11 protein-coding genes (2 of these 11 cut by a window edge) are annotated in these 57,671 nt (G+C 25.7%); all 11 read left to right on the top strand.

Annotated features, from left to right (window positions below; all coding sequences use genetic code 4):
• Positions 1 to 4,055, top strand: partial view of a coiled-coil domain-containing protein gene (locus EXC58_RS00965; protein ID WP_129725203.1) — the end only. Its footprint begins 4,411 nt before the window's first position; only the last 4,055 of its 8,466 coding nucleotides appear in the window; its start codon lies beyond the left edge, outside the window; the stop codon is at positions 4,053 to 4,055.
• Between the two features lie 12 nt (positions 4,056 to 4,067).
• The gene (locus EXC58_RS00960; RefSeq protein WP_129725202.1) at positions 4,068 to 12,644 is read left to right on the top strand and encodes a coiled-coil domain-containing protein; all 8,577 of its coding nucleotides are present in this window, start codon (positions 4,068 to 4,070) and stop codon (positions 12,642 to 12,644) included.
• 644 nt (positions 12,645 to 13,288) lie between these two features.
• Positions 13,289 to 13,633, top strand: a complete 345-nt coding sequence (locus tag EXC58_RS00955; protein WP_129725201.1) for a hypothetical protein — start codon at positions 13,289 to 13,291, stop codon at positions 13,631 to 13,633.
• 391 nt (positions 13,634 to 14,024) lie between these two features.
• Positions 14,025 to 21,761 carry a rhoptry family protein gene (locus tag EXC58_RS00950; protein WP_129725200.1) on the top strand — a complete coding sequence of 2,579 codons (7,737 nt, stop codon included), beginning with the start codon at positions 14,025 to 14,027 and terminating at the stop codon, positions 21,759 to 21,761.
• A 12-nt stretch (positions 21,762 to 21,773) separates the two neighbouring features.
• Entirely contained in the window at positions 21,774 to 30,305 is an 8,532-nt protein-coding gene (locus EXC58_RS00945) for a rhoptry family protein (RefSeq protein ID WP_129725199.1), read from the top strand.
• 130 nt (positions 30,306 to 30,435) lie between these two features.
• Positions 30,436 to 32,232 (top strand): hypothetical protein, encoded by a 1,797-nt coding sequence (locus EXC58_RS00940; protein WP_129725198.1) that lies wholly within the window; start codon positions 30,436 to 30,438, stop codon positions 32,230 to 32,232.
• Positions 32,233 to 32,419: 187 nt separating this feature from the next.
• A complete protein-coding gene (locus EXC58_RS00935; protein ID WP_129725197.1) occupies positions 32,420 to 34,042 on the top strand; it encodes a hypothetical protein in 1,623 nt (540 codons plus the stop codon).
• A 305-nt stretch (positions 34,043 to 34,347) separates the two neighbouring features.
• Complete coding sequence (locus tag EXC58_RS00930; RefSeq protein WP_129725196.1) at positions 34,348 to 42,750, top strand: hypothetical protein; 8,403 nt, start codon at positions 34,348 to 34,350, stop codon at positions 42,748 to 42,750.
• Positions 42,751 to 42,770: 20 nt separating this feature from the next.
• Positions 42,771 to 47,186: a rhoptry family protein gene (locus EXC58_RS00925; RefSeq protein WP_129725195.1), complete on the top strand. Its 4,416-nt coding sequence runs from the start codon at positions 42,771 to 42,773 to the stop codon at positions 47,184 to 47,186.
• Positions 47,156 to 51,172, top strand: a complete 4,017-nt coding sequence (locus EXC58_RS00920; protein ID WP_129725194.1) for a hypothetical protein — start codon at positions 47,156 to 47,158, stop codon at positions 51,170 to 51,172. The genes EXC58_RS00925 and EXC58_RS00920 overlap by 31 nt, the downstream gene beginning before the upstream one ends.
• A gap of 373 nt (positions 51,173 to 51,545) precedes the next feature.
• On the top strand, positions 51,546 to 57,671 hold the 5' portion of the coding sequence (locus tag EXC58_RS00915; protein WP_129725193.1) for a hypothetical protein. Its footprint extends 2,340 nt past the window's final position; the window shows 6,126 of its 8,466 coding nt (coding positions 1-6,126); it begins with the start codon at positions 51,546 to 51,548; the stop codon falls past the right edge of the window.

Raw genomic sequence — 57,671 nt, 5'->3', positions numbered from 1 at the left:
CTTTATTTAATAAATTTGTTCAAGTATATAGTTTAGTTCAAAGTGAAAAAACAAAAATCCCAATGTTATATCACCAAGGAACTGGAGCTCAAGGAACTCCACAAGAAGGTAAAACTAAATTTGAAACATATTTTAATAATTTAACAACAATATTAAATACAACTCCAATTACTCAAACAAAATTATTTAATGTTGAAAATACCGTTAATTCCTTAAATAATTTAATTTCAATTCAAAATGAAAAATTAAATACTCAAAATCAAGTTTTAAGTGATCATACTGATAATTACAATAATTTTGAATATAAAACTGGAATGCATGCCAATTATGGATTTGATACTGATGCTCAAAAACTAGCTGATATTATTTTGAAAAGCATTCCTGATACTGCAAAAACTGCTAGTGAAATTAGTACTGTATTAATTCCAAATTTGGTTAATGAGTTTCAAAATCAATACGATTTATACTTAGCTCGTAAAAATTCTCTTGAACTTTTATATAAAAATACTCCAACTGATAAAGGAATTAAAACCAAAGAAGTTGAAATACTTTATCAAACTGGAACTAATCACGTTGATTCAGAATTTAATGATTTAAAAACTAAAGCTGATGAATTTTTCCATACTCAAGCTCAAACAATTAGTAACGCTACTAGCAAAGCTCAAATGGATCAAGCTATTAGAAACGCAGTGGAAATAGATGTATTTTTTGATAAATACAAACAAATTGCTCATTTAATTACTCAAGCTAATGCTAAAATTAATTCATTAACTACCTTGGATTCAAGCGTTCAAAATCATGCTAATGTTACTGCTTCAAAAACCAAGTTACAAGAGCAAATAAATATTGGTTTATCAAATTATTACACTTCTAAAGACAACGTTGCACTAGATCGTAATATTTTACTTCTTGATACATATACAGCACGTTTAACATTAGCTATTACAATAGCTAAAGTCCAAAAAGATTTAAATGATTTTAATTCTAATCCAGGAAATGCTGAGTATCTAAGCGTTGATGCTAAAGCTCCTTTATTAGCCATTATTAATGAGTCATTTAATGAGTTAGCTAATAATTCTAATTTGGAAACTAAAGAAGATTATAATCGTTTAGAGGAAAAGTATATTACTGGTTCTACAGATAATTCATATACTATTGCATTTATCAATTCACAAATTCTGCAAGCAAATATTTATAAAGCTCAACAATATTTCAATACTTATAAAAATCATCAAAACACTAATTCAAATTATGAACCACAAGATATTCAAGTCCTTTACACTCAATTAGAAGCAAAAATAACTGAAGCTACCATCATTTTAAAAGCAAATCCACATAATGAAGCTGAAAAAATTAGAATTTCTTCGGAAATATACAATTCTCATAGTGGAGTACTTGATCAAATTTTAAAAGCTGAAACTGAAAAAGCCAAAAGAGATTTTGCCTTACATTTATCACTAAGTAAATATATTGATAATCACTTTCCTAATGCAAATAATTCTCCACTTTTAGCTGATTATAAATCAGTTGCTTTAGACCCACTTGAAAGTATTGATATCTCAAGTGCAAGCAAATTAGAAACTTTTAATGAAAATTTAATTAATGCTCACGAAAAATACATTAACCAAAGAGTAGCAATTTTCAAGTGACAAGCTCACAGATATGCTTCATATAAAAATAAATTTAATGACTTTTACACTTTGTTAAATTCTCAAAACACCAATGGAGCAAGTCAAAGTTTTATTTTTGAAACAACCGGAATTACTCAAGATGATTTAAATGCATTTGGAGAAGCAATTAATCCAACAGCAGCTGATACCTTACATACAAATGCTCAAAGTTATGCTCTAAAAGCAAGTGAAAGTGACGCAAATATTAAAACATTCCTTGCTCAAAATAATGCTGATGATATTATTAATAACCTTACTAATGTAGCTGATGAATTCTTTAATTATTATCAAAATCTCATTTCAATTAAATCAATTCCTTCAATTTTGATTAAAATTAGCAACTTATCTCGTATTAAAGAACAATTAACCGATCTAAGTTCAACTGAAAATGTTCGTAAAGCCCTTATAGATACTCATTTACAAACAACTGAGTTAGAAACTAAAATTAATGACTTTTTAAGCGAAATTAATGTTTTAACAATCGATTCTCAAAGTGATATAAAAAATGAAATTGATGAATCAAATGTTTCATTTACTACCGATACTCCAGCAAATATTACTATTCAAAGACAAACGTATTTTGATAAGTATAAAAATATTGTTGTTGCACTAGCTAAAGCTAAAGAAAAATTGCTTAATTTAGTTTTTGGAAGCAATAATACTGATCAAAATACTTTACAAAAATTGCTAAATAAATTTCTTACAGGACTTTCAGGATTTGAAGGAAGAGCTAATTTAAATAATTTGTTAAAATATCTTGCTTCAAGTGATCAAGCAAACCCAAATATTGCTCCTGACCAAGATAAATTTACTTTAGTTAAAAGTGAATATAGCAAACTCGTAACACCTTCATTAACAAGTATTACAGAGTTAAATAATCTTACTCCAAGCACCGCAAGCGATATTGACATCTTTAGCACTATTACCAACGGATTTGACTTAGCTTATAAATTATTTAAATGAACAACCGATCCAAATAATACCAATTTATTTTTTGAGTATTTAACTCAAAAAAATGGTGGGAAATTCAATTATGAAGATATTATCGCAAAAACAAGCACTACATTAGAATCCTTTAAAAACACTCTTCAAGGAACTAGTGTTCATGAAGAAGATATTACTATTGATGGAGTTGCTTACAAGGCTAAAAAAATTAATTCTTATATTAATGCTCAAGGAGAAGGAATAATTGGAAATTTATTTGAAAAATTTAATATTTTAAAAGGAAATGATTCAATTTTTAATACTAATAACGTTGAAGTTTTTGCTTATAAATCATCCACTGACCCAAACGCTGAGTATGTTCAATCTCGTTTAACAGCTGATCCAAAAATTCGAAGAGGATTTATTCAACTGTACTTTAGATTTACCGAACCTAATTCAGTAAACGATAATAATAGTGCCTTTAGTAACGCTCATAGTTTTGGGGTTAAATTTGAAAATATCGGAATTAACTTCAAAACAATTGATACCTTTAGCATTACTAAAGACAATATTTCTGATGAAGATCATTTAAATGCTCCATTATTTACTGCTGAAGAAGCTGGATGAAATAACTTAGAAGCTCCAGCAAGAATATTTAGTGCCTTTAATAAATATTCTTTAGTTAAAGCCATTCAAAATAATACTTATTTTTATTCTGAGGATATTACCGAAAATATTGATGCACCACCTTCAACCACCACTACTTCTTCACCTTATTTTAGAATTAAAGTTAAATTAACAGGAACTTATAAAGGTTACACACAGGTAGGAAATCAAATTTTTTGAAGAACACTAAATCCTAATTTTGTTTCAGATGAAGGGTTGCAATATCAAAATAAAACTGATTATTCAAGAAAACTTATTGGAACTGCTGATCAACAAACTTACGATTGAGTTAATCAATATCAATATAAATACAACGCAAGCACAGATCAAGGGAAAAATTTATTATTTCTTCCATTTGTTATCGGAATTCCAATGACAAATGGAAATGCTGATGGTACAGTATTAATGGTAATTACTTGACAAATTTTAAATAGATTTGATAAAAATCTAACATCAAATCCTCAAAATATAACTCTTGGAGGAACACCAGATGTTTTAAGGCACGTTTTCTTCTTTAGACGTTCAAACTCAGGAAAAAATAATAACGCAACTAGAAATGATACAAATTTCTATCATTATGTTATGAACAAAATTGGATACAGAGATTTAGAAGGACTATCTTTTAAAGCTTTAAATAAAAAAAGAAGCCAAAATGGTTCTCGTTTATGACCTGTTGATGGATTAATTCAAACAATTGAAAATATTTCGGGAAAAGATAAAGGAATTGGAGAAAGTGACTTTACAAATGCTATTGGATCAAATGGATTCTTTAACATTAAGTTTAAAGTTCATTAACAAGGAGTAATTATGTTTAAAATCAAAAATAAAAAACTAGCAAAAGCCTTAATTATATCATCAGCAACAGTGACTGCAGCTGCTGTTGGTTTGGGAGTTACTTTATACGCAATTCACTCTAATGAAGATGTTAATTTATCAACAGTTTATGGTAATTTTCTTCAAGGCGAAAACTTATTTAAAATTTATTCTCCTTATATTGAAACACCGCAAGAACAAAAAGATAAAATTACTCAAGCCTATCAAGAAGCTAAAAACCAATGAAAAGATCCAAATAAAAAACTTCGCCAAAAGTTAGATGCTTTAGATTTAGCACAAGAAAAAGCCTTTAATTTCTATATTAATCATCTAAATAATTTAAATCTTAAAGATGAAGAACCATCAACATTTTGAAATAAAATTATTTCCAATCAAGAAGATCGGATTCGCGAACTTGATTTAAAAGATGCTTTAACTCAACGCAAAAAAGACCAAAGTATTAAGTTTTTTGAAAACTTACATAATACTAATAATTCCCAAAAAAGTGAGTATTTAACGAATTTATCACAAGAAATTACTAAATTAGTTAAACAGCAAAATGATGCTTTAACTCCATATATTGTTCTTCTTGAAGGAACTGCGAATATGCTTGATGTTCTTCCTTTTGAAGGACTCAAAAAAGATACCACTTCATCCCTTAGTCATTTATATTCTCGAATTATTAGCACTGATGTTCGTTTAAATGAAATTCAAATTGCTTCTCAAGATACTAGTAGTGAAGTTGAAAAACTGCAACTTATTCTTAATGACTCGCAAAATGAAATTAACGAAATTAATGAATACTTAAAACAAATTCAACCTTATGTTCATAACTCTGCATATAATGCAACAGAAAAACAAAACATCCAAAAGTTTTTAGATTCAGCTAAAATTAATCTTAATTTAGCCCTAACTAAAGCAAATATTAACCAAATTCGCAACAGTGTAGTGACTTTTTATGAACAAATTTCCGATAGTCAAAAAACAGTAGCAGAAATTCAGCAAGTAATTAAAGATTTATCTGCTTATGTAAATAATTTTAATTCAACGCTAAGTTTTAATAAAGATACTCTTAATTTGTTAATTTTACAAGTAGCATCAATTAATGATAAGCAAAAACTTATATCAGCTAAAAATAATTTATTTAGTGATTTTTACTCATTAAAATTTGCAAACTCATTAATTGAAGAATTGACCACTAAAACTAATGAAGCTCTAGAAAATCGTATTATCAGCAAAACCAAAGCCACTTTAATTAATTCACAACTTCAATCTATTGTTAATAGAAATTTACCAGTAAAACAATTAGTTGATCAGTTATTTGCTTTTTATAGCACTCAAATTAAAGAACTTGAAGATTTAAGTTACTTAAATAGCGAATTACAACTAATTCAAAGCCAAATTACTGAAGTTAAAAACTTTAAATTTACCAGTGAAGATATCCAAAATCAGCTTAATGAATTAAATAATCAAGTTATTAAAACTTATTCAACTAATATTTCAACTGCTTATTTAAAAACAGTAAAAAATAAACTTAATGAAACTTTTAGAAATATTTTAAAGAGCAATTTAAAAGAATTGATCCCTTTATTAGAACATGAAGTTAAAATTCTTAAGACATTAAATACCCAAAATAATAAAACAATCATTGAAGAAGCAAACAAATTAAATGAACAATCCCTACCAATAACTGAGGATTTTAATCCAATTCCTTCTGTTGAAATTATTAAGCAAATAAAAATTTATGAAACAAAGCTTCAAAATTTAATTAACGCAAATAAGCAAACTCATGCTGAAGTTTTTTCATCTTTTACTGATGATTATTTAAAAGTAGTCTTTTCAAATAATGATGATACTTATGTACCAACTAAAAATGAACAAAAACGAATTGACTTATATAACAAATATAAACAAAATTTAGATCAAATTCGTAATAAAGTTAACTCTGGAAGTGGAGATGATAAACTAGAAGCAGAAATTTTAGATCTTGATCAAAAACTAAAAAATTTAACTAATACAGCTAATGACTTTCGTAAATTATCACTTCTTGATAAAGAAGCCTTAGCTACTTTAGATGAGAAAAAAGCTAGTCCTAATGCAAATGTATTTAAACCCTATATTAACGCTCTTGAACAAGCTCATGCACAATTACAGGGACTTTTTGAAAATCCAAATGCAACTACTAAGCAAATTATTGCTGCTCAAAATAAACTAGAAAAAGCAATTAAGGATCTAAATGAAGCGGATTTGAAAATTTTATTAAGTCAAAAAATAGCACAATTAAAAACCAGCATTGACACAAATTATCAAAGCGATCTTTCTTCTCAAGGAGCTAAAAATTTACTAAAAAACTACAATTTGCTTTTAGCTGATTCTTCAAATAATTTAACTCCTCAAGAACAAAGAGATGCAATTTTAAAAGCAAATCAATTAATTAACACCACTCCATTTTTATATGAGTTAGAAATTAATAAAAAACGTTTACTTACAATTATTGGAGAACACACTTCTGCACCATATACAGCAAATAAAACTAATCAAACAATAACTACAGCTCAAAGAGAAATTAAATCTGCTGATGAGTTAGTGGCTCGTTTAAATGATTTAAAAAATATTCCAAATGAGCAATCATTTGAAAATAAAAAAGATGAGCTATTTAAGCGAGGGAATGAAATTTTACTTGCTTATGAGCAAGATAAAATTGAAAAAATTAACAATCACATTCAAGCAACTAAAAAAACTCAAGCAAACCCAGCTAATAATAATTATGTTACAACTCTTGGAGCAGTCAATAATTATGCTTTAGTACAAAAATCTCAGCTTAATTATCCAAAAGCTCTTCTTGCTGCAGAAAAGATGGACCTACTAAAAAATCTAGCTGATCTTTCTTCGCAATTGCTTGATTTATATACTTTATACAATCAAGGAGCAACTAAAGTCTTATCAGATTATATCGAAACATTACTTGGTAATAATGATTTATCAGTAAGTGATGAAAAAGATCAAATTAGCTTAAAAATTGAGACTTTAAGTAAAGCTAAGGAAGTTATTGAAGCTAAAAAAGAATTTCTTGAAGTTGAGCAAAAATTAAATTCGATCTTAGAAGAAAATAAAGATTGAAAAATTTATGCATCATTAAAAAGAGATATTAGCTTAGTTGAACAAGAAAGCAATTCACTTATTTATAATAATGAATTATCTGTTGCACAAATTGAGATTCAAAAAGCTCAATTTGAAGCTAAAATTAAACAATACAAAACCACTAAAAAAGATCTTTTAGATGCATTTAATCAAGCAATTACTAAAGCAGATGCTAAAGAAACATTTTTAAATAATAATGCTACAAAATTGCAAAGTACCAATGCGGGATATTCTTTTGAAACTTATTTTAGTGCTGTTAAAAATGAATATAACAAAGCTAAGGGAGCAAATCAAAAAAACATTGTTGATACTAATGATATTAATAATTTTGCAATTAAACTTGAAATTGGTTACCAAAAAGATTTAGCTTTAAATAAATTAAGTGATCTCCAAACCATTGCTTCTTCTAATACTTTTGGAAGTAGTGATTTACACACAAAAATTAAAAAATCTTTTGAGTTATTTAAAAATAGCACTACGAATAATTTAATTTCAAATAGTTTAACTTTAGATGGTGTAAATGAAATTAATAAAAAGATCGTTGCATTTGATAAATTATTTAATTTACAAAAACGAATTGCTGATTATGTAACTAAAAACATCACTCAAAGCAATCAACAAAGTACTTCAATTGAGACTCTAAAAGCTGATGCTGAAATTTCACTGGTTGTTTCATCAGATTCTTCAAACGAAATTCAAGAAAAACATACCTCATTATATAAAACTTATCTTAAAGAAGTTGAAATCCAAGAAATTCGTGAAAATATTCTTGCTACTTTAGAAAATAATGATTTAACTGCTGGTTCATATGGAATTGTCAAATTATTAAGTAATGCTCTTGGAGCTACTTATGATACTGATATTGAAACTAAATTAAACACTTTTGTTAATAAAGTTAAAACAGAAGCAACTACCATTACTTCAAAAGAAACATTAGTTACTTTACTAAATAAAGTTAACATTATCAAAGATGAAGTTCCGTCACTAGCTCAACTAGCTATTAGTGTAAATGAAGCTAAAAGTACATTAGGTTCATTACAAAATTCAAGTTCAAGTTTAGTAAACACATATTCGCAAAAGCTCAATGAATTTATTACCCAAGCAAAAGAAAACTACTTTAAAGATAAGCCAAATAATGAAGAAAATAATATTGCTTTTTATACTCAATTAAGCGATAAAATTACTTTTACTAAAGAAAAATCAAGCAATTCTGATCAACTTGCAACTAAATTATTTGAAATTAAAACATTAATTAATAATTCTACTTTTAATTTACAGAGTTTAAATGGAACATCAGGACTTGATAAACTTAGCAAAATTAATGCTTATTTAGATAGTTTTGAGCAAGCTGCAAATAATAATCAATACAATCAAGAGGCTATTAATCAAATTGAAATTTTAACTCAAAAAGCTAACTTGTTTAAAAATATTATTCAAACCGATCAAGATGTATTAACTTTCACCAATACATTATTGGCTAATAATTCTTCAAGTTCAGCTCATGATTTAAATGATGCTCTTTCACTAGTTTGAGATAGTATCCCACAAAATGAAACTTATTCAAACTCTTCACTTGGAAAAGATACTCAAAATGAGTATTTAGTTAATGATTTATTTAACTTAAATCCTCAAAGTGGTAAAAGTGTTAATCAATATCAGACTTTAACTAATAAAATTATCCAAGAAATTAATCTTAAATTATCTTCAATTGAAGCTAAAAGTAATTATCGTAATGAAACAAATGAGAAAATTATTCTTTTAAAAAGAACTTCATTTACTCCACTTGTTCATGATAAACTTAAAAATGATTTAACTGCTTTTTTAGATACTTTAGAAAATCAAAATAACACTCAAAATACACTTACAATTTCTCCAAACGAAAATGGTGAGTTAAACACCATTCGAAATAAAGTAAATATAATTCAAAGCAATATAGATAATCTTAAAACTTTAGCTCAAAAAGCTTATGAGTTAAATGCATACAATAATATCATTATCAGCAACGAACCGCTAGTTATTGATGCAAAAAATCAAGCTAAAGAATTAATTAATCAAGCTAATGGATATTATAATGATGCTGCTAAAATGGCTCTTACAGATGATAATTCAATTAATAATCTTATTGAGAAATTGACCAATATGCATTTTAAATTGAATTTACTAAATAAATATGATGCAGTTAAAACTAAATTTGATAATGATTTTACTTTAACTACAGATGAAAAAACAGTAATTCAAAATAAATTAAATCAATTTACCAACTCATATAATACAGCAAATGCTAATTTGCAATCATTATTTAACACTTACTTTAGAGATGTAAAAGATATTCAACCAGGTGAAGGACAAGGAGCTAAAAATTCATTAATTGATTATGTTCTTAATAATGCTATTAATTTACAAAGGCAATACAATCAAGCTCTTGGTTTTATTGCTTTACAAGATTCAAATTTAGATAGTGCTGCAGTACAAACAATTTTTAATCAAATTAATAGTGCAATCAGCGGAGCATCTGGAGTACTTGCTACTTTAACTAATAATGATAATAATGAAGAAACTAAAATTCAACTCTTAAACACAATTAAAGCAAATATTAATCAATTAATCAATGCCAAAAAAGATCAATTAACACAACAAAAAAATGCTAATGATCAAATTAAAAGGTTCTTTGACACCACTAGTGCTAGCATTAATCCTAATAGTTCCCAAAGTACATATGTTGATAATTTTGTTACAAAAGGAATTAATGATTTAGACACTGCAATTCAAAGTAAAGATTCTTTATCATATTCAAAAGTCAATGTGTATTTAAGTAATGCTAAAGAAGTGGCTAATTTACAAATTTTTGCTTTATATTCCAAAACTGTTAATATTTTAGAAAATATTCAAAGTACAGTTTTAGATTATGTTAATGATTTTGCTCCAAGCAAAACAATTGTTCGTGCGGCTTCACATTTAGATAATTCTTTATATCAAAATATTGTGACTTTAAAAGATTCAATTGATACTGCTTTACAACTTGATTTTAGTAATGTTAATGATTATGAACAAAAAATTAGCTCATTAGTAAATATTATTAATGGAAATTATCGTGATATTTTAAATAATTTTTCAAATTCACTCAAAGCAAAATTTGCTGAAAAATTTGAAGCTCAGCAAGGAAATAGTCAAGGTGGATTTTATGTTAAATTAATTAGTCAATTTGATGCTTTAAAAGTCAATATAAATGGTAAAAGTTACAATTTATTTAAAGACAACAATATCGAAGAACTCGAAAATCAATACGATACTTTTAAAAATCAATACGAAAGTGTCAATAACATTTATCAAACCTTACAAAATAAAAATGATTCTGGATCACTAGCTAATTTCGCAATTTTAGTTGATAAACTTAACCACAGTTTTTTAGAATTAGAACAAGCAATTAAAGATACAGTGAGTCAAACATTAAGTAAAAACCCTCTTGAAACAGTATTTGCTGATTTATATTCAAATATTAAGTATCAAACTAATTCATCAGATACTGATGATATTAAAAATTCTTTTAAAAGTTTTAAACAATCAATTGAAAGTATGTCTAATAATATTCGTGCGGATAATAATTTTGATTTTAGCACCCTAAATAAAAATAATGATCTTAATTTGAATTTAGCTAATTTAGTTAAAAAAATCAATGAATATAATAATTGAATTAAGCAAGAATCAAATAAAGTCTTATTATTAAAACAACTTGAAGATGATCCAAATAAAACCAATCCACTTCAACCAATTGAAAGTGGATTAGACACAACTTTTGATAAAAAATACAAAGTTATTATTGCTAAAAATGAAATTACACGCAAGAAATTTGTTAATACTATTAATTCTTTAGTTACTGCTAATGCAACTGCAAACACTTCACAAATGCTCGAAATTGATAATAATGACCAATTTCTTGATATGTTTGAGCAATTTGCTTACACTGATAAAGACATCAAAGATACTAGTGACCTTAAATCAATTTTTTCACCTTTAAAATTAAAAGTGTATCTTAAAAAATACTCTCCTAATGGTTGATTTAACTTGGTAACTCAAACCCAAGATGAAGTTGATCGTCAATCACTTAAAGCTAAAATTGTGTATTCATATGAATCAAATAACACTAATATTGGAGAGTTAAAAATTGAAAAAGAGGTAGTAATTACATTTAAAACTTTAGATACTATTGCTATTCCAAATGAAACATCAAGTATCTTTATCAATAACAATCAAGCTGGAATTAATGCTAAAGTCGAAGTTATTGATGTTGATGATGCTGGATGAAATATTCCGCAAGTAGCTAATGCAAATGCAAGTAATGCTACTCAAGTTAAAAATGATGTCATTACTAAAGTGTATAACAAAATGAAAGCGGCGATTTTTGATTTAAATACTCAAAATTCGAATTTTTCTTCAAGCATTATCACACCAAACAACACTTATTTGACTAACTTAAATTCTTCAACTAATCCAAGCTTACAAAATGTTCGTTATTCAACTGAAACAAGTTCAAATAATACTACCACCAATCGTTTAAGTGCTTATTTGGATAAAAATAACCGTAATATACAAAGAAAGTATGGATTTGATTTTGAAAATCAGCTTGCTATTCCAATTACTTATAATGTATCATTAACTTCAAATAAAGATTTTGAGATTTTAAATATTATCCCTAAAGATAATGATAAAGGATTTGCATTTTTACAATTAAACGGAGGATTTATTACTGGATTACCAGGTTATGGTGGAAATAGTGGATCTGGACAACCCGGAACATATGAGGAGATTTTTGTTCATCGACAAGCAGGACATGCTAATATTTACAATGATGCACATTTTTGATATAAAACACCTCCAAATCGCTTACCAACTGGATTAAATTTAAATTTATATAACTTCAATATTGATTATGATGTAGTGACTAGAAAAGTTTATTTTTATAATTCATGAACCGAAAATACTTTATTTGTCTTTAATAAAGGTAGTCTAAAGCAAAATTTAGATAATTATAAAACTAATAGTTCATTAAAAAATTCCGATCAAATGCTTTTAACTGAATTTTCAGGTCATTTTGGAAGAAATGTGGTTAATTATCAACCAAAACCTATAGAATTAGCTGAAGCATTTTCTATTTTCGCTTCCTTTGATAGTAAAATTTTTAGACCTAATATATCACCTAATAATTGATTACCAACAACTAAAGATGATGCTTTTGGTGGATTTCCAGTATTCCCAATTAATGGTGGACAAAGTACTGTTTATAGAACTAATCCAACTAATCCAAATTCAGCTATTTTAAGACCGCTACCGCCTAAAGATTGACAATCATCTGGAAATCAGCTTAACAAAGCAACAGCTCGAAACTCCTTAACTTCAGCTTTAGTTAATGAATTTTGATTTAAAATTCGTTAAATTAAAATAAGACAGGAAAAGAAGTAAATACAAAAATTAGAAAATTCAGCTAATTTAGTAGTTTATTTTTTAAAACTCCTGTCTTTTTATTTGTTTTTAAAGAAAAATTACTCAAAAACTATTTAAAAAAGACTTTTATGAGTTTTTTTCGATATTTTCAATTTTATTTGATAAAGCTAATTTTGTAAATGGCACTATTAAAAATAAATTATTTGAAATCAATATCTCTCTCTTAAAATTATTTTAGTAACTATTTTAATGCTCCAAGCTTAATTTAAGTTTCATTTAGAAAAATTGATATTATCTGTAGATGCAAAAATTATCCAATTTTAGATACTTATAATGTTATGAAAAATAAGATTTTATTACATTGGAAATTAAGGCAAATTGAAAAGAATTTTACAATGTTTATAAAAACTTTGTTGATACAGATCTTTTCCGACAATGAGTGAATTCTTGAAATAAATTTTGATATGAAACCAAAATTATGGGTTTCATATCATTTTTTAATTCAGTTTAGTTTTTTTATTTTTTAGATTCAATATTTATTAAAATATTGTAATATTTAAATTGTTAATTAATTTATCTTCAATTTAGAAATGCAAAAGATAAATTTATCCAATCATTCAAAAATGAGGTTTATTATGAAAAAAACAAATAAAGTACTTAAAAAATTAGGAATAGCAACTGGTATTACCGGAGCAGGTGCAATTGCATCTTTAGGTGCTATATTGTCATTGCATAGTAATCACAGAAATTTTACTAAGCAAACATATTTTTTTATGGAATTAAAAAACGAAGTTGATAAAACAATTTCTCAGTTAAAAGATCTTTCAAATTCAGATCAAAACAATAAAGAGATTAAGGATCTTTATTTAGAAGTAGATTATGCAAATCAACTTCTTGCAAATGAAAATTCAAGCATCGCAACAATGCTTCAACAAAGAAACAAACTAAGGCACTCTACGCCTAAGGCACTCTACGCCTAAGGCACTACTTAATGTTGCTAAAGACTCCCACGAACAAAGAAATCTTTTAGAACAATACTATTCTTTAGTTAAAGATGTTGATTTTCAAAACTCTGTTAAAAAGTCTAAAGAAAAAGTAATTAGCCAACTTTTTACACCAAATAAGCAAGATGCTCTTAAAGCTTTTTATCAAATTGTTGATCCGCTCATAGATCAACAAAATGATTTTTCAATTGGTCTTGAAACTAAAATTTGGACCAATCATGAGCAACTCATTAAAAATAGCACAAATAAATTTAGTTCCCAAGAAAAAAGTTCTTTACTTTCTACTATTGATCAAATCTTAAATTTACTTAATCAACCTCAATATTCAAGAGATGCATTAGTTGAATATGAAAGAGTTTACGATCAAATGATTGATAAACTCTCAACAGATAAAGAAAAATTCAATAAATCATTAAATAATTTTCTTGAAAATGTCATTAAAGTTCGTAATGAAGTTATTGATTTAAAAGCTGATGAATCACTAAAAAAGAATTTTTTAAATAGAATTGATAATTATAAAAATCAAGCTTTAAGTCCTTCACCACGTTTAGCTATAAATAAAGATAAAGAAATTAGTTATTTAAATGACTTAGTTAATAATCAGCTTAAAACAATTATTAGAGAAACCCCTAACACAAATAAGTTGTTAGAAAATTTATCAGTAAGTTTAAATAATCTCAAATCCATTTCAAATGATCCGCAAATTCAAAAATTAGTTAATTTACAAATTCAAAAGATTCAAAATAGCCGTAAAGAAACTCAGGGCGATGTTTTAAATAGCATTGTTCAAGCGACAAATTTAGTTTCAAGTGTTAAAAATATTGAAAATTTAATTAGTTCTATTAAAAGTAAAATAGGGCAATATTTAAACGAAAAAACCCTTAGCGGAGTTGACGCTGAGTCTTTTAGTGATTCATTAAGTACCATTATTAATTCTGATTTTGATAATATTGATCAATACTTAGAAAAACTTAATTCATTACACAATAATATTTATGATAATGTTTTATTAGCTTCGCTATTTCGAAACTCGTTATCAAAATTAAATGAGCAAGTTTTAGATTCGCTTAATAAAGGTTTTAATATTGATAAAAAAAGTTTATCTGAAATTAATCTTGAAATTAATAAGTTACTTAATTCAAATCCATCAGTTAAACAATTAAATGAAGCTTTATGGATTAAGTCAAATCAATTAAGAGAAATTAATCGAACCGAACTTAAAAACTGATATGATTTTGCTCAATCTTTTACTAGTGATAATAATTTAATTGCTAGTGATATTAAAAACCAATTAAATTTTTTAAACAAGCAAGCCCAAACTTTAATTCCAACTAATTCAGCTGCTATTAGAGAAGATTTACAAAGATTAATTAAACTTTATCAAGAAACTCGTAAAAAAATTCATATTAGCAAAGAATACGAAAAATCTTTATTACAACAAACCCAAACAAAGAATTCAATAATTAATATTTTTGCTAATGAAAATGGAGAAATTAATTCACCATTTGGTAAAAAATTATTTAATCAAATTCAAGACTTTAGAAAACAAAGTCAATTCACAACTCAAAATCCGTCTTTAACTAATGAACAAAAAGAGTCAAAATTTAAGGAAATTTATAATGGACTTAATAATTTAGAAAAAACTTCGGAATATTGAAAAAAATTAGAGAAATTAGTAACTTTAGGGGATCAAACTCTTGATTCTTCAAAAAATAAAAAATCTGAGCAAGCTTATTTAGAAAGTGAAATTTTAAAAATTAAAGAAGCTAAAAATAATATTTTAAGTGCTTTAGATAATGCTATAAATGTAAATAATTTAGGCGATCTTACTCAACAAATTACTCAAGCTATCATAAATTATAAAGATAAACAAATTTACTATCAAATTAATAAAGCCCCATTAGAAAATATTAAGGAAATTAATCAAACTTTTGCTCCTTATTCATTAAACGGTACTCCAACTACAATGCAAAAGAAACTTCTTGATAAGTTAACTGAGTATCAAAAACAATTGAGTTCAACTACTTTAAGTGATACCGAAAGAAAAGAGGCTAATGAAAAAATTACTCAATTAATGGATTCGCTTCAATTAGTCAAAGATCTTGAAGTTAAAAATAACACTTTAAAAGCATTAGTTGGCAATGAAAATTCTGATTCTAATTTTGCTCAGACAAGCGAATTTAGTAAAGCTAAAAAACTTAATACTGAATTTGATTCTTTTATTAACACTTTGTTTAATTCTAATTTTGATAAAAACCAAATCAAAGCAAAAATTGAGGAAATTAATAATTCTCATAAAGCTTTATCACTTGCTATTTCAGTTGCTTCATTACAAAAAACTAATCAAGAAATTCAAGATAATAAAGTTTCAGATTCAAATTTAATGAATAAAGAACCTTATTTATATATTAATGCTTCAATTGAAAGTATTAATACAGTAACACAAAATTTAATAAATGATAATAACAAAAACCAAGCTCAAGTTGATGAACTTGAAAATAACATTAAAAACTATTTAAAATTAGCTAAAACTCTTAAAGCTAGTGCGGATAAATTACAAAAACTTAATCAAAATGATAATCCAATTGCTTATGAAGCATTACGTAAGGCTCTTTTAGATAAACCAAATAGTGGTACTGCAAATGAACCCACTAATACTTTAATTCATTTTGGAGATAGTATTAGTGTAATTGATTTTAAAACTCATATTTTAACAGATGAAATTGATAAAATTGAAAATCGTATTCAAGCTGAAAATCATCTAAAAAAATTGCAAAATATTTATACATCAAGCGACCGAAATTCCGCTATTTTTGATCACGCGATTAGTTCTTATGATAGCAAAATCCAAAATTACAAAGAGCAAATTGAGCTATTTTATATCCCAAAAGCAACCTTGGTAACCTTGCAAGATGAAATTGATTTTTACATTAAAAATGCAACTAGTCAAAAAAATGAGATTCAAAATGCTTGAGACGCAGCTCTAAATTTAAAAAATAGTAAAAAAACTGAATATGATAATCAAAAAAATGCTGATGGATTAACAATTACTAATCATATAGATAAAGTTTTTGCTGATTTTAATACTTTAAAAGATGCTACTGATAATAGTGGAAAAAAGACTACTTTGACAGATCAACTAATTGCTAAATTAGATGAACTTCCACTTGCTTATGCAAAGGATAAATTTCTTCAATCTTCAGTTAATTTAATTAATAAGCTAGATCCATTTAATAGTTATTCTGAAGAAATTAAAAATACTTATAGTAATTCATGAAAAGATATTATAAGTAATTGAATTGATGCTTTAAAAACCACTGTTAATAATTACAATCAAACATCAGATTTAGCTAAAATTAAAAGAGATTACCAAAAACTTTCGGCTCTAAATTCCTTAATTACACAATTTAAGGTTGTTTTTGATTATTTTGGAAAAAATTCAAAAACTAACAAAAATCAAACTAACTTACAAGCATTAACTTCTGAAAAACCAAATAACAATCTCTTTATCCAACTGAATAACAAAATTCCATATCAAGGAACTGGTAATATTTTATATGAAAAAACTCCTGAAAGTATTTTTGATTTAGCAAATCAAATTAGAGATGCTTATTTTGATAATGTTTCGATTAACGATGCAAAAGAAACTCAATCTCAAAAAATTACAAACTATAAAACTGATATTGATGCTAAACTTGATGCTTTAAATGCTAATAATAATCACATTGATACAAATCTAAAAACTCAAATTAATTCTAAATTACAAGAACTTTTAAGCAAAATAAATTCTGTTAATAATAAAAATGAATTAATTAGTATTGACAATTTACTTGGAGAATTCCAATTTAAAGAAAATAATTTAAAAGAATTAGCAATTCTTACTAAGCAAGCTGAAAATTTAGTAAATTCAAATACAAGTATACCTACTGATCAAAGTGGGAAGCAAAGCATAATTACTGCTATTTCAAATATTTATAATGGATATAAAAATTCTTATTTATCGCTCAGTTCCTCAGAATTAATCTCAAAAGAACAAAATTTACAAGAACAAATGGTTTTATTTAATAAATTTGTCCAAGTATACGATCTAATTAAAAGTGAAAAAAGTAAAATTCCAACTCAATACGTTGCAGGAACCGCTGATAAAGATAATGATCAATCAGTTAAAACTAAATTCGAAGCATATTTTGATCATTTAACAACAATGTTAAATAGCACTCCAATTACTCAAGTAAAATTATTTAACATTAAAAATACTATCAATTCTTTAAATGATTTAATTTCAATTCAAAAAGAAAAGCTAAATATTCAAAATCAAGTTTTAAATGATAATTCATATAAAAATTTTACCTATAAAAATGCAACAAACTTTAATTATGGATTTGAAAATGATGCTCAAAAACTAGCTGATATTATTTTAAAAAGTATTCCTGATACTACAAAAAATGCCACCGAAATTAGCACTACATTAATTCCGACTTTAGTTAGTGAGTTTCAAAATCAATATGATTTATATTTAGCTCGCAAAAAAGCTCTTAATCTTTTATATAGCAATACTGCAACTGATAAAGGAATTAAAGTTAAAGAAGTTGAAACACTTTATCAAAGTGGCAACCAAAATATTGAATCACAATTTACGAAATTAAAAGATAAAGCTGATGAATTTTTCCACACTCAAGCTCAAGCAATTAGTAGCGCTACTGATAAAACTCAAATTGATCAAGCAATTAGCAATGCAGTTGAAATTGATGCTTTCTTTGATAAATACAAGCAAATAGCTCAGTTAATTACCCAAGCTAATGCTAAAATTACTTCATTAAATAGCTTAGATTCAATTATTCAAAGTAACGTTAATGTTACTGTTTCAAAAACTATGTTACAAGCACAAATAGATACTGGTTTGTCAAATTATTACACTCTAAAAGATAACATTCAACTTGATCGTAATATTTTAATGCTTGATACATATGTAGCTCGCTTAAATTTAGCTATTTCAATAGCTAAAATTCAAAAAGATTTAAATAATTTTAACTCCACTCCAGGAAATGCTGAATATCTAACTAGTGATGCTAAAGCTCCTTTACTAGAAATTCTTAATAAACCATTTGCTGAGTTAAATAAAAATTCTAATTTGGAAACTAAGGATGATTATGATCGCTTATTAGAAAAATATATTACTGGTTCAACGGATAATTCATATACTATTGCATTTATTAACTCACAAATTTTGCAAGCAAATATTTACAAAGCGCAACAATATTTGGATACTTATAAAAAACATCATAACACTAATCCAAATTATGAACCTCGAGATATTCAAGACCTTTACACTCAATTAGAAGCAAAAATAACTGAAGCTACCACCATTTTAAGAGCAAATCCACATAATGAAGCTCAAAAACTTAAAATTGCTTCGGAGATTTACAATTCTCACAGTGGAGTGCTTGATCAGATTATAAAAGCAAAAACTCAAAAAGCTAAAAGAGATTTATCGCTACATTTATCGCTTGACAAATATATTGATAACCATTTTCCCAATGTAAATAATTCTCCACGGATAAGCGATTTTAAATCAGTTGCTCTAGATCCGCTTGAAAATATTGATATTTCCAGTCCAACTAAATTAGAAACCTTTAATACTAATTTGATTAGCGCTCATGAAAAGTATATCCAGCAACAAGTAGTAGTTTTTAAATGAGAAGCTCATAGATACAATTCATATAAAAATAAATTCAATGAGTTTTATACTTTATTGAACTCTCAAAACACCAATGGAGTAAGTCAAAGTTTTATTTTTGAAACAACCGGAATTACTCAAGCGGATTTAATTGCGTTTGGAAAAGCAATTAATCCAACTGCTGCTGATACACTTCATACCAAAGCTAAAGAATACGCAAATAAAGCAAATCAAAGTGAAGATGATCTTAAAAAATGAATTAAAAATATTAGTGGAAATGAACCAATTGAAACTTTAACAAAGGTAGCTGATGAATTTGTTAATTATTATCAAAATCTCATTTCAATTAAATCAATTCCTTCAATTTTAATTAAAATTAGCAATCTAACACGTATTAAAGAACAATTAAGTGATACTAGTTCATCTGAAAATGTGCGTAAAGTTCTAAAAGATACTCATTTACAAACAGATGATTTAGAAACTAAAATTAATGACTTTTTAAGTGAAATGAATGGATTAATAAGCGTTGCTCAAAGTGATATAAAAAATGAAATTGATGAATCAAATGTTTTATTTACTACTGATACTCCAGCAAATATTACCACTGAGAGACAAACATACTTTAATAATTATAAAAATATTGTTGTTGCATTATCTAAAGCCAAAGAAAAATTGCTTAATTTAGTTTTTGGAAACAGTGATGCTGATCAAAATACTTTACAAAAAGCCTTATCGAAATTCCTTACAGGGGTTTCAGACTATGAGGGAAGAGCAAATTTAAATAATTTGTTAAAATATCTTGCTTCAAGTACTCAAGCTAAGCCTAATATTGCTCCAGAACAAGATAAATTCACTTTAGTTAAAAGCGAATATAACAAGCTTGTAACTCCTTCATTAGAAAGTATCGAAGAATTAAATAATCTCACAGCAAATTCAGCTAGTGATGTTGATATCTTTAGTGCTATTACTAAAGGATTTGACTTAGCTTACAAATTATTTAACTGAACTACCGATCCAAATAACATTAATTTATTTTTTGAGTATTTAACTCAAAAAAGTGACGGAAAATTCAATTATGAAGATATTATTGCAAAAGCAAGTACCACATTGGTAGCCTTTAAAAAAATTCTTCAAGAAAATAGTATTAATGAAGAAAATATTACTATTGATGGCATTACTTATAAAGCGAAAAAATTAAATTCTTCATTTGATGCAAACGGTGGTGGATTATTAGGAGATTTATTTGATAAATTCAATATTTTAAAAGGAAATGATTTAGTTTTTAATACTAATAATATTGAAGTGTTTGCTTATAAATCATCTACTGATCCAAATGCTGAGTATGTGCAATCTCACTTAACAGATGATCCAAAAATTCGAAGAGGATTTATTGATCTTTACTTTAGGTTTACTGAACCTACTTCAGTAAATAACTCAAATAGTGCCTTTAGCAATGTTCATAGTTTTGGAGTTAAATTTGAAAATGTCGGAATAAACTTTAAAACAATTGATACTTTTAGTATTACCAAAGACAATATTTCTGATGAAGCTCATTTAAATGAAACACTTTTTACAGCTGAAGAAGCTGGGTGAAATAATTTGGAAGCACCATCACGTTTAGTTAGTGCTTTTAATAAATATTCTTTAGTTAAAGGAATTCAAAATAATACTTATTTTTATTCTGAAGATATTACCGAAGATATTGATGCAGATCCTTCAAAAAACACTACTTCTTCACCTGATTTTAGAATTAAAGTTAAATTAACTAATGCTTATAAAGGATACACCCAAGTTGGAAATCAAATTTTTTGAAGAACACTAAATCCTAATTTTGCTTCTGATGAAGGAGTTCAATATCAAAATGTGGCAGATCATTCTAGAAAATACATTGGATCAAAAGAACAAACTCAATACGATTGAGCAAATCAATATCAATATAAATATAACGCAAATACAGATAAAGGAAAAATTTTATTATTTCTCCCTTTTGTAATTGGAATTCCTATGCAGAAAGATAACAATGAAGGAAAAGTATTAATGGTAATCACTTGACAAATTTTAAATAGATTTGACAAAAATCAAACATCTAATTCTCAAAATATAACTCTTGGAGGAAACAATGATGTTTTAAGACACGTTTTCTTCTTTAAGCGTTCATCTAGAGGAAAAAGTGATAATAAAACTAAACAAGATCAAAATTTCTTTAGATATGTCATGAGTAAAATTGGATATAGAGATTTAGAAGGATTATCTTTTAAAGCTTTAAATGAAAAAAGAAGAAAAGGTGGTTCTCGTTTATGGTCTGCTGATAATTTAATTGAGACAATTGAAAATATTTCAGGAAAAAACAAAGGAATTGGAGAAAGTGACTTTATAAATGCTATTGGACAAAACGGATTCTTTAACATTAAATTTAAAGTTCATTAATTAGGAGAAATTATGTTTAAAATCAAAAACAAAAAACTAACTAAAGCATTAATTATATCATCTGCTATAGTGGCTTCAGCTACTGTTGGTATGGGAGTGACTTTATACGCAATTCACTCTAATGAAAATGTTAATTTATCTACAGTTTATGGCAATTTTCTTCAAGGAGAAAACTTATTTAAAATTTACTCTCCTTATATTGAAGAGTCTCAAGGACAAAAAGATAAAATTATTCAGTCTTATTCAGGAGCTAAAAATCAATGAAAAGATCCAAATAAAAAACTTCATGAGAAATTAGTTGCTTTGGATTTAGCTCAAGAAAAGGCATTTAGTTTTTATATTGCACACTTAAATAATTTGAATTTTAAAGGTCAAGAATTAGCAACATTTTGAAATAAAATTATTTCCAATCAAGAAAATCGTATTCGTGAACTTGATTTAAAAGGTGCTTTAACTCAACGTAAACAGGATCAAAGTATTAAGTTTTTTGAAAACTTACATAATACTAATAATTCCCAAAAAAGTGAGTATTTAACGAATTTATCACAAGAAATTACTAAATTAGTTAAACAGCAAAATGATGCTTTAACTCCATATATTGTTCTTCTTGAAGGAACTGCTAATATGCTTGATAATCTTCCTTTTGAAGGACTAAAAAAAGATACCACTTCATCCCTTAGTCATTTATATTCTCGAATTATTAGCACTGATATACGTTTAAATGAAATTCAAATTGCTTCTCAAGATACAAGTAGTGAAGTTGAAAAACTGCAACTTGTTCTTAATAGTTCACAAAATGAAATTAACGAAATTAATGAATACTTAAAACAAATTCAACCTTATGTTCATAACTCTGCATATAATGCAACAGAAAAACAAAACATCCAAAAGTTTTTAGATTCGGCTAAAATTAATCTTAATTTAGCCCTAACTAAAGCAAATATTAACCAAATTCGCAACAGTGTAGTGACTTTTTATGAACAAATTTCCGATAGTCAAAAAACAGTAGCAGAAATTCAGCAAGTAATTAAAGATTTATCTGCTTATGTAAATAATTTTAATTCAATGCTAAGTTTTAATAAAAATGATCTAAATTTATTAATTTTGCAAGTAGCATCAATTAATGATAAGCAAAAACTTATATCAGCTAAAAATAATTTATTTAGTGATTTTTACTCATTAAAATTTGCAAACTCCTTAATTGAAGAATTAACCACTAAAACTAATCAGTCTTTAGAAAATCGTATTATCAGCAAAACCAAAGCCACTTTAATTAATTCACAACTTCAATTAATTGTTAATAAAAATTTACCGATAAAACAATTAGTTGATCAGTTATTTGCTTGTTACAGTACTCAAATTAAAGAACTTGAAGATTTAACTTACTTAAATAACGAATTACAACTAATTCAAAGTCAAATTACTGAAGTTAAAAACTTAAAATTTACCAGTAAAGATATTCAAAATCAACTTAATCAATTAAATAATGAAGTTATTAAAACTTATTCAAATAATATCTCAATAGCTTATTTAAAAACAGTTAAAAATAAGCTTAATGAAACTTTAAGAACTATTTTAAAAATCAATTTAAAAGAATTAATTCCTTTATTAGAACACGAAGTTAAAATTCTTGAAACGCTAAATAATCCAAAAAATGAAGTAATTATTAAGGAAGTAAAGAAATTAAATGAACAATCTCTAAAAATGGCTAAAGATTTTAATCCAATTTCTTCTGCTGAAATTATTAGTCAAATCAAAATTTATGAAACTAAACTTCAAAATCTAATTAGTGCAAACAAACAAAGTCATGCCGAAATTTTTTCATCTTTTACTGATGATTATTTAAAATTTGCCTTTTCAAATAATGATGATAGTTATGTACCAACTGAAAATGAACAAAAACGAATCAATTTATATAACAAGTATAAACAAAATTTAGAGCAACTTCGTAATAAAGTTAACTCCGGAAATGGAGATGATAAATTGGAACTAGATATTTTAGATCTTAATTCAAAATTAAAAAATTTAACTAATACAGCTAATGATTTTCGTAAATTATCACTTCTTGATAAAGAAGCTTTATCTACTTTAGCTGAGAAAAAAGCTAGTGTCAATGCAAATGTATTTAAACCATATATAGAAATACTTGAAGAAGTTCATGCACAATTAAAGGAACTTTATGAAAATCCAAATGCAACTAATGACCAAATTATTGCCACTCAAAACCAACTACAAAAAGCAATTAAAGACCTAAATGAAGCAGATCTTGATTTTTTATTAAGTCAAACATTAGCAAAATTAAAAACTAGCATCAAAACAAATTATCAAAATGATTATTCTTCGCAAGGAACTCAAAATTTACTAAAAAATTACAATGAGCTTTTGAATAATTCTTCAAATAATTTAAGCCCTCAAGAACAAAGAGATGCAATCTTAAAAGCGAATCAATTAATTGTTATTACTCCATTTTTATATGAATTAGAAATAAATAAAAAACGTTTACTCACAATTATCGGAGAACACGCATCAGCACCATATATAGGAATCAAAACTAATCAAGCAATAGCTACTGCTCAAGAAGAAATTAAATCCGCTGACGAGTTAATGGATCACTTAAATAATTCAAACAAAATTCCAAATGAGCAATTATTTAAAAACAAAAAAGATGAGCTATTTAATCGAGGAGATGAAATTTTACTTGCTTATGAGCAAGACAAAATTGAAGAAATTAATAATTTAATTCAAGCAACTAAAAAAACTCAAACTACGCTCAGTAATAACAATTATTTTACAAATCTTGGAGCAATTGCTAATTATGTTTTAGTTCAAAAAAGCCAACCTAATTATCAAAAAGCCATTATTGCCAGCGAAAAAATGGAACTATTAAAAAAATTAGCTGATAAATCTTCGCAATTACTTGATTTATATAATTTGTATAATCAAGGACCAACTAAAGCCTTATCAGATTCTATTGAAAAATTACTTACTAATAACAATTTATCACTCAGTGATGAAAAAGATCAAATCAATGCTAAAATTGAGATTTTAAGTAAAGCAAAATCAGTTATTGAGGCTAAAAATGAATTTCTTAAAGTTGTTCAAGGATTAAATGCAATTTTAGAAGAAAATAAAGACTCAAAAATTTATGCATCATTTAAAAGTTATATTGCTTTAGTTGAACAAGAAAGCAATTCACTTATTTATGATAATGAATTATCTGTAGCACAAATTGAGTTTCAAAAAGCTCAATTTGAAGCTAAAATTAAGCAATACAAAACCGCTAAAAAAGGTCTTTTAGATGCATTTAATCAAGCAATTATTAAAACTAATGCAAAAGAAACATTTTTAAGTAATAATGCTAAAAAGTTACAAACCACCAATCCTAAATATTCTTTTAACACCTATTTTAGTGTTGCTCAAAGTGAATATGACAAAGCTAAGCAATCAGGTCAAAAAAGCATTTTTGATACTAATGATATTAATAATTTTGTAATTAAACTTGAAATCGGTTACCAAAAAGATTTAGCTTTGAATAAATTAAATGATCTGCAAATTATTGTTTCTTCTAGTGCTTTTGGAAGTAGTGATTTACACACAAAAATTAAAAAAACTTTTGAGTTATTTAAAACAAGTATTACTGATAATTTAAATTCAAATAACTTGAATTTAGAGAACACTAAAGAAATTAATCAAAAGATTATTGCATTTGATAAGTTATTTAATTTACAAAAACGAATTGCTGATTATGTAACTAAAAATCAAGATCAAAGTAATCTAACAACTTCAATTGAAAATTCTTTATTTATTTCTACAGATTCTTTAAATCAAATTGAAGAAAAACATACTTCATTATATAAAACCTATCTTAATGAAGCTAAAATTGAAGAAATTCGCGAAAATATTCTTGCTACTTTAGAAAATACTGATTTAAATAATGGATCATATGGTGTTGCGAAATTACTAAACAATGCTTTAGGAGCTACTTATGATACTGATATTGAAACTAAATTAAACACTTATGTTAACAAAATTAAAACAGAAGTGCCAAACATCACTTCAAAAGATTTATTAACTGAAGTTAATCGTATCAAAGACGAAATTCCAGCATTAGCCCAACTAGCTATTAGTGTAAATCAAGCTAAAAGTACCTTAGGTTCATTGCAAAATTCAAGCTCAAATTTAATTGGTATATATTCACAAAAGCTTAATGAGTTTATTAATCAAGCAAGAGAAAATTATTTCAAAGATAAACCAAATAATCAAGCAAATAACATTGAATTTTACACTCAATTAAGTAATCAAATTAATTTTATTATTCAAAAATTAAATGTTTCAGATCAACTGGCCACTAAATTATCTGAAATTAAAGTTTTAATTAACAAACCTTCTTTTAATTTACAAAGTTTAAATGGTAAATCAGGACTTGATAAACTTAGTAAAATTAATACTTATTTAGATAACTTTGAAAATGCAGCAAATAATAATGAGTATAATCAAGAAGCTGTTAGTCAAATTGAAGTTTTAATTCAAAAAGCTAACTTCTTTAAAAATATTATTCAAACCGATCAAGATGTATTAACATTTACTAATGCATTATTGGCTCACAATTCTCCAAGTTCAGCTCATGATTTAAATGACGCTCTTTCACTAGTGTGAGATAGTATCCCTCAAAGTGAAGTTTATTTAAACTCTTCGCTTGGTAGAGAAACTCAAAATCATTATTTGGTTAATGATTTATTTAACTTAAATTCTCAAAGTGGTAAAAGTGTAGATCAATATCAGGATTTAACTAATAAAATTATTCAAGAAATTAATCTTAAATTATCTCTAATTGAAGCTAAAAGTAATTATCGCAATCAAACAAATGAAAAAATCGCCCATTTAAAGAAAATTGAATTTACTCCATTAGTTCACGATAAGTTTAAAAATGATTTAGCTAATTTTTTGGATATTTTAGAAAAAGAAAATAACACTCAAAACACACTGACAATTTCTCCAAATGAAAGTGGTGAGTTAAACATTATTCGAAATAAAGTTAATGTAATTGAAAATAACTTAGATAAGCTCAAAAATTTAGCTCAAAAAGCTTATGAGTTAAATGCCTATAATAATATTCTTACTAGCAATGAAAAATTAGTTATTGATGCAAAAAATGAAGCTAATAAACTAATTAATCAAGCTTATGGATATTATAATGATGCTACAAAAATGGTTATTACAGGTGAAAATTCAATTGAAAATCTTACTCAAAAATTAACTAATATGCATTTTAAATTGAATTTACTAAGCAAATATGATGCAGTTAAAATTAAATTTGATAATGATTTTACTTTAACTGCAGATCAAAAAAGAGTAATTCAAAATAAATTAGATCAATTTATTAGTGCATATAATGCACCAAATACCAATTTAGAAGCATTATTTAAAATTTACTTTAGAGATGTAAAAGATATTCAATCAAATGAAGGTCAAGAAGTGAAAAATTCTTTAATTGAATATACTCTTAATAATGCTATTGATTTGCAAAGAGAAAATAATCAAGCTCTTGGTTTTATCGCTTTACAGGATTCAACTTTGGATAATGTTGAAGTTCAAACAATCTTTAATCAAATTAAAAATTTAATTAATGGACCATCTGGAGTGATCGCGACTTTAGCTAGCAATGACAATAATGAAGAAGCTAAAATCCAACTTTCTAACACAATTAAAGCAACTATTGATCGATTAATCATTGCTAAAAAAGACCAATTAGCACAACAAAAAAGTGCTAATGAAAAAATTAAAGAATTTTTTGATACTACAAAAAGTCATGTTAATTCTAGCAGTACTCAAAGTTTGTATGTTGATAATTTTGTTGCAAAAGGAATTACTGATTTAGAAACTGCAATTCAAAGTAAAGATTCTTTATCATACTCAAAAGTTAATGTTTATTTAAGTAATGCTAAAGAAGTAGCTAACTTACAAATTTTTGATTTATACACCAAAGCACTTAATGTTGTCGAAAATATTAAAAATAAGGTTTTAAATTATGTTAATGATTTTGCTCCAAGTAAAACAATTGTTCGTGCTGGTGTGTATGTAGATAATTCTTTATACCAAAACATCGTTAATTTAAAAGATAAAATTAATTCTGCTTTAGGTCTTGATTTTAGCAATATTAATAATTATGAACAAAAAATCAATTCATTAGTAAGTATTATTAATGGAGATTATCAAAGTATTTTAAAGAATTTTATAAATTCACTTAAAGAAAAATTTGCTGAAAAATTTAAAGCTCAACAAGGAAGTGATCAAGGTGGATTTTATGTTAAATTAATTAATAAATTTGACACTTTAAAAGCTAATATAACTGGTCAAAATTACAATTTATTTAAAGATAATAATATCGAAGATCTTGAGAATCAATACGATACTTTTAAAAATCAATACGAAGATCTAAATAACATTTATCAAACTTTAGAAAATAAAAACGATTCAGGTTCGCTAGCTAATTTTGCCACTCTTGTTAATACTTTTAATCAAAGTTTTTTGAACTTAGTTTCAAGTGTTAAAGATGCAGTAACTAATGCACTAGCAAAAAATCCTCTTAAAGAAGTCTTTGCTGATCTTTTTGAAACTATTAGATATAACACTTCTTCAGATGATACTGATGCAATTAAAAACGCTTTTAATAACTTTAAGCAAGAAATTTTAACTACTTTAAACAGCGTAACTACTGAAAATTTTGATTTTACTACTCTAAATAGAACTAATTCTTTAGATAATACTTTAAGCACATTATTAAATAAAATCACTGAATATAACAATTGAATTAAAGAAGATCAAAATAAACAAATGTTACTTAGTTCGCTAAATGATGATCCAAAAAAGTCAAACCCTCTTACTCCTCGTGAAGCCGGACTTGATGGAGCTTTTAATCATAAATATAAAGTCATAATTGCCAAAGATGATGTTACTCGAAAAGAATTTATAAAAAGATTTGAAGTTTTAAGTCATAATGCTCAAAATGATTTAGTTCAAATAGATAATAATGATACCTTTTTAGATATGTTTGAGCAATTTGCCTATACTAATAAAGACATTAAAGATGATACTGATTTAAAATCAATTTTTTCAGCATCAAAATTGAAAGTATATATTAAAAAATATTCTGCTAATGGTTGATTTGATTTAGTGGCTCAAACCCAAGATGAAGTTGATCGTCAGTCACTTAAAGCTAAAGTTGTGTATTCTTATGAATCAAATAATACTAATATTGGGGAGTTAAAAATTGAAAAAGAAATAGTAATTACCTTTAAAACTTTAGATACTATTGCCATTCCAAATCAAACAACAAGTATTTTCATTAATAACAATAAAGCCGGAATTAATACTAAAGTTGAAGTTTTAGATGTTGATGAAGCAGGATGAAATATTCCGCAAATATCAGATCCAAGTGTAAGCAATGCTTCTAGTGTTAAAAATGATGTTATTACTAAAGTGTATAATAAAATGAATGAAGCAATTTTTAGTTTAAACGCTAATAATAGCAGAAAATTAGACACTAATGTAATTACACCAAATGATAATTATTTAAGTAGTTTAAACAATTCAAGTGATGCAAATTTACAAAATATCCGCTATACAACTACAAGCACTCAAAATGGCAAAACAGCATCTAGATTAAGTGCATATTTAGATAAAAACAATCGTAATACACATAGTAAATATGGTTTTGATTTTGAAAATCAACTGACTATCCCAATTACTTATAATATATCTCTAACTTCAAATAAAGATTTTGAGGTTTTAAATATTATCCCAAGTGATCAAGAAAAAGGATTTGCCTTTTTACAATTAAATGGTGGATTTCTTACTGGATTACCAGGTTATGGTGGTATTGTTGGAGATTATCAACCTGGAACATATGAGGAGCTTTTTGTTCATAGGCAAACAGGGCATTATAACATTTATAATGACCCATATTATTGATATAACACCCCTCCAAATCGTTTACCAACTGGATTAAATTTAAATTTGTATTTCTTTAATATTGATTATGATGTTGTCAAAAGAAAGGTTTACTTTTATAATTCGTGAACTGAAAATAGTTTATTTGTTTTTGATAAAAATGCTTTAAAACAAAGTTTAAGCAATTACAAAACGGACGCTTCTTTAAAAAGCGTTGATAAAGAATTTTTAAGTAATTTTTGAACTAGTTTTGGAGGAAATATTAAAAATTATCAACCAAAACCTGAAGACTTAGCTAAAGCATTTTCAATTTTTGCTTCCTTTAATAATAAAATTTTTATAACAAATTCTTATAGTGTTACTAACTGATTGCCAACAACAAAAAATGAAGCTTTTGGCGGATACCCTATATTTCCAATTAATGGTGGACAAAGTACTGTTTATCGAACTAATTTCAGTATTCCAAGTTCAGCTTCCTTAAGACCACTTCCAAATAAAGATTGAAAAGCAAGTGGGAATCAACTTAAAAAAGCAACAGCTCGAATTGCTTTAACTTCCGCTATGATTAATAAATTTTGATTTAAAATTCGCTAATTAATTAACCTTATTTAATAAGAAATAAACACTCTAAAAAATTATAATTTAAAACCCACCACTGTAATCTAGATATTAAAACTAGCTTACAGTGGTGGGTTTTATTTCTTTTTTAGATTATAATTAAGATATGAAGAAACGCTGAATTTTCGCACCTATTTTACTATCAGGATCATTAATTAGTACTCAATGCAGTAGTGCAAAAGCGCAAACTACAAATGAAACCAATCAAGGAGAAACCAATCAAGGAGAAACCAATCAAGGAGAAACCAATCAAGGAGAAACCAATACTAATGCTTCTACAAATGTTGATTTTAACAAAGAAATTAATTCAACATTAGATTTTGAGAAATTTAATAACGAAATCATTGATTCAGCAAATAATGAATATCCAAGTGTATTTATTTCACGAAATGCTTCACAATTTTTTATTTCTAGTTTTATTGCCATGGTTGCTCAATTACAATTAATCAGTAAAATAGAAAAACAAAAACCACATAATGATGTAATTTATTTAATTGATTCTAGTGTTAATTCATATGAAAAAACTTCAAAAAAAGAAATGCAACGTTTTAATTTTGCACACTTATTAGATAAATACGGAGATGTTACTTTAACTGATCAAAACAATAATTATAATGTTGATAAAGGCAAATTATTAGCTTTAGATAATCCAAATTATCTAAATCTTTCTGGTTATCAAAATTATTCAGTTTATCCACGAAATCTTACTGAACTTCAAGGATATTTAAAACCTTATTTAGATAAACAAGTAAAATTATTTGATTTTTATATTCCAGATATTTCCTTTACTGCCTTAAATTCGCAAGTGCGTAATTTTATTTTAGAGCATGCCAATAAAATTGTTATTTTAAGTGATGGAAATGCTCAGCCATATTCATTTATTAATGATGATTATATTAAATGAGTTAAAAACCAAAAGACACATTTTTCGCAAGAAGAATTGCTCAAAGCTTGAGACAGCTTAAAAACTAGCAACCCACAAAAAATCGATTTTCATTATTTTTATACTTTAGAGGATAAGTTTAAAATCTACAATTTAAACGGAAAATATGCCAAAAGTTTTAACGATCAATTGGAAAAAGAAGGTTTTGAGTGAGCTAAAATTAATATTTATGATTATCCACTAAATTATTTAAATATAACTAAAAATTTACCACAACTTAATGAACAAGAATTTTTAAGTGACTATAATAAGTTAGTTAATTTAGATAATAAAAAATTAGAGGATTTAATCGTTGCTGGAAAACAAAATTTTAATAAATCCAAAAAGAATATCGTTTTTACAGGTTCTTCATTATTTAGACAAGACAAAGGTGGTCCATGACGAATTAAATCTGACACTTTATCTCGTAAAGAATTGCACGCATATTTTAACAAAATTTTAGATCTTTATCCTCCTGATCAATATAATTACCTTTACAAGCTTCATCCTGTTTATAAAGGAAATCAAGCTCTTGAATATATTAAGGAATTTACTAATGGTCATGAGAAAGAAGCAATTATTTTAGATCCATCAATTTCGTGAGAAAATATGTTGGCTTTAGATATGCAGGCTCTAGAAAATAATGAATCAGTTTTATTTGATAGAGATGACTTTACTAGCGGACAAGTTAAAACAAAATTATTTGGTATTCAACCAACTTCAACAGTTTTACTAGCTACTATTGTTATGCTTCAAGCACAGTTTAAGATTACTTTAGAACAAGCACTGGTATTTGTTGATCCGAAAAACTTCCCAATTTCAGATACTTTTAATATTGTTAAAAGGGATTTTCACTACACTGGAAATGATGGTCAGGAAGCAAATCGGAAAGAACTTTATAAAGTTTATAAACATTTTATTGAAACTGGACTTTTTCCATCTATAGAATTATTTCCAGCAATGAGTGAATTCCTCAAATAAAATTTAATATAATTTTAATATATTGATTTAAAAAGGAATTTTATTTTATCATGAAAAAAAGATGATTACTCACTCCATTGTTACTTTCGAGTTCAATTATTGGAGCAAGTTGCAGTAATAGTGTACAAACTAAAAGAGAACCCTCTTTAGAGAACCCTCTTTAGAGAACCCTAATAATTCTTCTAATTTGAAACAAGAAATTCAAAGTCAACAAACTTTAAATTTTCAAAAATTTAATAACGAAATCATTGATTCAGCAAATAATGAATATCCAAGTGTATTCATTTCTCGAAATGCTTCCCAATTTTTTATTTCTAGTTTTATTGCCATGGTTGCCCAGTTGCAACTTATTAATAAGCAAGAAACGAAAAATTCTTATAATGATGTGGTATATTTAATTGATTCAGATGTTAATTCATATCAAAAAACACTAGAAAATCAATCTCAAAGATTTAACTTTGAGCATTTACTTGCAAAATATGGTGATGTAGCACTTAAAAACTATCAGCAAAATTTTAATATTAAGCCAGGACAATTATTATTACTAGATAACTCTAAATATTTAGATGATTTTCGCTTTGTAGATTATTCGATTATACCTAGAAAATTAGAAGAGCTCCAAGCATATTTAAAACCATATTTAGATAGGGGAGTTAAGCTATTTGATTTTTACATTCCAGATATTTCTTTTACTGCTCTAAAACCAGAAGTTAGAGATTTTATGCTTGCACATGCTAATAAAATTGTTATTTTAAGTGATGGAAATGCTCAACCATATAAATTTATTAATGATAATTATATTAAATGAGTTAAAAATCAAAAAACACATTTTTCAAAAGAGGAATTACTCAAAGCCTGAGATAGCTTAAAAACTACTAATCCACAAAAAATCGATTATCATCACTTTTACACTCTTGAAGATAAGTTTAAAATCTACAATTTATCAGGAAAATATGACAAAAGTTTTAATGATCAATTGGAACAAGAAGGTTTTGAATGAGCCAAAATTAATGTTTATGATTATCCGTTAAATTATTTAAATGTTACCAAAGATTTACCACAGCTTAATCAAGATGAATTTTTAAGTGATTACAATAAATTAGTTAATTTACATAACAAAAAGTTAGATGATTTAATTGTTGATGGGAAGCAAAATCTTGATAAAACTAAAAAGAATTTAGTTTTTGTTGGTTCAAGTTTATTCAGACAAGACAAAGATGGTCCATGACGAATTAAATCTGATACTTTATCTCGAAAAGAATTGCACGCATATTTTAACAAAATTTTAGAGCTTTATCCTCCTGAACAATACAATTACTTTTACAAACTTCATCCTGTTTATAAAGGAAATCAAGCACTTGAATATATTAAGGAATTTACTAATGGACATGAGAAAGAAGCAATTATTTTAGATCCATCAATTTCGTGAGAAAATATGCTGGCTTTAGATATGCAAGCTCTAGAAAATAATGAATCAATTTTATTTGAGAAAAATGACTTTGCTAGTGGCAAATTTAAAACAAAATTATTCGGAATTCAACCAACTTCAACAGTATTACTAGCTACTATTGTTATGCTCCAAGCCCAATTTAAAATACCTTTAGAAAAAGCTATGCTTTTTGTTGATCCAAATAATTTCCCAATTTCAGATACTTTTAATATTATTAAAAGAGATTTTCACTACTCTGGTACCCAAGGTCAAGAAGCCAACCGAAAAGAGCTTTATACTGTTTATAAACACTTTATTGATACAGGATTATTTCCTGCTTTAGACCTTTTTCCAGCTATGAGTGAATTTTTGAAAAAGTAATTTTTCATCTTCAAAAACCAAAAAACATTGGCAAACCAAAAAGTTTTTTTGGTTTTTTATTTTACTTTTGTAAAGGATAAAAAAATTAAAAACATCAAAAAAGCTTAAATTTTTGAGCATTTTTTGAATAAATCCCCACAAATATCGCCTAAAAAATTTTTTCTTTTTTATTTTTAAAAATTAAAAATCCATTAAAATTTCTATGGCAAATTTAAGTATTTATTTAGAGAAAGTTTTATGTAGATTAAATAAAATTGTTTTTAAAAATTTTTAATATACAAAACAAAAACTTTTGGAGATAAAATATGAAAAATTTAAAAAAAGCAATCACTACATTAGTAATTGTTGCTGGTAGTGCTGGTTTTGGCACACTTTTATCAGCTGGTTTAATGCTATCACTACACAGTAGCTATAAACCTCCCTATAAGCAAACATATCATTTTTTAGAATTAGAAAATCAAGTTCTAAAAACCCAAGATGTTCTACAAAATTATTCAATTTCTCAAGAAGATTCACAAAGCAATTTGGAAGTAAAAACTCTTTTTGAAGAATTAAATTATGCAAAACAACTTTTAAACATTGAAGATTCAAGTATTGCAATGATGCTTGAACAAAGAAATAAGCTTAAATGTTGTACTTTAAAAGCACTTCTTAGTAAAGTCGAAGATCAAGAAACACTTAAAAATTTAATTAATGAATATGCTTCACTTGTTAAAGAAGTTGATTATCAAGAACAAGTTACTCAAAGCAAAGACAAAATTATTAATTCTATTTTATTTCTTGAAAATAAAGATAAAGCATTATCAGAATTTTATAAATCAATTGATCCTTTAATTGAAGAGCAACATAATTTATCTTTTGCTTTAGAAACTAAAATTTGAACCAATTATGTTGAACATACTAAAAATATTTCTGCTTTAGCAAATAATGAGCAAAAAAGTGCTTTACTTTTAGTTATTGACCAAATTTTATCTTTGCTTTCAAAAGAGCATTATTCTAAAGATACTTTACTTGAGTATGAAAAAGTTTATGATGAAATTATTACTCAATTAAGTTCACAAAAAGAACAACAAAATAAGAATTTAAATAAATTTTTGGAGAATCTAGTTCGTGTTAAGAATGAAATTTCATTGTTAGAAATTGACAAATCAATGAAAGATAACTTTTTAAAAAGAATTAATAACTATAAAGCAATAGCTTTAAGTAAAAGCGCAACTTTAGCTCTTGATAAAGACCAAGAAATTTTGCATTTAAATGATGCTATTAATAATGAATTAAATATTTTAACAACTAAAAAATGAGGATTTAAGGAAATTGCATCATTAATACCAGCTCAATTAGAAAATTTAAAAAATCTCAATTTAAATGACCAAATTCAAGCTTTAATAAATAAAGAAATTCAATATATTTTAAACATTAGTAAATCAAATGAAGGTGATGTTTTAAATGCTCTTGCTCAAGCTTCTAATTTGCAAGCGTCAGTAAAAACAATTCAAAGTTTAATTGATTTAATTAACTCTAAAATTCAAAATTATCTTAATGATAAAACTTTTAATGATGAAGAAACAAAGCTTTTTGAACAAAAATTAAGCGATATTTTAAGTGCAAAATATAGCAATGTAAACGAGTATTTAAGCAATCTTCGTATACTTTTAGAAGAAATTAGTGATAATGCACTAGTAGTTTTAATGTTTAAAAACGCTCTTGAAAAACTTAATGAACAAGCACTTTTAGCTTTTGATAAAGGATTTGAGGTTGATAAGCAACTTCTTTCGTGAATTTCTCTTCAGATAAGTAATTTATTAAAAAATGGATCATCAATTAGCATTTTAAATGAGAATTTACGTATTATAAGTATTCAAATTCGAGAAATTAATCGCTTAGAACTCAAGAATTGATTTGACCTTTCTTTATCATTTACTGAGGATCAAAATAATAACATCTCTGAACAAACGAAAGATAATCTTTTATATTTAAATAATAAAGCTTCAGAATTATTAAAACCAAATTCTAATCCCACTCGAGATGAAATGCAGTTTTTAATTGCTCAGTATAAAAAAGAATTTGATCAAAGCAATTTAGATCGTTATTTCCAAAGCATTTTATTATTACAAGCTAGAGTTAAAAATACCGTTTTTAGTAATTTTGTTGATCAAAACGGGAAAATTACTTCAGAATTTGGACAAAAGTTATTTGCTGATGTTTCAGAATATAAAACTAAAGTTCAAATGATTTTTAAAAATCCAAATTTAAATCCTGAAGAAAAACAAGAAAAAATCTCAGTTATTACAAATCAGCTTTATAATATTGCTAACAATACCCCAAAATTTAAAGAACTTGAGCGTGTGTATTTAGAAAGTGAAAAAATTTTAAAATCTTCTAACTTTAGCAAAAGTGAAAAAGAATATTTAAAAGAACAATCTTTAAAGTTATCTCAAATCCAAAATAATGTCTTAAATGCACTAGAAAATAACTCAACAATTAACAATGTTGATGATTTAATTACACAAATTAAGGACGCAAATGAAAATTACGTTCAAAACCAAGCACAATATCAATCAGGGCAAGGAATTGAAGATAAAATAAAAGAAATTAATCAAATTTTTGCTCCATATTCAGTAAATGGAGAACCTACCGAAACTCAAAGAAAAATTTTGGATAAACTCGAAGAATATAGAAAAGAGCTTTCGGATGTTAGTTTAAGTCCTGAGCAAAGAAAAGAAATTGCTGAAAAAATTAATAATTTAATGCAAATAGTTGATTTATCAAAACAACTAGAAGCTACAAACAATAAACTCAAAGATTTATCCAAAGAAGAACAAAATCAAAATCTTGGAACCTTTAAACCGCAAGAACAATTTGATAAAGCTAAGAAAATTAGTAGCGAAATTGATCAATATTTAGATAAAGTTTTAAAAGGTGAAGTTACTAAAGAGCAACTTAAAGCAAAAGTTGCAGATACAAAAAATGAAGCTAAAAGTTTTGAAGTAGCAATTTCAAGTGCCCATTTACAAAAAACTACTAAAGAAATTTTAGATAATAAAATTACTGATAAAAACTTAGAAAATCAATCTCCTTTTAAAGAAATTAATCAGTCAATAGAGCAAATTAACACCCAAACTCAAAAACTATTAGCTAATCCGCACAAAAATAAACACCAAATAGAAGAGTTACAAAAAGAAATTTTAAAATACAAGAGTTTAGCTTCATCATTAAAAAATGTAGGAAATAAGCTTTCAAGTATTAACAAAACTGACAGTCCAAAAACTTATGAAATTCTTCTAGATTTAATTAAAAATAAGTCACTAATTAAATATGGTGATTCAGCTGAAGTTATTAATTCAAAAATTAGATCTTTAAATGACGCTTTAGATAAAGTTGATATACGTATTGAAGCAGAGAAAAATATCAATAAACTTAAGCAAGCATATGAAGCTGAAAATCAAAAACAAACAATTTCTGATGGTCAAAATAATTCTTATAAAGAAAAAATTCAAGATTATGAAAGTAAATTAAAAGATTTAGATGCTTCAAAATATGCTCTAAATGAACTTAAGGAGGAAATTGAATTTTATACTCAAAAACAACAAAAGCATCAACAAGAACTTTCTAAAAAATTAGATAGCATCAAAGAACAAAAAACTAAGCTTAAAAATAAATTCGAAGATCTTAAGAAAAAAGCTCAAATTTCTAATTTAGAAAATGTAAATAAAATATTTGACGAATTTGATAAATTAACCAATCAAACTGATTCTAGTGGTCAAAAAGTTATTCAAATTAAAGATCTGCTTAATCAGCTAGAAAAAGTTAATCTTGCATATGAAAAAGATTTATTTGTTAAAAATGTTGATGAAGCAGTTCAGAAAATTAATGAAATTATTGGATATAGTTCTGAATTAGAAAAAGAAATTGACACTACAAAAATTAAAAATAATTTACAAAAGCAAGTTGATGCAATTAAAAAGAAAATCCTCTCATTTGAAAATGTTAATGATATTGATCAAATTAGAAATGATGTCTATAAAATTTCTGCAATTAATTCATATGCAAATGAAGTAAAAAGTGTTTTAACTTATTTAAATTCAGATTCTTCTGAAAAAACCGGAAAGAAAAATTATCAAGTTCTCAGGGAACAAGGTAAATTAAATTCATTTAAAAGCATTTTAAACTCTTTAGACAATTTGACTGATGAACAAATTTATCAAAAAGATGTTTCTTCAATACTTGCTCAAAGTACATTATTAAAACAAGAATATATCAATAATGCTCCATTAGAAGATGCTAAAAAAGAACAAGTAAAACAAATTGATGAATACAAAAAAGTTATTGAAGAAAAATTCAAAGATGTTGATAATGATTTAAAAAATAAAATTACTACTAAATTAGACAATCTCAAAAAAGAAGCAGAAGGTTCTAAAGATAAAAATAATTTATTAAAAACCCAACAAAATCTTCAAAATATTCAAACTAAGGTAGATAGTTTAAAAAACTTAGTTATCAAAGTTCAAGAAGCTAATAAGTTATCATCTCCAAGTAAAGATAATAATTCTCAAAAACAAAATACTTCAGTATCAAATTCAATAACTACTATTTATAACTCAATTAAAGATAACTTTTTAGAATTAAGTAATGACGAAATTGTAAATAAACAAAAATTATTTGATCAAAAAATGGATTTGTTTGAAAAAGTTAATCAAATTTCTAATTTAATAACTCAAAAGAAAGCCTTAATTCCAAGCGATTTTGTTCAAGGAACTGGAACACACGGAACTCCTGAACAAGCTAAAACAAAATTAGAAGGTTATTTTGATTTGTTAACTGAAAAACTAAATTCTAATGATATTAATGAACAAACTATTTCTAATATAAATAGTTCTTTAGAGTCAATGGTTTCTTTAATTAATCTTTTAGAAGAAAAGTTATGATCAATTAGCAGAGTTAGTGATTTAAAGGATTATAAAGATTTTGAGTATAAAAAATCAGCAAAAGTTGATTATGGTTTTGAAAAAGACGCAAAATCACTTGCTGATGTTATCTTAAAAAATATTCCTGATAAAAGTAAAAGTTTTGTTGAGATAAATACTCAAGTATATCCAAAACTTGTTGAAGAATTTAACAATGCTTATGAACTTTTTACAAACCGCAAAAATGCTTTAGATCTTATTTATGATAAAAATCCAAATAACAAAATAAAAAGTTACAAAACCAAACATCTAGAACAATTATATTCAGAATCAAAAACAGAGATTGATTCACAATATAAAGATCTAAAAGACAAATCAGATGAATTTTTCCACAAACAAGCAGAAGCCATTAAAGAAGCTGATAATTCTAAAACAATAAATGAAGTTATTGAAAAAATTTCTCAAATTAATAGATACTTTGAAAAATACAAAATTATTGCATCATTAATTAATCAAGCAAACGAAGAAATTACAAAAGTTAATTCTTTAGATGAATCTGTTAAAAATAACCAAAATGTTACTGAATCAATGAATCTCTTAAAAGAGGAACTTCCTCGAGGAACTTTAACATTTTATTCTGAAACTAATGAAACTAAATTAGATGATAATATTTTAAATTTAAAAACTTATACAAAGCGTTTATCTTTAGCTTTAGCTATTGCTCAAGAACTTGAAAAATTAAATAAATTTAACACAAATGAAGGTCAAGAATCATATTTAAGCACTGAAGCTAAAAAAGCTCTTGAAGAAATTTTGAATGAACCATTTAAAAAATTAAAAGACAAATCAGCCAAAGAAACAATCGAAAATTATGATCAGTTGCTACAAAATTACGTTAATGGATCAACTAAAACTTCATATTATGTAGCTTTAGAAAATTCAAAAGTTCTGCAATCAAATATTCATAAAGCTCAAGAGTATTTAAATTCTTATAAAGAAAAACTTAAAAACAATCCAAATTATGAATCTGAAGAAATTAAAAAGCTTTATGAAAATTTAGAAAAACAAATTACCGAAGGACAAAATCAACTAAAATCTCAACTTCGAGATGAAGATAAAAAAGTTTCAATATCTTCAGCAATTTATAATTCCTCTAATGGAGCATTAGATTTAATTGTTAAAGCTCAAATGAACAAAGTTCAGCAAGAATATGCTAAAAATTTGGCTCTTGATAAATATATGATTTCTAATTATCAAAATTCTTCTGTTTCTCCAAGAATAAATGAATATGCACAAAATTCAGTTGAAGAACTTAAAAAATTAGATGCTTTTACCCCCGAAAATCTAACAAAGTTAAATGAAACTTTAGTTAAAGCGCAAGAAAAGTTTATTCAGCAAAATCTAGCTGTATTTAAATGAGAAGCCAATCGTTATAACTTTTATAAAGAAAAATTCAAAAAGTATTATGACTTTTTCACTTCAGATACTACTGATGGAATTGCTAAAAAGGATATATTAAAAGTTAGCGGAATTAATGAAAGTGATTTAAAAGGTTTTGATAATGCAATTAGTTTAAAAGATAATAATATTTTGCATATTCAAGCTAATGAATATATTCAAAAATTAAACAAAACAGATGAAGAAATTAAAAATTGATTAAAAACTACTTCAAATATTGATGTAATTAAAACACTTTCAGAAGTAGCAAATGAATTTTCTAATTATTATCAAAAATTAATTTCAATTAAATCTATTTCACATATTTTGTTAAACATTAATAATTATCAACTTTTAAAAGATCAATTTAGTGATAACTCTAAATCAAATGATAATATCGCTTCAATATTAAAGAAAATCAAAAATAATAATACAGAATTAGATACTAAAATTAAAGCATTTAATGAACAACTAAATGATGTATTAAATTCTAACGAGCTTAAAAATGAAGTTGATGAAAGTAATATTTCATTTAAAGAATCAAATACAAGTGACATTTCTTCAAAAAGAGATGAATACTTCGAGAAATATAAGAAAGTAGTTATTTGTTTAGCTAAAGAAAAGCAAAAACTAAATGATTTGGTTTTCAGTAATTCAAAAAATAATACAAAAACCTTTCAAAAAGTTCTCCATCAATTTATTTACGATTCTACTAATTACATCGGAAGAAACAATATTTATGGAATTTTGAATTATTTAATTAAATCTCCTAAAAATGCTGAAAATTTAGATTACAAAGATAACCTAAATTCTGTTAAAAATGAATATAAAAAAGTTGTCGAAACTGCAGAAGAATTTGAAAAATTACTATTAAACCTTTCTAAAGAAAAATCAAGCGATTTTGAAATTTATAAAATTTTAACTAAAGCTTTTGAAAAAGTAAATCAATTAAATGATTGAATGAATAAAAATAGTAATACTCAATTATTTTTTGAATATTTAAATCAAATTAATAATGGAAAAGCAAATTATGAAGATATTGTTCCAAGCATTAATACTACAGTTGAAAAATTTACTTCAGCTATTGAAAATTTAAATTCATCTAATGAAGAAACGCTTACTATTGATTCTAAAAACTACAAAGCGATAAAACTTAACGATCAATTTAAAAATAATCAAAACTCTAACTTAAGTAAACTGTTTGATAAATTCACTATTTTAAAAGGAAATGATTCAATTTTTAACACTGATAATTTAGAAGTTTTTATTTATAAATCTTCAGGAGATTCAAATGCCAAATATGTCCGTTCTGTTTTAACAAGTGATCCATCAATCAAAAAAGGTTTTATTAATCTTTACTTTAAATTTAAAAAACCATCTTCAATAACCGAAGAAAATAGTGCTTTTTGAAATGTTAAAGATTTTGGAATTAAATTTGAAAATATCGCAATTTCATTTAAAACATTAGATCAATTTGTCATTGATAAGGAAAATATTAAAGATACTAATGCTCTAATGCAACCTATATTTACAGATCAAGAGGCTGGATGAAATAATCTCCAAGCACCAGTTAATTTATTTGGGGCTTTTAGCAAATATTCATCTCTTAAAGCTCTTTTAGAAAATAAATATTATTTTACAGAAGATATAACTCAGGATATAGATGCTCCAGCTTCTGGCAAAACAAATTCCTCATCTGATTTTAGAATTAAAGTAAAGCTAGACGGAAGTTATAAACAGTATACAACAAGAGAAAATTTAATTTTTTGAAAAACCTTAAATCCTAATTTTGCTACTGATAAGTCTGTTAAATATCAAAATACAAATGAGTATTATAATGGTACTATTTCGTGGCAAAATGAAAATACACATAGTTGATCTTCAAAATGAATGTATAAATATGATTCAAGTAAAGACGAAAACAAAAACTTATTATTCCTTCCGATAGTTATTGGAATACCTGTGTTTAATAATAATACAAAAGAAGATGCAATAATGATAATTTCTTGGCAAATACTAAACAGATTTGATAAAAGTAGAACTTCAGATTCACAAAATATATCTCTTGGAAGCACTGACAATCTTAGATATGTTTATTTTTTCAAAAGAACAGAAGCGGGAAAATCTAAAGACACTGTAACTGGGGCAAGTCTTTCTGGATTTTATGATTATGTAATGAAAAAAATTCGAATTAGGGACTTAGTTGGATTGAGTTTTGAAGATTTAAACAATTCAGGATTATGAGGAAAAGATCAATACATCGAAAAAGACGAAACTAACTCTGGTAAAGGTGGAGTTGGAGATGCTGATTTTTATCAAGCAATTGGACAAAATGGAAAATTTGACATTAAATTTAAATTACATTAATTAAATAAGGATAATTTTTTATGATAAAAATTAATAACAAAAGAATACTAAAAAATTCATTTATTATTTCTTCGACTTTAGCTGGTTTTTCAGCAATTGGAGTTGGAGCAACATTATTTTCGCTTCACAGTAAAGAAACAGTTGAGAATACAACTGTTTATGGAAACTTGCTTCAAGCAGAGAATTTATTTAAAATTTATAGTCCATATATTGATGTTTCAGAACAAGAAAAAACTAAATTTAACGATGATTTTCAACAAGCCAAGGAGGGTTGAAAAAGCAAAAACAAAAATTTGAAAGAAAAATTAAGCATTGCTGACACAACTTTAGAAAAAATCTTAAATTTTTACATTGAAAATATTGACAAAATTAATATTAAAGATCAAAAAAATGAAATTTTTTGAAATGAAGTTTTAAAAAATCAACTTAATCGAATTCGTGAAATTGATTTACAAAAGCAACATAAACATTTAAAAGAAGATGCTAGAAACAAGTTTTTAGAAATATTAAAAACTACAAATTACGAACAAAAACAGCAACATCTTAAAACTTTAGCTTCACAAATTAGTGAGTATGTTGTTTCGCAAAACAAAATCTTAAATCCATTTATTGAAATTTTAGAAGGAGCTTCAAGTAAACTTGAGAAAGTTCCTTATGAGGGTCTTAAAAAAGATCTTGCTAAGTCTTTGAAACCACTTTATTTAAGAATTATTAGTAACGATATTCATTTAAATGAAGTTCAAATCGCTTCACAACGTACTAGTGAAGAAATTTTAAAGCTTGACCAAATGCTTTCAAAGATTCAAAAAGAAATTAACGAAATTGATGAGTATTTAAATTTAATTGAACCTCATATTGAAAATAGTGCTTACACTCAATTGCAAAAACAAAATATTGAAAGTTTTGTTGAGTGAGCAAAAATGAATTTAAATTTAGCTTTAAATGAAAATGATATTAATCAAATTCGAAATACTGTAGTAACTTTTTATCACCAAATTTCAGATGAAAAAAGAACACTTGAAGAAATTAAAAGTGTTTTAAGCAATTTAAATGTTTATCTTGAAGAATTAAACCCTTTATTAAAAAATAACAAAAATTGAATTAACAATTTAATTGTTAAGGCACTTGAAATTAATGATAAACATGAACTTATTTCTAGAAAAGCTAGTGTATTTAGTGAATTTTATGCATTAAAATTTTCAAATCAAATAATTAATCAAGCAAATTCAGAAATTGATTTAGCATTACAAAACAAAATTATTATAAGCAAAAAAGCAATAATGCTAAAATCTCAAATTACAAGCATTATTAGTAAGAATCTTTGACCTAAAGAACAAGCAAAAGAACTTTTTGATTTTTATAATTTAGTTAATCAAGAATTACATACTCTTGGATATTTAAACAATGAATTAATGTTAGTTGAAGCACAAATTAACGATATAAAAGCTTTAAAATTTACTAACAATCAAGTTCAAAATCAATTATCTGAACTTAAAAATCAAGTGATAAAAACTTACTTAAATGAGGTGAGTTCATCTTATCTAAGTTCAATTAAAGATAAGTTTAACGAATCATTGAGAATGATTTTGAAAGATCACCTAAAAAATCTAAATTATTTAATTGAAAACAAAATTAAAATGCTCAAAAAACATAAAACTAATGTTAATGATGAGCTAATTGCTAAATTTGAAAAAATTGACCAAAATCTAACTGAGATATTAAAAGATTTTGCTACTGTTTCAACTTCAGAAATTGTGGAAAAAATTAAAAACAACCATTTTAAATTACAAAATTTAGAAAGTGCTTATAATCAAACTGTGGCTGAAAATTGAAGTGATTCAGCTGATGATTATTTAAAAGCAGTTTTTTCAAGTGATGAAGAAAATTATGTTCCAAGTGGTGGTGAACAAAGTAGAATCAATCTTTATAATGAAGTTAAAGAGCAACTTAAAGATCTTCGGAGCAAGATTAACACCGGTGATGGAAACCCTTTAACTGCTCAAAAAGTTGAAGAACTTACAAATAAATTACAAAATTTAATTAATACAGCAAATAAATTCAGAGATCTTTCACTTTTACAAAAACAAGTGCAAGCATTTGTAAATACTGTAATGCAAAGTGATAATTCTGTTATTTTAAAACCTTATACTGATAATATTCAAGCATTTCAAATAGAAATTTTGGAGTTGTTTAAAAATGTTTATGCAACAAATGAGCAAGTTCAAGGATTTATTGAACAACTTAATTTGTCATTTAAAGAACTTAAGGATGCAGATACTTCGAGATTATTAAATGAAAAAATTGAAGAATTAAAGGATAAACTTTATCAAAATTATGGAGATAATCCTTCAACTCCAGGGGCAAAAGCTTTAAATGAACTTTATAATCAATTACTTAGTGATTCAAATAACTTTTCTAATAACGAATCAAGTAAAATTACAAATAAATTAATTGATCTTTCAAATGATTTATTTGAAGCTGAAAATGTAAAGGAAAAACTTCTTGAAATTATTGGAGAAAAATCTAGTGCTCAATATAGTGATGTAAAAACTCAAAAGAAAATTCAAGATGCGTTAGAACAAATTCAAAAGTTTGATGATTTAATTGCTCAATTAAGTGATTCAACAAATATTCCTGATCCTGAACAATTTAACCAAATTAAAAACAGTTTAAATGGTTTAGAAAATGAAATTTTACTTGCATACGAACAAGATAAAATTCAAAAAATTAATTTTTCAATCCAAAATTACAATAACCAAAAAAGCACTAATCACAACCCTAGCTACTCAGAAGCTATTAAAAAAATTAATGATTATGCTTTAGAAAATTCAAAAAATCTTACTTTAGAAGAAACAACTAAAATTGCTAATAAACTAGAAAAAATAAATCAATTAGCAAATCTTTCAAATGAATTACTTAATAAATATCAAAGTTCTGATAAAAATTCAAAGTCTTTAATTTCTGAATATATTGCTAATTTATTAAATGAGAATAAACTTGAATCTACTGATAGTGAAGAGGAAATCGAAGCTAAAATTCAAAATTTAAAAACAGCTCAAGAAAGTATTGAAACTAAAAAAGAGTTTTTAAATTCATATTCAAAAATTAATGATCTTTTAAAAGACAAAGATAAAAAGATTTTTGAAAAAATTAGTGGAGAAATTACTTCGATTGCGCAAAAAAGTAATTCAATTTTAAACAACAAAAACCTAACTGAAGAACAACTTCAAGAGGAAAAAGCTAAAATTGATGTTGAGTTTGAGCTTCTTAAGCGCAAAAAAGAAGAAATTTTACACTCATATAATGAAGCTATAACAAAAAGTGACGAGCAATTTTCATCACTAGATTCAGATATATCAAAACTTAAAAATCTTCATTCTAATTATAATTTTGGTAATTACTATCAAAAATTAAAAGAAACTTATAATGCCAAAAAAACTGATGATAATAAAGAAAATCTTCAGTCTTATCAAGAAAAAGCTCAAATTGCTTTTTATAAAGATTTAGTTTTAAACAAACTTAAAGATATCGAAACTTTCGAAAATACTTTTAGTTCAAATAGCAATCCATTATATGTAAAAATCAAAGAACAAAAACAAAAATTTGAAGGGCATTTAAAAGATAAAATTGAAAATTCTAACCTTTCTTTAGATGAAGTTAAAAATCTTGCAAATAATGCTGATACATTTTTTGAATTATTTAATACCCAGAAAAATGTTGTTGAATATATTAATGAACTAGAAAAAGATAGTTCTGAAAAAGCACAAAATGCGACAAAAATCCAAGCTTTAAAAGATGTTTTAGAAAAAAATCAGTTATCTTCAGAAAGTGATTATTCAAATCCTTCAGATAAAAAAGAAATTTTAGAATCATCATACAATTCAAATGCTACAATTGAATTAAAACGTTCTAATTTAAACAAAGTTTTAGATAATAATTCTTCTGGTCCTGCAGGAATTATTCAACGCTTTGAAGAAAAATTGGGATCAAGCTTTGATACTCAAGTAAAAATTCAATTAAATGATTATGTTAATTCTTTAAAAAAAGAATTAGAAAATAGTAACGATACTTCTTTTGCTAGCGTTCGAGAAAAAGTTAAAAAACTTAATGATTTGGTTGTTCCAATTTCAGAAGTTGCTAAAGCTGTTGGAATAGCAAATGATAAAATTAATTCATTAAAAAACACTAATTCGCCTTTAATTAGTGAATATAAGAAAAATCTTAATGATTTAATTTCTCAAACTCAAAGTAATTATTTTAAAAATTTAGATAAAGCTAATAATTACAAAGATTTATTAAATAAAATTAATGAATCAACTCAAAAATTACAAAAAGCAGAATCTTTGAGTAATAAACTAGAAGAAATTAACAAGATTACTAGTTTAAATACATTTAATTTAGAATTTTGAATAATGATAATTTATCAACAAATTTAAATAATTATTTAAATTTATTTTCAGAAGAAGCAAAAAAAGATTTAAATAATGAAAAACTTGATGAATTATCAAAAAAAATGAATGCATTTAAAAATGTTGTTGATTCAAATAATTTGATTTTGGATCTAATTAAAGACTATTCATCGACAACTTCCAGTGCAAGCAAGGCTGATATAGATTCTTTGAAAAATATATTAACAAGCAATATTCCTAGTGCAAATAATTCTCAAAATTCTTTATATAACTTAAATTCTCTTTCTGTTGAAGATTATCAAAAAGAAGCCCAAAGAGTTTCAGAAGCAATTTTAAAAGCAAAATCAGAGATTGAAACAAAACATTTATATCGAGCAAAAACTAATCGCTTAATTAAAGATCTTTTAAAAGAGAATTCTGATTTTTTAAACCAAGGTGAACTTAAAGAAACATTAAATACTTTGCTAAAAAATTTAATTACTCAAAACAATAATTCATCAGGCCAAAATGACGATCTTAATAAATATAGAAATCAAGTGGATATTATTAAAAATAAACTTGAATCCTTAAAAGATTTATCTCAAAAAGAGCATGATTTAAGTAGCTTGGAAAAAACAATTTTTAGTGAAGATGAGAAAATAATTAATGCATTAAATGAAGCAAAAGCATCAATCAAAAAAGCTAAAGAGTATTATCAAAACACCGAAAAAATGAATTTAAGTGGAGAAGAATCAATTGAAAATATTACCAAGGAAATTCAGCAAAAATATTACAAATTAAAGTTATTATCTGAATGACAAAAAACTCGAAATCTTTATAATAAAGATACAATTTTAGAAGAATCTGATAAAGTGCTTATTAAAAATAAACTTGATAATTTTTGAGATGATTTTAGCAAAGAAAATCAAGATTATCAAACCTTATTTAATCAATATTTTGATGATGTTAAAAATGTTGATTCTAAATTAAATAATATTGCTAAGAATTCATTAATTTCTTATGTTTTAGAAAATGCTATTAAGCTAAGAAAAGCATATAAGGAAGCTCAAAATTATATATCTTTAAAAGATGATTCTTTGGACAGTTTAAAAGTCAAAAGCAAATTTTTAGAGCTTGAAAAAATTTTAAATTCAGAAAATGATGTTGATAAATTACTAACTAATTCAAGTAATGACGAAGAAAGTAAAGTTAAACTTTTACGCACAATTAATAGAAATATTAGTGATTTAGTCCAAGCTAAAAAAGACCAGCTTTTAGAGCAATATAATGATAATAATCAAGTTAAAAGTTATATTGATAAAAATGCTAATATTTTTAATTCTTCTAAAAATAATAATGGATATGTAAATAATTTTATTTCAAATGGAATCAAAAATCTTAAAGATTCTATTACTAATAAGGATTCACTTTCGTATTCAGAAATCAATCTTTCTTTAAAAAATGCTAAAAAAGCTTTTGAAGATCAAATTTTTAACTTATACGAAAAAGCTAAAAATAAAGTTCAAACTATTAAAACTACGATTTTAGATTATTTTAACAACTTTGCTCCCACAAAAGTAGAAGTTAGATCAGGTGCAAATATAAATTATCAAAAATATGTCCCAATTTTAAGGTTTAAAAATTTAATTGATAATGCTTTAGACATTGATTTTAACAGCACTAAAAACTACATTACTAAAATTAATTTGCTTATTTCAGTAATTGAACAAGATAAAGATAAAATTATTGACGAATTTTTAAAAAAAGTTAAAGAAGCTTTCAAAGAAAAAATTAATTCTTCTCAAAGTTCTTCATCATCAGGGAGTCAACCAGGATTTTATGTTAAATTTGTAAAAAAATTTGATGAACTAAGTAATAGTCTTACTGGAAAAACAATTAATTTTTATCAATATAACGAAGTTGAAAAATTAGAAATTCAATTTAATAAATTTAAAGATCAAGTTAAAAGACTTGAACGATTATATCCATCAATCGAAAATAAACAAGATTCTTACTCGATTGCTAACTTCGCTCTTTTAATTAATTCTTTGAATAAAGATTTTCTCAAATTTATCGAAAATATCAAAGAAACAATGACTGATGCCCTTAATAAAAACCCTCTTGAAGAAATTTTTGCAGATCTTTATCAAAATGTTAGATATTCAACTTCTTCGAGTTACACTGATGAACTTAAAAGGGAATTTGAAAACTACAAACAAGTATTTTTAACACAAATTGATAAATTAAATGCAGATAATAGTATTGATTTTTCAAATTTAAACAAAAGTAGTAATTTCGATAATTATCTATTTAATTTTTTAACTCAATTAACATCGTATAAAGACTGAATTAAGCAAGAAGAAAATAAAGAATTATTATTTAAACAACTTGATGAAGATCCTAAAAAAGAAAACCCACTTTCTCCGATTGTCAATTATATTGACCAAAAATTTGATAAAAAATACAAAGTTGTTATTGCTAAGGATGAAATTACCCGTAAAAAGTTTAGTACTAAATTTGAAGAATTCACAAAGTTAGATAATAATTTATTTGAAATAACTAATAATATTGAATTTTTAAATATGTTTAAAGAATTTGCTTTTACTAAAAAAGATGTTGTTGATACCGATGAACCAAAATCTATGTTTTCTTCAGTTAATTTTAAGGTGTATATTAAAAAATATAATGAAAATGGTTGGTTTGAAAACGTAGATTCAATACAAGAAGAAGTTGATCGTCAATCTCTTAAAGCTAAAGTTGTATACTCATATGAATCGAAAAATCAAAATATCGATAAGATTCAAATTGAAAGAGATATTGTAATGACTTTTAAAACATTAGATACAATTCGAATTCCTGATGGAAATTCAAGTATTTTTGTTAACGAAAAAGGCGAATCAGGATATAAAGCGAAATATGAGGTTGCTGATGTTGATGAATTAGGGTGAAACATCCCTCAATCAAATGGAAGTAACGGTGAACAACTAAAAAATCAAGTTATTAATAAAGTTTATAGCAAAATGAAAAAAGCCATTTTTAATTTTGATGAATCAAATTCAGAAATAAAAAATGGAATCCAAACTGCGAATGTAAAATTTTTAAATAATGTAAAAACAAATACTGAAAATATGAATTATATTAACGGTCGTCTTAGTGCATATTTAAATGGAGAAAATAGAAGCAAATTTAATAACTTTGAATTTGATTTCCAAAATCAAGATTCAATTTCTATCACATTTAATATTTCACTTATGTCACCGAAAAATGCAGAATATTTAAGAATTTTTAGAATTGACGAAGAAAAAGGATTTGCATTTTTACAATTATCCGGTGGATATATAATAGGGACACCACCTTCTGGAAGTGAAGCAGGAAATTTCAAGCCTCAAGCATATGATAGTAGAATTGCTGGTGATAAATACTACAGTTATGGAAATTCACAAAACAAAAAACCTTATGAGATTACAAATGATTTAAATCCAACAGCATTAAATGCTAATTTATATCAATTTAATATTGATTATGAACCTCAAAAAAGAAAAGTTTATTTTTACAATTCTTGATTAGAAAATTCTGTTTATATACCTAACAAAAATCAAATGGCAAACAAAATAAAAGCATTGTCAAAAGACAATGAAAATAATTTTAAAACTGATGAATTAGATTTTTTAAATCAATTGTCTGAAAAATATACAAAAAATACTCATTATAATCCAGAACCTTTAGAATTATCTAAACTATTTTCAATCGCTTCAAGTATTAATAGCAATATTTTTACTAATGTTTTTACGTATAATGGATATAAACTGCCAGGTAGTGCAAGTAATGCAATTAATACATTTCCGATTTGACCAATAAACGGAGGACAACAAACAGTTTGAAGAAAGGACGGATGAAAACCAGAAACAGCTGAACTAAAACCAGTTGTTTCAGAAGATTTCAAAGGCAATTCTGGAACTCATTTATTTAAAGAATCAGCAAAACAACCTCTATATGCTGCTTCGATAAATAAATTCTGATTTAAAATTAGATAATAATTTTCAAATACAGGAAAATTTAATTTCCTGTATTTTTTTATTCGCTCTAAAAATGTGGATAAAATAGCTCATTATAATTTAATAGTAAAATTATTACTTATCATTGTTTAAAATTTTTATGGTTTTTAAAATACCTTTATTTAAAAAAGATTAGCAAAAATCATAATATAAATAATGATGCGTAACTTTAAAATATATGAAAATGTTTTCAATTAATTTCTTAAAAATATTACTTTTTTATATCATTTATGGTTAATTTGTGCTTAAAATGAATAAATTTAGTATTATTTAATTAATAATATTGTTTTTTATTTTTAAGCATTTATTTAAAATGCTTAATTTAAATATATAGATAATTTTGAGGGGTATTATGAAAAATCCAAAAAAAGCAATCTCTGCATTAGGGATTGGTAGTGGTGTAACCGCTGCTGCAGCACTTGTGTCTGTAGGAGTGTTGTTATCGTTACATAATTCTTATTCAGTTCCACGTGAGCAAACATATCAGTTTTTGGAACTTCAAAAACAAGTTATTAAAATCCAAGATGCATTAAAGAAACTTTCACAAGAACAGTTACAAAATGATCAAATCAAAAAACTTTCTGTGGAAGTTGATTTTGCTAATCAATTACTTTCAAATGAAGATTCAAGTATTGGATTAATGCTTCAGCAAAGAAATAAACTAAGGCACTCTACGCCTAAGGCACTGCTTAATGTTGCTAAAGACCCCGAAGAAGAAAAAAATCTTATTAATGATTATTATTCATTAGTAAAAGATGATGATTTTCAAAATATTATTAAAAGTGCTAAGGACAAAGTTCTTAGTACACTTTCTTCTTCTTCTTCACAAAATAAGCAAGAAGCACTAAAGAATTTTTATAAAGTTGTTGATCCACTAATTGAGCGACAAAATGAATTTTCACTTGGTCTCGAGACTAAAATTTGAACCAATCATGAACAGCTTGTTAAAAATAGCAAGACTCTTTTTAGCACTCAAGAAAAAAGCGTTATACTTTCAACTATTGACCAAATTTTATCTTTATTGGCAAAACCACAATATTCACGTGATTTATTAGTAGAATATGAAAAAGTTTATGATCAAATGATTGATAAACTTTCAAAAAACAAAACTGAAGAAAATCAATTTCTAAATAATTTTTTAGAAAATATTATTCGTGTAAGAAAGGAAATTAATGTTTTAAATGTTAATAATAATTTAAAAAATACATTTTTGCAACGAATTGATGATTATAAAAATACTGCATTAAATCCTACTCCAACTTTAGCTATTACCAAAGCTGAAGAAATCACTTATTTAAATGATTTAGTTAATAACCAACTTAAAACTTTAATTTCACAAACACCTGAAAATAATAAATTAATTCAAATTCTATCTGAAGAATTAAATAATTTAATAAACACCGTTAAAGATTCGAAGTTTCAAAAATTAGTCTCAAAACAAATTCAAAGAATCCAAGAAAATCCACAAGACACTCAAAGCAATCTTTTAAATAGCATATCTCAAGCAAATAACTTAACTAGTACCATTAAAAACATTCAAAATCTAAGTAGTTCTATTAAAGATCAAATTAGCGAACATTTATCACAAAAAAGTCTTAGCTCAGATGATGCTAAAAGTTTTTTAGATCAATTGGATGTTATTGTAGAATCGAATTTTGACAATATTAGCGAATATTTACAAAGACTTAACACTTTAAATAACAATATATACGATAATGTTTTATTAGGAAATGTCTTTAAAAACGCACTTAAAAAGCTAAATGATCAGATTTTAGTATCTTTAGAAAAAGGTTTAGGTGTTAATAAAACTCTTTTAGCACTAATGTCTTCTGAAATTGATTCGCTTTTAAGTGGTAATGCTTCATTAAAGCAACTTAATGAATCTTTACAAACCCAAAGCAACCAACTTAGAGAAATTAATCGTTTAGAACTTCAAAACTGATATAAACGTTCAACTTCAATCTTAGATACTGAAATTAAAGTAGATCAAAAAATTAAAGATAAACTAACTTTTTTAAATTCTAAAGCTATTAAGCTTATTCCGGAAAATTCAACTGCAATTCGTGATGAAATGCAACTTTTAATTGCTCAATATCGTGAAGAACTTCAAAAAGCTAACATCAGTGAAGAATTACAAAAAACTTTAGATAAATATAGTGATACTAAAGATCGATTATTTAATATTTTTGGAAAAGATGCTCAAGGAAATATCGATTCACCTTTTGGAGCAAAATTATTTGATATTGCCAAAGAACTAAAAAAACAAGCAGAAATTACTGCTTCAAATCCTAATTTATCTTCTAAAGAAAAAGATGATAAATTTAAAGAACTTCAGCAAAAACTAGAGCATTTATTAAAAAATGGAGATGCTTTTAAAGAGCTTGAAGAATCTGTATTGCTAGCAGATAAAGCGCTTGCATCATCACAAGGAAAAAGTGCTGAAACAGCATTTTTGGAAAAAGAAGCTTTAAAAATTAAACAACTTCAAAATAATGTTGTTGAAGCACTAAATGATGCAGCAAATAGTAATAATGTTAAAGAACTTATAGACCAAATTAATCAAGCAACAAAAGATTATAAGGATAAACAAGCACAGTATCAAAGTGGTACAGGACTTAATGATAATTTCAAAACTATTAATGATATTTTTGCTCCTTATTCGCTTGGAGGCGCTCCAACGCCAATGCAAAAGAAAATTTTAAACAAACTTTCTGAATATCAACAACAGCTTGCTTCTTCGAATTTAACAAATGAACAAAGAGAACAAATTAATAACAAAATTGCTCAATTAATGGACGCATTGCTTTCGGCTAAAGATTTAGAGGTTAAAAATAACAGTTTAAAAACTTTAATTAGTGATACTGAAAATAAAGATTACGCAACATTTAAACCTCAAAGTCAATTTGACAGTGCAAAATCATTAACAGAACAAATCGATGCATACATTGAAACTTTATTTAATCCTGATTTTGATAAAAATGAAATTTCAAATAAAGTAAACGATCTCGAAAACCAAAGTCAAAGGTTATCTTTGGATATTTCAGTAGCTTTATTGCAAAAAACCAATCAAGAAATTCTTAATAATAAAATTACTGGAGCAAACGCAAATCTAACACCATATGTAGATATTAATAATTCTCTTGAAACCATTAATACTCAAACTCAAACTTTAATTAATAATCAAAATAAAACCCAAGCTCAAGTAGATGATCTTGAAAATAACATTAAAAACTATTTAAAATTAGCCAAAGCACTTAAAAGTAGTGCTGATAAATTACAAAATGTAACTCAAAGCATCAATCCAATTGCTTATGAAAAATTAGTGAAATCAATTAATAACATTCCAAGCAATGGTACATCCAATCAACCAACAAATTCACTGATTCATTTTAATGATAGTATTAGTGTTATTGATTTTAAAATTCGAATTTTAACTGCTGAAGTTTCAAAAACACAAACTCGTATTGAAGCTGAAAACAATATCAAAACCCTTGAAGCAGTTTATGGGCAAACTCAACGTAATCATGTTATTTTTGATGATGCAATTAGAAGTTTCGATACTCAAGTAGCTGATTATAAAACTCAATTAGCACAATTTTATTCAACAAATGTCAATCTTGCATCCTTACGTGATGAAATTGATTTTTATACTAAAAAAGAAATTACAATCCGAGACGCAATTCAAAAACAATGAGATGATGCTCTTGCTCTTAAGGAGCAATTAAAAAATCAATATGATCAACGCAAAAATGCCGATGGAATTGCTAATATTACTCATACCAATGAAGTTCTTAGTCAATTTGACACTTTAAAAGATGCAATTGATAATAATGGTAAAAAAACCACAACTACTGAGCAGCTTTTAGCTAAACTTGATGAACTTCCACTTGCTTATACTAAAGATGGATTTGTTAATGTTTCTGCTGAGTTAAACGATAAACTCAATCTTTTTGATAATTATTCAAATAATATCAATACAACTTATAGTAATCCTTGAAAAAGGGCAATTTTAACATGAAATAATGCTCTTAAAAACACAGTTAATAATTATTCTAATATTAATGATTTAACAAAAATTAAACTTGATTACCAAAAGATTTCTGCTTTAAATTCGGTAATTTCGCAACTTAAAGTTATTTTTGATTATTTTGATAACAATTCAAAAAGCGACCCAAATCAAAAAAACTTTGTAGTTTTAAATGCTCAACGTCCAAATAACACTTTATTTGCTAAATTAAACCAATCAAATAATTATGTCAATGCTGATGTAAACACTTTGTATAGCAACACTCCTGAAAGTATTATTACTTTTAGAAATGAACTTAGAGATGTGTATTTTGATAATGTTTCTATTGAAGATGCCAAAGCAAGTGAAATTCAAAAAATTAACACTTATAAAAATGCAATCGATGCTAAGTTAGATGCATTAAATAACAACAATAATCACATTGATACAAATTTAAAAACTCAAATTGATGCAAAATTGAACGAATTTTTAAATCGTGTTAATGCAGTTCAACAAAAAAATGAGCTAATTGCTATTGATAATGATTTTAGTCAAATTCAATTCAAAGAAGAAAGTCTTAAAAATCTTGCAATTAAAACTAGTGAAGCACAAAATTTAGTTAATAATAACAATAATACATCAGCAAATTCAGCAGGAAAACAATCAATTCTTAATTCAATATCAGCAGTATATACTGCTTATCAAGGTGATTATTTAAGTCTTGATTCTAATAATTTAATTGCTAAGGAACAAGATTTAGAAACAAAAATCGCTTTATTTAATAAGTTTGTTCAAGTATCGAATTTAATTCAAAGTGAAAAAGCCAAAATTCCAATGCACTATGCTGAAGGTACTGGAAATCAAGGAACTCCACAAGATGGATTAACCAAAATGCAAGGATATTATGATCATCTAATGACTATGTTAGATGTAACTCCAGTTACTCAAGCTCAAATCTTTAGTGTAGAAAATACAATTAATTCACTTGCCAAATTAATTACTTTACAAAAAGATAAACTCAATACTCAAGCACAAGTGCTTGGAGATAGTGCTTACAATAATTTTGCTTATAAAAATACTTCAACAGCTAATTATGGATTTGATCAAGATGCAAAATTACTTGCTGATGCAATTTTAAAAAGCATTCCTGATAATAATAAAAGTGCTACTGATATTGAAAATACACTTATTCCAAATTTAAATAGTGAATTTGAAAATGCTCATAATTTATACATAGCCCGTAAAAATGCTTTAGATACTCTTTACAAAGATAATGCTAATGATCAAGGAATTAAAACTAAAGAAGTAGATCAACTTAAAGATCCAAATACTTCAAATATTCAAGTCAAATATAATACTTTAAAAGCTAAAGCTGATGATTTTTTCCATGCTCAAGCAACTACAATTCAAAACGCTAACAATAAAGCAACTATTGAAAATGCCCTTCAAAATGTTATTGAATTTGATGTCTTTTTTGAAAAATACAAAAACATTGCTAATTTAGTAGCTGATGCAAATGAAAAAATAACCCAACTAACAAGCCAGTCTCAAGCAATTCAAAATAATGACAAATTAACTGCTTCTAAAACTAAACTCCAAAATGCTATAACCACTGGTGAGGGATATTATTTTACCCAAAAAGATGGAAATCTTTTAGATCAAAATGCATTACTTATAGACACATATATTGCACGTTTAAACTTAGCTTTAGAAGTAGCGAAGCTTCAAAATCAATTAAACGATTTTAATACCACCCCTGGAAGTAATGATTATTTAACTGCCCAAGCAAAAACTCCGCTAAGCAATATTATTAATTCACCTTTTACTGAATTAGATAATGATCCAACATTAGAAACCAAAGATAATTATGACAATTTAGCTGAAAAATATCTTACTGGTTCATCAAATAGTTCTTATGCTATTGCTTTTAGCAATTCAAAATTACTTCAACAAAATATTTTTAAAGCAAATGAGTATTTAAATACATATAAAACTCATTTAGCAACCAATGCCGATTATGAACCACAAAATATTAAAGATTTATATACTCAACTAGAGACTAAAATTACTGAAGCTAATGTTGCATTAGAGAATTCAACTCACAATGAAACCCAAAAATTGCAACTTGCTTCAGAACTTTATAATTCAAACAATGGAATATTAGATAATATTTTACGAGCTGAACGAGAAAAAGCAAAATCTACATACATGCTTCATTTAGATTTAGATAAATTTTTAAATAACCATTTCCCAAACCCAAATAACACTCCTAAGTTACAAGATTATGAAACTATAGCAATTGATCCAATTAAAAGTATTGATATTTCTACTGCAGCAAAACTTGAAAACTTCAATACACAATTAGCGAGTGCAAAAGATAAATATTTAGATCAAAGAGTAGCATTATTTCAATGAGAAGCTAATCGCTATAACTCATTTAAAGAGAAATTTAACCAATTTTATGATTTTTTA

Origin of the sequence: Mycoplasmopsis citelli (genome assembly GCF_900660645.1) — a bacterium.
Lineage (GTDB): Bacteria > Bacillota_I > Bacilli_A > Mycoplasmatales > Metamycoplasmataceae > Mycoplasmopsis > Mycoplasmopsis citelli.
The sequence above is the reverse complement of the archived record's forward strand: the minus strand, read 5'-3'. Positions and strand labels throughout refer to the sequence as shown.